Here is a 57,671-nt window from a genome sequence, read left to right as displayed (position 1 = left end):
GCGCTGTGGCGCAAGGAGCTTCCGGAAACCGTCGAGCACGAACTGCGCCTGATCGAGTCTGCCGATTTGCTGGTGGTGGCCGCGCCGGTCTATCGCGGCACCTATCCGGGCCTGTTCAAGCATTTGTTCGATCTGGTCGGCCAGGACGCCCTGATCAACACGCCGGTACTGCTGGCCGCCACCGGTGGCAGCGAACGCCATGCCCTGGTCCTCGATCACCAGTTGCGCCCGCTGTTCAGCTTCTTCCAGTCGCTCACCCTGCCCATCGGCGTGTACGCCAGCGAGACCGATTTTGCCGACTACCGCATCGTCAATGCGACCTTGCAGTCGCGCATCGAGCTGGCGGCCGCACGCGCCGCTCGCCTGTTTGCCGGCCAGGCGCACGCCTTGCGCAAGATCGCCTGAGGAGCCCGCATGAATCACGATTGCATCTGCCTGGAAGGCGTTTTTGCGAGGGACATCGCATGAGAATCCAACCACAACCCACCGTGCTGACGCCGCTGCAGACCGCCCGCCGCCTGGCTGCGGAGTTCGCCGAAACCGCCGTCGAGCGCGACGAGGCCGGCGGCACGCCCAAACTGCAACGCGATGCCATACGCCAGAGCGGTCTGCTGGCCTTGAGCATTCCCACCCAGTTCGGTGGTCTCGGGGCCAGTTGGAGCGAAACCCTTGGCGTGGTGCGCGAGTTCGCCAAGGTGGACAGTTCCATCGCCCACGTCTTCGGTTTTCAGCACCTGATGCTGGCCACCGTGCGCCTGTTCTCGCGTCCCGATCAGTGGCAACCCTGGTTCGAACAGACTGCCCGCAAGAACTGGTTCTGGGGCAACGCGCTGAACCCACTGGACACCCGTACCGTGGTCAAGACCTTCGACGGCTGGCGCGAATTCTCCGGCAAGAAGAGCTTCTGCTCCGGTGCCAGCGACTCGGAAATGCTGATCGCCTCGGCCATCGACGAAAGCGCTGGCGGCAAACTGCTGATCGCCGCGATCCCCAGTGGCCGCACCGGCATCACCCTGCACGGCGATTGGGACAATATGGGCCAACGCCAGACCGACAGCGGCAGTGCCACTTTCGAACGGGTGCGGGTAGAAGAGAACGAATTGCTGCTCGACCCCGGCCCCTTGAGTACGCCCTTCGCCTGCCTGCGTCCGCTGATCGCGCAATTGCATTTCTCCCACATCTTCCTCGGTATTGCCGAAGGCGCCTTGGAAGAAGCCCGGCACTACACCCTCAAGGAAGGCCGTCCGTGGTTCCGTTCCAAGGCCCAGCATGTCAGTGAAGACCCTTATGTGTTGCGCCACTACGGCGAGTTCTGGGTCGGCCTGGAAAGTGTGCGACTGCTGGTGGAACGCGCCGCCGACCAGTTGGATGAGGCCTGGCACAAGGGCCACGCCCTGGGTGCCGAAGAACGCGCCCAACTGGCGCTGTCCATCGCCACCGCCAAAGTCGCCGCCGTACGCACCGGCCTGGATATCTGTAGCCGCCTGTTCGAAGTCACCGGCGCCCGCGCCACCCATGCTTCGCTGCGCCTCGACCGCCATTGGCGCAACCTGCGCACCCAGAGCCTGCACGACCCCGTGGATTACAAACTCCACGAACTGGGTGAATGGGCACTGAACCAGACGCGCCCCACCCCCTCCTTCTACTCATAGGGATGCCCATGCAACTGCTGACTCTCCCCCCTTCGCCGACACTGGCTACCTCGATCCGGGCGACCGCACAGGTCTTCGAAGACCCTAGATCGCAGGCGCTGCTCGCCCACGTGCAACAGGTCGCCCCCAGCGAGGCCAGCGTCCTGATCATTGGCGAGACCGGCACGGGCAAGGAGCTGGTCGCACGTCACATCCACAACCTCAGCGGCCGTCGCGCCGGGCCCTTCGTCGCCGTCAACTGCGGGGCTTTTTCCGAATCGCTGGTGGAGGCGGAGCTGTTCGGCCACGAGAAAGGTGCCTTCACCGGCGCCCTCACCGCCAAGGCCGGCTGGTTCGAGGAAGCCAACGGCGGCACACTGTTCCTCGACGAGATCGGCGACCTGCCGATGGCCATCCAGGTCAAGCTGCTGCGGGTGCTGCAGGAGCGCGAGGTGGTGCGCCTGGGCTCGCGCAAGAGCATCCCGATCAACGTGCGCGTGGTCGCTGCCACCAACGTGCAGCTGGACAAGGCCATCGGCGCCGGCCACTTCCGCGAAGACCTGTACTACCGCCTCGACGTGGTCAGCCTGCAACTCTATCCGTTGCGTGAACGGCCCGGCGACATCCTGCCGCTGACCCGTCACTTCATCAAGACCTACTGCAACCGCCTGGGCTACGGCGAAGTGCGCCTGACCTCCGGAGCCGAGCGCAAACTGGCGGGCTACAGCTGGCCGGGCAACATCCGCGAACTGGAGAACGTCATCCACCACACCCTGCTGGTGTGCCGCAACGGTCTGGTGCAGGAAGACGACTTGCGCTTGTCGTCCCTGCGCATCGAGCGCCAGGAGCCACCGCAGGCCGCCCTCGGCGAGAGCGCCGACGAACAACTGCTGCGCACGTTCCACCGGTTGTTCGAAGAACAGGCTGGCGGCCTCCACGAGAAGGTCGAAGACAGCCTGCTGCGCGCCGCCTACCGCTTCTGCCACTGCAACCAGGTGCGCACCGCCAGCTTGCTGGGCCTGAGTCGCAACGTCACGCGAGCACGCCTGATCGCCATTGGCGAGTTGGTGGTCAATCGACGTCGCCCGGACACCCACACACGCCCGGATCGGGCGCTGCAACTGTCGATCTGAGCACACTAAAACCAGGCGATGCGGCGCCCCCGTGGGTGACCGACAACGCCCCAACATGCCAAGCGTTGCGATGCCGGAAGGGCCCATGCGCCCTTCCATACGCCCAACCGCACAAGGATCAAACCCCATGAGCCTGGATATTTTCTGGTTCCTTCCCACCTCCGGCGACACTCGTTACCTGGGACACTCCGACAGTGGCCGACCGGCGACCAATGCCTACATGCGCCAGATCGCCGTGGCCGCCGATCAGCTCGGCTACGATGGCCTGCTGATCCCCACCGGGGCCAGCTGCCTGGATCCCTGGGTGACCGCCGCCAGCCTGGTTCCGGTGACCCAGCGCATCAAGCTGCTGGTGGCGCTGCGCACCTCGCTGGGCAACCCCACGGCGTCGGCGCGCCAGGCCGCCAGCCTGGACCAGGCCAGTGGTGGCCGCCTGCTGCTCAACGTCGTACCCGGCGGCGACGCCACCGAACTGGAAGCCGACGGTGTGTTCCTCACGCACGACGAGCGCTATGCCGCCTCCGACGAATTCCTGACCATTTGGCGCCGCCTGCTCCAGGGCGAAACCGTCGACTTCGACGGCAAGCACCTGAAAGTGCGTGGCGCCCAGAACTTCTTCCCGCCCGTACAACACCCCCACCCGCCGCTGTACTTCGGCGGTTCATCAGAGGCCGCCCACGAATTGGCAGCCAAGCATGTCGATGCCTACCTGACCTGGGGCGAACCGCCGGCGGCCGTGGCCGAGAAGATCGCCGATGTGCGCGCTCGTGCCGCCAGGCATGGCCGCAGCGTGCGCTTCGGCGTGCGCCTGCACGTGATCGTGCGGGAAACCAGCGCAGCCGCCTGGGCCGCTGCCGACGAGTTGATCAGCCACCTCGACGACGCCACCATCGCCGCCGCCCAGGCCAACTACGTCAAGATGGATTCCGAAGGCCAGCGGCGCATGGCCGCGTTGCACGGCGGCGACCGCAACAGGCTGGAAGTGGCGCCCAATCTCTGGGCCGGTGTCGGCCTGGTGCGCGGCGGTGCCGGTACGGCACTGGTCGGCGATCCGGAAACCGTCGCCGCCCGCCTGCTCGAATACGCCGACCTGGGCGTCGACAGCTTCGTCCTCTCGGGTTACCCGCACCTGGAAGAGGCCTACCGCTTCGCCGAACTGGTGTTCCCGTTGTTACCGGGCAAAAGCAAGGTCACCGTGGAGGGCGCCTTCACTGGCGGCGCCTTCGACGTTCGCGCCGGCAAGGAGAAAGTCGCATGAATGTCATCGACCTGCGTTGTCGCCCGGCTTACCTGCACCCATTCTTCGGCGGGGTCCCGGGCTCGCCCGAACACGCCGTGGCGCGCTGGCTCAACCGGCGCGTCGGCACTCGCGGCCCGGACGATCACTTCGAACGTTCGCTGACACCGGAGGGTTTTCTCGCCGAGGTGCGTGACGCCGGGCTGGACAAAGCCGTGGTGGTGGGCCGCCACACACCGAGCCAGCACCTGCCGAATGAGCGCATCCACGAAATCGTTCGGGGTCACGACGAGCTGATCGGCATCGGCTCGGTAGAGCCGGTGCTACAAGGAATCGAAGGCGCCCTGGCGGAAATAGACCGGGCGATCGATCACTTGGGCCTGGCCGGCATCGACCTGGAACCGGGCTTCGCCGAGCCGGCCCGGCACCCCGACGATGCGCTGTACTGGCCGCTCTACGAACACCTGCAAAAGCGCGGTATCCCGTTGTTCCTGATGAGTGGGCCGACCACCCCGGACCCGAGCTACAACGACCCGGCACGCCTGGCGGCCGTAGCCCGTGCGTTCCCGGACCTGACGATCGTCGTCTACCACGGCTACTGGCCCAACGTGCAACAGGCCCTCGGCGTTGCTTTCCGCTTTGAAAACATTCACCTGGTGCCGGACATGTACCTGTTCCAGCCGGGCAGCGAGGGTTACGTGCAAGCGGCCAACGGCTACCTGGCCGACCAGTTGCTGTTCGGCTCGTCCTACACCTTCCGACCGATCCGTCAAAGCATCGAAGACGCCCTGCAACTGGGGTTGAAAGACGAGGTGTTGGAGAAGTTCTTCCACGGCAATGCCAGGCGGCTGTTTGCGTTGACCTGAGCCGACCAGACAACCTGGACCTTGTGGCGAGGGGATTTATCCCCGCTGGACTGCGAAGCAGTCCCTCTCAACCGGCCTGACACACCGCGTGCCCAGTCTTTAGGGCCGCTTCGCGCCCCTGCGGGGATAAATCCCCTCGCCACAGGAACTTCCTCGACAGCCACATCGCCTCAACACAGCCAGATCTGCTCAATCCGGGAGTGGACACTACGTCCCGCCATTCACTGCCCCCACCCCCAATAGCGATCAGATCGACTCAAGCCTGCCCTCCTTGTCCGTCGGCCAACGCGGCACCGTTGAGGTAGTGGTCGCCCAGCAACCGGCGCTGGGTCAGCAAGGCCGGTTCGGCGCTGTGTGGCAGGGGCCGCGGCAGGCTGCGGCCGGCCAGTTCGAAGTACACGTCACCCGCCAGGCGCGCCGCCTCGGCGGCAGCCAAGCGAAAGGCAATGGCGGCCGACTGGGACTCATCGGCGTACTCCAGCAAGGCGTCAGCAGCGTCGATGCGGATGCGCAGTTCGCCGACGGCGGCAATCACCAGCGCTTCGTGACGGGCACTTTGCGCACGCAGATAGTCGATCAGCGCAGCCTCGACATGCCGAGCATGGGCCAGGTCGCTACGGCCGGGGGAATGTAAGTTGGACATGGCGATACCTCAGTTCCAGGAATGACGTTGTGGCTTGATGCCGTTGAGCAGTTGATTGCCGACCAAGTGATACTTCCAGCGCACCGGATCGTGCAGGGTGTGGGTCCGCGCATTGCGCCAGAACCGGTCCAGCCCCTGGCTGGCCGAGACGCTGCGGGTGCCGCCCAACTCCAACAGACGGCTGGAAGCTTCCAGGGAAATCTCGGTGGACAGCACCTTGGCCTGGCCGACAATCACCGAAGCTTCAGCAACCCGCTCCTCGCTGGGCTCGGCGACGGCCCGGTCGACCGCGTGCGCCGCGCGACGCAGAATCGCTTCGGCCGCTTGCAGGCGCCAGGCCAACTCACCGATCAGCGCCTGGCCAAGCGGGTCCTGCCAGCCGTGTTGCAGCCCGCTGTCCACCCATGGCCGCGCCTGGCGTGCTACGCGCAAGGTTTCGGCGAAGGCGCCCCGGGCGATACCAGTGTCCACCGCAGCCTGAATGATTTGCGAGATCGGACCGTCGGAGGTGGGTTGGTCATAGGCCTTCCAGGCCGGCACCACGTCGCTCGCCGGTACCTTTACACCTTCGATGCGCACCTGCCCGCTGGCGGTGATGCGCTGACCGAAGCCGTCCCAACTGTCGATCACCGTCAGGCCCGCCGCATCCCGTGGAACAAGGGCGATATGAACGTGCCCCGCCTCGTCCACCCCGGCGACCGGCACGATGTGGGCGAACAACGCACCGGTGCAGTAGGCCTTCTCGCCGTCGAGTACGGCCGTGTCGCCGTCGAAGCGGATCTGCGTCTGGAAGGTGGTGACGTACTGGCTGCGCGCTTCGGAAAAGGCGTTGCCGAAACGATAGCCCTGCAGCACCTTGGCGAAGTAGCGGCGCTTCTGCTCCTCGCTGCCGGTCAGGCTGAGGTTGCTGAGCACACCGAAATGGTTCTGCGGCAACTGGCCGAGGGACGGATCGGCAGCGGAAATGATCGCGATCACTTCGCTGAGGGTGGCGTAGGACACCTCGGCGCCACCGTAGGCCTTCGGCACACGGATCGCCCACAGCCCGCTCGCGGAAAAACGTTCGAGTTCTTCCCAGGGCAGCCGTCGCTCGCGGTCGCGCAAGGCCGCCTCGCGGGCGAAATCCTCGGCCAGGCGCTGCGCCACCTCGATGGCCTCGGCGTCGCTACGGATGATGTGGGCCGGACTGCGCGGTGCCGGATGGGCCTGTCCAGGCAGATCGAAAGACGGTGAGACGGTCATGTGCTACTCCATGCATAACGGGTTCATCCAGCGCTAAAGCACAGCCCGTACCAATATTAAAAACGCTTTATATTCAATACCTTGAAGAAATACTCGGGTACATTTGAAAGCCCCGTGAGCGGCAAACTGTCGGTGAACTGTTGCCCAGCGAACAGTTCCTCAGCGGGCCTTGCCACCCAGGTAAAAATGCTGGAGGTCTTCCCGCGCCGCCAGCTCAGTGGCGTTGCCCTCGCCCACTACCCGCCCGTTCTCTAGGATGTAGGCATAGCTGGCATGGCGCAGGGCGACATTGATGTTCTGCTCGGCCACCAGAAAGCTCACGCCCTCCTGGGCATTGAGCTGCGCGACGATGGCGAAAATTTCTTCGACGAGAATCGGCGCCAGCCCCATCGAGGGTTCATCGAGCAGCACCAGTCGAGGCTGGGTCATCAAGGCCCGGCCGATGGCAAGCATCTGCTGCTCGCCGCCCGAGGTTAGCCCGGCCTGGGTCTTGCGCTTGGTCTTCAACCGCGGGAACCAGGCGTAGATCCGCTCCAGATCCTGCTCCAGTTCCCGGCGCGTCGGCTTGCGCAGGAAGCCGCCGCTGCGCAAGTTGTCCTCGACCGTCAGGTGGGCGAACACATGCCGCCCCTCCAGCACATGGACAATGCCCTGGCGTGCCAGCAGATTGGCTGCAACCCCGGCGGTGTCCTGTCCCTGGAAGACAATCCGCCCACGGCTGACCTGCGCCCGATCGGCCTGGACCAGCCCGGAAATGGCCTTGAGCGTAGTGCTCTTGCCCGCACCATTGGCACCGAGCAGGGCAACGATATCGCCCTGCCCGACCCGCAGGGAAACCCCGGCCACGGCGAGGATCGCGCCGTCATAGATCACTTCGATGTCTTGCACCGCCAGCAACTCACTGCTTTCGGCGTCCGCAAGGGCCGCAATGGTCATGGTTTACTCCTTGGGCGCAGTCGCGCCCGGTTGTGTTTCGATCTGCCAAGCCGTGTGCAGGGTCACTGCGCCGTGCAATCGCGAGGGGTCACGCCCTTCTCTTTCGCGTACTCGGCGGCCTTGGCATCGATCAACGGGCGCAACGTGGCGCGGTCGGCCTGGACCCAGTCGGTGATCAGGTTCCACTGCTGGCCGTCCCACTGCTGAACCTTGGCCGCCCCGCCGCCCTCGTGGTCGCTGCAAGACAACCGCAGCGGCTGCATCAGCCCAAGAAAACCGATTTCCTTGAGGCGCGCATCGTTGAGGTCGAGATGCTCCAGGCCCCAGCGACCTTCCTCACCGTTGAGCGGACGGTTGCCGAAATGCTTCTGCCCGGTGCGGATCGCTTCGACGGCAATGGCGGCATTCACCAGGCCGGAGTTGTAGTAGACGCTGCCAAAACTCTTCGGATCCTTGAGATCGCTCTTGCCGGTATCGAGGATGTGCTGGCGGATGCGCTGGTGAATGTCGAAGTCGGCGCCGCCCGGGTAGGGTGTCAATGCCAGATACCCCTTGCCCGCCTCACCGGCCGGTAGCACGTCTTCGTTGGAACTGGCCCAGATGTCGCCGACGATGCGTTCCACCGGGTAGCCGAAACGTGCCGCGGTCTTGATCGCCACCGGCGTGGACACGCCCCAGGTCCGCAGGAACACCCAGTCCGGCTTGAGTTGCCGAACCTGGCGCCACTGCCCGGCCTGCTCGTTACCCGGATCGGCCACCGCGATCTGGATGTTCTCGAAGCCGTACTTCTGCGCCAGCAACGCCAACGGCCCCTGGGTTTCCCGGCCGTAGGCGGAGTCGTGGTAGACGGTGGCGATTTTCTTGCCCTTGAGCTTGTCCAACCCGCCCTCGCGCTCGGCCACGTAGTTGATGAACGCCGAGGCTTCGCTGTAGAACGTCAGCATGGCCGGGAAGTTATAGGGGAACACCCTGCCGTCGGTGGCTTCGGTACGGCCATAGCCAAGGGTGATCAAGGGAATCTTGTCGGCCTCGGCCTTGTCCGCGAGGGCGTAGGCAGCCGGTGCGCCGTTGGGCTGATAGACCGCCACCGGCGCGCCATCGAGACCGTTCTTGAAGCGCTCGTAGCATTCGATGCCCTTCTCCGCCGTCCATTCGGTCTCGCACTCCTGCCAGACCAGCTTGACGCCGTTGATGCCACCTTCCACCTCGTTGATGTAGCGCAGGTAGTCGATCATTCCGGCCCACACCGGAATACCGCTGGAGGCATAGGCGCCGACCCGGTAGGTGGCCAGCGGGAAGAACTGTTCGTTGGCCGCCTGGGCAGCCGGTACCAGCGCCGCGCAGGCGCCGAGTGCCAGGCCGATGGCGGCGAGGCGACGTTTGAGGGTTGCATGCATGGTTGTTTTTCTCGGTTTGAGTGCCTGGCCACGTCATGATGGCCGGCGGTTGGAAACCTCCTTTCCCTGGGTCGGGTCAAGGTCTGTCGGGTCGTGGATCGGCGCTCAGAACCGCAGCGGCCAGACCCTGATGCGTTCGCGCAAGTCGCCAAGCAGGCGGGCCAGCCCTTCCGGTTCCTTGATCAGGAACCAGATGATCAGGCCGCCGAAAAGCACCTTCTGCAGGTTCTGCAATTGCCCGGCGTCGACGTTGCCGTTGAACAGCCATTGCCCGGCATGGCTGAGCAGGATTGGCACAAGGCTGATGAAGGCCGCGCCGATGAAACTGCCGGCGATGCTGCCCATGCCGCCGATAATGATGATGAACAGAATCTGGAACGAGCGGTTGATGTCGAAGCTGCCGGCACTGGCCGTGCCCAGGTAGGCGAACGCCCAGAGCGCCCCGGCGATGCCCAGGTAGAACGAACTGACCGCGAAGGCCAGGCGCTTGTAGTGCTCCACAGGAATGCCGATCACGGCGGCAGCGGTGTCCATGTCACGGATCGCCATCCAGTTACGGCCGACCTGGCTGCGCACCAGGTTGGCTGCTATCCAGGTCAGCAGCACCACGCAACTGAGGGTCAACAGGTAGCGACCGACTGGGGTGGTCAGGTTATGGCCCAACAGCTCCAGGCGTGGCGCGCTAATGGTGCCGGACGAGGCGTAGTTGTAGAACCAGGGGAACTTGGCGAATACCCATTCCAGGAAGAACTGCGCGGCCAGCGTCGTGACCATCAGGTAGAAGCCCTTGATCCGCGAGCTGGGGATGCCGAACAGCAACCCCACCAGCCCGGCGATCAAACCACCGCCTATCAGCGCCAGTGGCAGCGGCAATCCGGGTACGCGCAGCAGCAGGCCGTAGGTGACGAACGCGCCCACCGCCATGAAGCCGGCGGCGCCGACCGACGTCTGGCCGGTGTAGCCGGTCAGCAGGTTCAACCCCAGGCCGGCCAGCGACAGCACCAGGAACGGAATCAGGATCGCGTTGAGCCAATAGTCGTTGCCCAGCCACGGCAGGCCGACAAAGGCCACCAGCAGCAACAGCAGCAGGCCCGGCCGCCAGCGCCGGCGCACCAGGGTCAGCGGCGCCTCGTCGAAGCTGGCAGTCAGGCGCGGAACAGTAGCGGTCATGGCGTCATACCCGTTCAATGATCCGGTCGCCGAACAGGCCGGCCGGTCGGATGTAGAGGAAGATCAAGGCGAGGAAATAGGCGAACCAGGGCGTGATGCCGCCGCCGATCAGCGGGCCGATATAGGCCTCGGCGAGGTTCTCGGCGGCGCCGACGATCAGCCCGCCGACGATGGCCCCGCCAATCGAGGTGAAGCCCCCGATGATCAGTACCGGCAACGCCTTGAGCACCACCAGCGAAAGCGAGAACTGCACGCCCTGGCGCGCGCCCCAGAGCAGCCCCGCGACCAGCCCGACCACCCCGGCCACGGCCCAGACGATCTGCCAGATGCGGTTGAGGTTGATGCCCAGCGACAGCGCTGCACGGGTGTCGTCGGCCACGGCGCGCAGGGCAACACCGATGCGGGTCTTGTTGAACAGCAGGGCCAGCACCGCCACGGTCAGCGCGGACACCCCGGCGGCGATCAGGTCGAACTGGCTGATCATGATCTCGCCGACGAACAGCGGGACGTCCTCGATGCCCAGGTCCAGGGCGCGCACCTGGGCGCCCATCAACCCTTGGGCCAGGCCTTCGATAATGAACGACAGGCCGAGGGTGGCCATGAACAGGGTAATCTGCGAACGGTTGACCAACGGCCGCAATACCAGGCGCTCGATCAACAGCGCGCCGACGACCATCACCAACACCGTCAGGAGCAACGCCAGGGCAAAGGACAGGCCCTGTTCGCGCAAGCTGACGAAGGTCAGCGCGGCGAACAACAGCATGGCGCCCTGGGCGAAATTGAACACGCCGCTGGCCTTGTAGATCAGCACGAAACCGATGGCTACCAGCGAATACAAGGTGCCGGCCAGCAGCCCGCCGATCAGGGTTTCCAAAAAGAAGTTCATGGGCGAGGCGTCCCCAGATAGGCAGCGATCACATCGGGATTGGCCTGGACTTCGGCCGGCGAGCCGTCGCCGACCTTGCGTCCGTAATCCAGCACCACCACATGGCTGGACAAGCCCATGACCACCTGGATGTCGTGCTCGATGAGAATCACCGTGGTGCCAAGATCACGATTGATATCGGCGATGAAGCGGCTCATGTCCTGTTTCTCCTCGGCGTTCATGCCGGCCATCGGCTCGTCGAGCAACAGCAGCGTTGGCTGCGCGATCAATGCCCGGCCCAGCTCCACGCGCTTCTGCAGGCCGTAGGCCAGGCTGCCCACGGCGACGTCGCGCCAGGCCTGCAACTCGAGAAATTCCAGCACCTGCTCGGCACGCTCGGCGAACGCCCGCGCCTCGCGCCGGGCACGCGGCAAGCCCAAGGCCTGTTCGAGAAAAAACGTCCGCTGGAAGCGCGACAGGCCGGTGAGCAGGTTGTCCACCACGCTCATTTTCTTGAACAGCGCATTGTTCTGGAACGTCCGACCGATACCGAGTCGCGCCGCCTTCAGCGGATGCGGGCGGCGCAACGGTTCGGCGGCGAAGAACAACTGGCCGGCGTCGGCCCGGTAGACGCCGTTGAGGATGTTCAGCAGCGAACTCTTGCCCGCGCCGTTCGGCCCGATCAGCGCGCAGATCTCGCCAAGCTTGACGCTGAACGAAAGGTCGGAAATCGCTTTCACGCCCTGGAACGACAGCGACACATTGCGCACCTCCAGCAGCGCACTCATGCCGCTCGCTCCAGGTACTCCTGCAACCACGATTGGCGTGCGGGGCCTTGCAGCACCGCGTCTGCGGGCGCGCTCGGCACTTCGATCCGGCGCAGTCGCTGGAAGCCGAGCAGGTGCCGTACCCGCGCCTTGAGCCAGCGGCGCAGGCCACGCCGCGGATCGTCCAGGGTCCATTCGCACAGGCGTCGGCGCCAACTGCCTGGAAGTGGCAGGCGAGCTTCGATTTCCGCCGCCAGGGATTCGACTCGCACGGCGGACAGCAGCAAGGCTGTGGGGGCGATCTCGCGACGATCGCGACTGGCTGACTCGCGCGTTTCCGGAAACGCCAAGCCTTCGCCCTCCAGCCAGCGACTGAACAAGTGGGCCAGGCCATCGCGCCACTCGGTGCCTTCATCGACCCACACCACTGCGTCCTCGGCCCAGCCCTGGCGTTGTGCGGTCGGCGCCTCGGTGACGAACAGCACCGACAGCGACTGCACCTGCCACAGACCACGATTCGCTACGTTGACCTGGGCCGAATACAGCCGCAGCGGCCACTCCTCGTCCAGGCCGCACTGCAGCCAGTGCGATACGCTTTCGCGACGCTGGACAAAGGCGAACGCCGGGCGGGTCAGGCGTAGCTGACGTTGTAGGTCCTCACCCCGGCTGTCGCGGTCGATCACTACGCTGTGCCCACCCAGTTGGCGCGCGGCCAGTGCCAGGATCAGCAGGCTCGGCTCGAAGGCACCACTGAGGGCCAGCCGCGCGCCAGGGGCGAAGCCCTGCTGGCGCAAGCCATCGCATACCCGCTCGACCTCGCGCTGCACATCGATCCAGCGCCAGGCCTTCCAGAGACCGAGGCGCCGATGGCGCAGGGCGATCTGCGTCGGTCGTTCCCTGGCCCAGCGTTGCAAGGCCGCCAGGGCGCTGTCCGTGACTCGGTCGAGCAGTGGCGAATTGAGTTCGTAGACACTCATGCGCTTACTCCTCACCGGCCAAGGCCGGTTCAGCGAGGCGGCTGCGCGGGGCGAGGCGCTTCAAGTCCCGATAGCCGGCGCCAGGGTGGTTAGCGGGCAATCGCGGACCGTCGCCGAACAGCTTGTCGCGCAAGGTACCGGGGCGGTATTCGGTCTTGTACGCACCGCGCTGCTGCAACTCGGGCACCAGCAACTCAACCACATCGCGGAAGGTTTCGTGGGCCAAGGCGTAGGCCAGGTTGAAACCGTCCACATCGGTGTCCTCGACCCAGGCCTGCAGCTCGTCGGCCACGGTTTGCGTGCTGCCGACAATCAACGGGCCGAAGCCGCCGATACCGACCCAGTCGGCCAGCTCCTGGACGGTCCACTGCTTGTCCGGGTCGGCGGTAGAAAAGGTTTCCACGGCCGATTGGATGGCGTTGGTATGAATGTGCTTGAGCACCTGGTCGGGCCGGTACTGACCGAAATCGATACCGGTCCAACCGGAGATCAGCGCCAGCGCGCCCTCGTAGCTGCTATAGGATTTCAGTTCCCGCCACTTGGCCTGCGCCTTGGCGTCGGTCTCGTCAACGATCACCGTCTGCAGGTTAAAGATCAGCACCTTGCGTGGATCGCGTCCGGCTTCGGCAGCCCGCCGGCGGATATCGGCCACGGTCTTCTTCAGGATCACCTTGGACGGCGCGGCAACGAACACACACTCCGCGTGGCCGGCGGCGAAGTCCTTGCCACGACTCGACGCTCCCGCTTGATAGAGCACCGGGGTGCGCTGCGGCGACGGCTCGCAGAGGTGGATGCCCGGCACCTGGAAGTGCTTGCCCTGGTGACGGATCTCATGGACCTTGCTCGGGTCGCTGAAGATGCCGCGCTCACGGTCGCGCACCACCGCGCCCTCTTCCCAACTGCCTTCGAACAACTTGTAAAGCACCTCCAGGTATTCATCGGCGTAGTCATAGCGCGCATCATGATCGCTCAAGGCTTTCTGCCCGAGGTTGCGCGCCCCGCTGTCGAGGTAAGAGGTGACGATGTTCCAACCGATGCGCCCCTTGGTCAGGTGGTCCAGCGTGGACAGGCGACGGGCGAAGGGATAAGGGTGCTCGAAAGTCAACGAGGCGGTGAGGCCGAAGCCCAGGTGTTCGGTCACCAGCGCCATCGGCGTGATCAACGCCAAGGGATCGTTGACCGGCACCTGCGTCGCCTGGCGGATGGCCGCATCGCCATTGCCACCGAGCACATCGTAGATACCAATCACATCGGCGATGAAGATGCCGTCGAACTTGCCGCGCTCCAACAGCTTGGCCAGGTCGGTCCAGTAATCCAGGTCCTTGTACTGCCAGGCGCGATCCTTGGGATGCCTCCAGAGACCGGGCGACTGGTGACCGACACAGTTCATCTCAAAGGCATTCAATCGAATTTCACGTGGCATGGGAACTCCTGCTCGATAGATTCAGCACCCCTTCCGAGTGCTTCTCATTGCTCTATCAACACGATTCGTGCCAAGTAATAAGTCTTTTATTTACAGCAAGTTAGGCATGCATTCGCGCACGGAAAATGCCTGCATGGTGACAACCTTGTTGATCAACTGTCCGGTGGCAGACAGTGCGCGGATGATTCCTGTCACGAAATTCGAACCGCCAATATTTAGCTTGACGCCTGAGATGACGACCATCATATTTAGCCAAAATATTATGACCATCATGTGAACCGCCATGGGCCGCAGACTCAGGTCGAGGCACGCCCTCCACCCCCGCAGGAGATGACGTATGGAAGCCAGACCTTCATTGGCGATCACCGGTAGGCAACCGCACGCCTCCACACAACCATTGACCGGCAAAGTCGTGGCGCTGCTCGCGGGCCTGGCGGCGATCAGCATGCTCTCCACCAATATCATCCTCCCGGCCTTTGCGGCGATCGGTGAAGACCTGGGCGTGACCGCTCGCGAGCTCGGCCTGACGCTGTCCAGTTTCTTCATCACATTCGCCTTGGGCCAACTGGTGGTCGGGCCACTGGCCGACCGCTACGGGCGCCAGAAACTGGTGTTGGGCGGCTTGTCGGTGTTCGTCGTCGGCACCGTCGTCGCCGGCCTGGCCAGCACCCTCGATGTGCTGATCGCCGGACGCGTCGTGCAGGCGCTGGGCGTGTGCGCGGCCTCGGTGCTGTCGCGCGCCATCGCGCGGGATCTGTTCGAAGGCGAGACGCTCGCCCGCGCCCTGTCGCTGACGATGATCGCCACCGCCGCGGCGCCGGGGTTTTCGCCGTTGGCCGGCAGCGTACTGGCCGTCACGCTCGGCTGGCGCGCCATCTTCATCCTGGTGGGACTGGCCGCCGTGGTACTGGCGTTTTTCTACGTGCGCGACCTCGGAGAAACCCATCCCGCCGATCGCCGGGCGCCCCACTCGGCCAAAAGCGTGGTGCTCGCCTATCGCCGATTGGTACTGGATAAGCGCTTCATCCTCCCAGCGCTCTCAATGAGCCTGCTGATGAGCGGCCTGTTCGCCTCGTTCGCGGCGGCGCCCGCCATCCTGATGCAAGGTATCGGCCTGACGTCGGTGCAGACCGGCCTGTATTTCGCCTCTACGGTATTCGTCGTGTTCGCCGCCGGCATGGCGGCCCCGCGCCTGGCCCATCGTCATGGCGCTCGAGTCATCACGCTCCTGGGCATCGCCTGCGCCATGATCGGCGGTGGCCTGCTTCTGGTAGGTCCGGCCGTGCCTGGCCTGTGGTGGTATGCCCTCTCGATGGTCACCTTCCTTTGGGGCATGGGCCTGGCCAATCCGCTGGGCACGGCGATCACCATGGGCCCCTTCGGCAAAGAAGCCGGGATGGCCTCCGCACTGCTGGGTTTTCTCTCCATGGGCGCGGCTGCGCTGACCACTTGGCTGGCCTCGGTCTTGAGCTTCGCACCGGTCACGACGCTGGGTGGGATCCAGGCGACGGCCTGCCTGGTGGCGCTGGTGCTGTTTCTGTTGCGCGGCAGGCTTTGAGCAATCGCTTTGCCGGCCAAGCACGATGGAGGGTTGCGCCGGTGAAGCGCCAATCAATACACCGGCCAGGTTTCGACAATCTTCCCCCCGCGCACGGCCAGCAAGTCGCCAAACTGCAGCAGCACGGACTCAGTCTGGGTCGGCCGTAAAAACACCTGGTCCTCCACGTTCAGCCCCACGGCCGGTGAGCCGTTGACCATTTCCTGGTTGGAACTGCGGCCATAGAGTTCGTTACTTTGCAGCCCCGAAGGGGACTCGAACTCGGCCATCCAGTTGCCGCCATAGATGAAGAAGGTTCCGCGCTGATTCGGATTCCACCAAGAGAACAATCGGGACTTGTCATCCAAAGCGGGGAAATTGACGGCCCCGGTGCTCTTCAACACCGGCGTTGCGATAAAGGCCGCCGGCACATGCTCGGCCAGCGATGGCAAGTCGTAATGGGTCGGCTTGAGAAACGCCGTCCCCACCGAGACCTCGCTGCTCAAGCGCTCCTGTTCGTGTATGCGGTAGCTGGGGCTCCCGGCGGTATTGAGCGTGAGCCCGTCGTGCCAAAGCGCCGGAAAATGCTCACGTACGTAGTTCACATGACCGTTGTAAATGACCATCACCTGGTCGAACAACGCCTGGGACGAACCGAGGATCCGGGGCACGCCCATGCCGACAAACGGGTCATAACCCATGAAGCCTGAAAATTCGAGATGCTGCGGATGGGCACTGATCAGCCTCAGCATCTCGCCGAGCACCGCCTGGTCAGCGACTCCGCCGCGATGCAGGCCGACATCCAGCTCGATATTGACCCGCAGCCGGATGCCCAGGCCCTGTGCCAATGCCAGGTAATCCATCAGCCGCCGGGGGGTATCGAGCAGCCATTGCAGTTGCCTGGAAGGGTCGAAGGTTCCCTTGTGGGTTTGGTAAAACACCTCGGCCGAGCGTACCGGTAAAGGCTTGCCGAGCAAGAGGTCGGCCTCGGGAAAGGTCACCGCATCCTGATTGAGGAATGGCTGATGAAACGACATCAGCCGCTGGCTATCGGTCCGTCTGGCGATGTACGCCAACAATCCCGGTGACGGCAGGGACTTCTCCACCAGGCGCAAGTGTTTGTCGGCACGTTTGACCGATTGCATGACCACATCGATGTTGTGATCGAGCCCATCGAGGTCGATCAGCATCACCGGCCGCATCGGCCCATGGACCTTCAGCTCCTGGTTCAGCGCGCGGAAGTACTCGTTGTAGGGACTGCCCCGGTCGCTCGGACGCAACAGCGCGCCCGCCCCTGCCATCAACGCCCCCACTCCCACGGTGCCGAGCATAAAGGTTCTACGGTTCATCAGGACGCTCCTTCGCGCGCAGTCAAGTGCACGTTACGGCAGCTATACCCGGCTGTTGAGGCTATGGGAGGTCAGAAAGGGGACTTTGGCGGCCAGGCTTTGATCGATTCCTCCTGCCCCCTGGACGTTGCAATGAACCCTGTGATGGCCGCCACCACATTGGCGCCCCGTTCAAGATAGGGCACATGCCCGGAGTCCTCGATGAACTCGCCGCGTGCATCGGGCAGTTGCTGGATCAGGTTCTCCAGGGTCGCCGGCAGGAATACCTGGTCATGCCGGCCCCAAATCACCAGCGTCTTGACAGCGATCTGTGGCAACCGTTCGAGCAGCACGTCCAGGCCTTCGCGACGGAAATCCTCGACGACCCGCTGCACAGCGGCAAACCTCGACCTGCCGCTGGCCGCCATGGCCTTGGCCAAGCGCCCCCCTACCTCGGGCGGCGCCTGGAACACCAGGCTCCAGAAGCGCTTCATCTCTTCGACCGTACGATAGCCAAACACCGTTCCCGCCCCTTGCAGGCTGGCTTTCAATACGGGGCCTAGCGCTTGCTCACCCAGACCGGCAGGCGCCAGCAAGACCAAGTGACTGACACGCTGCGGGTGTTTGGCGGCATACAGGCCGGCCACGCACCCACCCAAAGAGCTGCCGACCAGCACGAAGGGACCCTCGACGAGGGTATCCAGCAGGTCTTCGAGTTCCGCCAGCATTGCCAGGGGACCAAAGCCGGCACCCGCCTCGTACACGGATTGGCCATGCCCCGGCAAGTCGACGAAAACGCAAGGGTGATGGCGCGCCATGCCCAGCATCGCAGGGCCCCACTGGTCCTTGCTGGCACCCAAGCCGTGGAGCATGACCAGCGTCGTCCGCAGGTTCCGTGCAGGGCTTTGCAGATAGGCCAGGCGTCCGTGTTTACCGGTGTGCCAGCGCAGTTTCAAACCGAACTGCCAGCGGTGGACCAGGCGCAAAGTGCCGAGCAGCAATCGATCAACGCCGTTCATCCGTCACTCCTTGCCCTTTGCTACCGGCCCTGAGGAAGAACCTTGCCGGCAGGCGCAGTTGGCATAGCGCCACGCCTGACAGCGTCAACACGGCGCCGATCACCAGGCGCTGACTGAAACCTTCGGCGAGCATGACCTGGCTGACAGCGATCGCGAACACCGGCACCAGAAGCAGGTACGGGCTCAGTTGCTGCATCGAGTTGCGGCCGAGTAACCAGAACCACAGACCGAACCCCAGCAGACCACCACTGAGTGCGGTGTAGAGTACCGCCCACCACGCCTGGGCGCTGGCCGTGTAGACGCGTGTCCATTGCTCGCCTTCCTGGACGAACGACCACAGCAACAGTTGCGGTGCGGCGATGACCGCCGTCCAGGCACTCAAGGCCAGCGGATCCAGTGGTCCGAGACGCTTGGTCAACACTGACCCGGCAGCGAATGCCAAGGCCGCCAGCGCCACCAGCAACATGCCGATGAACGTCCCGCCCGCCGATGGCGTAGCCAGTAGCACCAGGACACCGGCGAACGCCAGCAGGATGCCCGCCAGGAGCCGCATTTTCAGGACTTCCCCCAATAACGCGAATGCCAGGACGAGGGTAAACGGTGCCGCCAATTGATAAATGATCGCCGAGGTAGAGGCGTCTACCCGAGCGATACCGCAATACAGCAAACCGAAATGCAAGGTCCCGGTAATCGTGGCGATCAAGGCCACGGACGCAAACTGTTCACGTTTGACGCGCTTGAGCAGCGGTAGGAGAAACAGCGCCATGATCGCGTAGCGCATGGCGACCATGAGGATAGGCGGCAACTCGGCGCCGCCGATTTTCACTGCAGTGACCTGCGCGCCCCAGAGAAACGCGACCAGTAATGCGAGCAATGAGTCTTTCAATGGCATGACAGTTATCCCTTCTGAAATTGAATGGGCCGCAGGATTCTTTCCGGCTTGCCTGTCGCAAGTGCTGGGGGGTTAAGTCGACAGTGATGCTCGCAGAGCCGGTCCAATGTCTCGCGCAGGGCCTGTTCCGCTTCAGGATCGTGGGCCAGTTGGGTCTGGAAGCACGGCGGAAATCCCGAGCCCACCAGAATCATTTTGTTGAGCAGCACGTTCAGCGCGACCTGGGAGAAAACCGCCGTGTGTCCATAGCGTCGGCCGACGACCGCAATCGCCGCGAGCTTGTCGCGCAGCGGACGCTCCCGAGGCCGCAGGAAGCCATAGCCGACTCGCTCCAGAAACGCCTGGAAGCGACTGTTGGTGCCGTAGGCATGCATGACGGGGAGATAGAGCACCGCATCGGCGCGGTCCAGCCGCGCCACCTACTGCCCGACGTCGTCCTGCACTTGGCAGTCCTGGTCGGAACAGGCGTTGTCGGCGTCGCAGTAGTCGATCCGGTAATCCTTGAGCCAGATGTCATCGACCGCGACCTCCTCGCCCAGGTGGTGGCGCACCAGCGCCACCACCCGTGCACTGACACCACAAGGTCGGCTTGACCCGACAATGATGGTCAGATTCATGATTCAGGATGCCTCCCGCAACCCTTCTTCGCCAGCCAGGTAGGCGCGCAAAGCCTCTTCCATCAACTGCCCGGTCAGCCAGAGCGTGACGCGTGCCACTTCCTTGATCTGAAGACGATCTGCTTCGGTCTTCACCGCACGCTGCATCGCCATACGCACTTCCTCGGCGTGCTTCTCGTCGATGGTCGAGTGGGCGACGAAGAAGGTCATCTGCTCATCCTTCAAGCCCAGGTCGGCACGGAACCGTTCCAGGATCGGTTGGATATGCTCGTAGACGTCCTCGGCCCAGTAGCTGTAACCCAGGCGAGCGATCGGCCCCTTGCGGATGGCCACATCGTTGAGAAAGGCGATCAGTGCCTGGGTCGGCGCCAGGGGCGCCGGCATGGCTTGCGGCAACAGCCCGACCGACTCCAGGTCACGCAGTACCATGCGCTCGTGGCCCAGCTCTTCCAAGGCGTGCTTGTAGACAAAGCGCAACAGCGTCGTTTCCTCTGGATCGGCACTGAAGGCGCAGGCGGCCTGGTTCACCGAGTTGTAGCGGGTGTAGTGGTAGACCTGCAGCATGAGCTGTTGGTAGAGGGCTGGCGGCGTTGGGTTATCCAGGCTGAATTTCCAGTAGGCGCCCTGCTTGATCTGGGCCCAGCCCGCGTCAACGATAGCGTCGAGTTCCTTGAAGAATGCTTGCATTTCAATTGGCTCCTTTAACATTGAGGTAAACACTTTCGAGTTCCAGGTATACGAGGCTGTAGCGCCGCTCGACCTGTTCCCCGGTCCAGGTAACGTCATCCACCAGCACGCGCCCGCCCAGGCCGACATAGAGCGCAGCCAATTGGCCGCGGCATAGTGCCGAGATGAATCGCAGGTGAGTGTTGGCTTTCAGCCAAATGGCCGCTTGCAGGAGAAACATGCGCAGGTGCCGACCGCCGCGGTATCGCTCGTCCAGCACCAGGCGATTGGCATCGAAGGCATCCGTCGATTGTTCGAAATAGGCCTGCACGTCGACCGCTCGCTCGACGAAGCTCAGGCCATGACCCAGTGGCGTGACGCGCAACGTCCCGACCACTTCGTCCTTGTCCAGGTAGACCAGGTGATAGGACAAGGCGTCGCGCACCTGCTCCCTTCGCTCGAAGTCATCCTCCCGTGCCGGGTTGATCCCCAGGTGGCGACTCCTGAGTTGCCTGACGGACTCGAACAGTTCATTGGCGTTATCAATCACGCGAACAGACAGGCTCATCGCTGACCTCACTGGCCTTGACGCTGATCGACGATGCGCGCTTCTTTCCAACTGAACCAACTGCCAAGGTTCACATGCTCGGCCAGATCGCCCACCACCATGACCGTGGCATCGACCCCCAGCCGTTCGCGCAGGCGCTCCTTGATCAGCAACACCAGACGTCCACGATCGCCTTCGAAGAAGCGCGACATTTCCAACTTGGCGATGACGGTGTCGCGATCATTGGCGCGACTGAGGATGATCTGGTAACCAAGGCATTGTTCGACGCCTTCAAGCAGCGCCTGCTCGATCTGTGCGGCCGAGAAGGCGCGATCGTTCAGTTGCACGGCATCCTTCACCCGACCGACGACCTTGACGGTCTGGCGCATCGATTGCGGATAGCCGGGGCGCGACTGGATCGAGACCAGATCGCCCGTGCGGTAGCGAATCAACGGCTTGCTGCCAGGGATCAGCATGGTCACGCACAACTCACCGTCGCCGGTACAGCCCAGGCTTTCCCCGGACTTGGGATCGAGCACCTCGATGATGTAGTTGAGGCGATGCGGCACCAACTGGTCGTTGGCGTTACAGGCCGCGATGATCATCGCTTCCTGGGAGCCATACAGGCTGTTGTAGGACTGCGCGCCCCACAGGCTGTAGAGGTTGTTCTTCAACGCAGGGGTGCACAGCTCGCCGCTCATCATGAACGTGCGCAGGGCGAAGTCCTCGCGTGGGTTCAAGCCTTGACGCTCGGCTTCCTTGGCCATGGCCAGCAAGAGCCCCGGCGCCGATGCGAGCACGCCGATCCGCAGGTCCTTGAGCAGTTGCAGTGCCTTGGGCCAACCGATCACCGGTGAGTGCGGCCAGATCTTGGCATTACACAAGTCGAGCTGGGTGCAGACATCGCCCAGGGTGTCACCGAAGGAATGGACCTCGGTAGGTCCCATGATGCCGACCACGGTCTTTTCGCCCGGGAAATGCTTTTCGATCACGGCCTGGTAGGCCATGGCCAGTTGGCGATTGCTCGCGTAGCTCTCCTTGCGGTCCCGCGGGCATGGTGTGGCGGGCCCGGTGGTCCCCGTGGTCTCGTAATAGAAGATGCTGTCTTCCAGCGGGCCGGACAAGATGTCGAAGCCTGCTTCGCGCAGATCATCCTTGGTCGTGAATGGCAAGGTGGCGAGGTCATCCAAGGTCAGCGAACGCTCGTCGACTTGGGCAAGGTGCTTGGAATAGAACGGCGAGGACCGCTTCACGTGGCCGACCACTTCCCGCAACTGTGCCTGGTGCCAGGCCGCCAGCTCGGTGTCACTGAGGACGTCGGTCCAATAGGCATGATGAATCGGGTCGTACCGCTTCTTGAATGTCTCTAAATGCTCTTTCATTTCAGCCGCTCAGGTTTGATGGGTTACTGGAACTCAACGGCCGCTACGTTAGTAACAGAACTTATAAATACCCAGCTGCGCTATCTCGCAGTTGTGCGCGCACGAGTTTCTTGTTAAAGGCACGCGCGATTACATACGCGTAGGGCCCCCGTCGACATTCAGAAATGAATGAAAGATTAATATGCCCTCAGCAGTTGACAGCCCTAGGGCACACTGGTAATTTCGCCGCACTGCCAATTATTTCCGCAGTGCTTAGCCAAGACTGGGATGTCTAAAAATGTACTATCACCTTTCTGCTATCAGTTCCTCCCACAGCTATCCCGACAGCTGTTCCCAGGCCATTCTGGCCATCTTCAAAAGCAATATCTGGCGTCGCTAATCCAGCGAAGACCGGAGCCTGTCTGCTGCCTGCCAGCAACGTCCTGATCTTTCCCCTCTGAAATCGAAGGCGCTCGCGCCTTGTGCCCTGCGCAACAATTGGCTGCAATCCATTGCAAGCTTTTTAGTGCGCGCGACATGAACAGCGTCCGTCCCGTCTATTCAGAATATCCGTCAACTCGTATTTAAAGTGCCCGCGCGCTTTATATTCCCGTGGCGCTCTCTTAATCGAGCGCCTGAATCGTTACACCTTGAATATGGTATTAACCTTGAATAAAAATTTAATTGGCGTGAATGTTCTTCGCCGTGAAGAACGTCGACCTACGGATGCACTTGGCATATATGCAAATGCACTGGAAAAACTGGGTCGCGAGTCTGTTTTCATTCTTGAATCACTGTCCGGCCCAAGCCGTGATCGCCGGGCGACGATCGTCGGGCTCGAACCGCTTTTCGAAGTGTGTATCAATGAGGGCCAGGCCCAACTGAGAGGCTGCGCCGCCCTGTGTGAACATTTGTCCGCCAGCCTGCGGCAAGCGGGCATGCAGGTCGATCCGGAACACAAGATCCATCTACCCGACAGCGAGGCTGCGTGGAACCTGCTCCGGGCGATCCAGGCAACGTTCCAACCTGCATCCAACGCCCCTTCGAGCCTGGCATTCTTTGGCTATTTCTCCTACGACTGCGTTCGCCTGATCGAGCGACTTCCCGATCTGGCCAAACAGACCTACGACTACCCGCTCATTGCCCTGTCGGTCTATCAGACCCTGGTTTATTTCCATAGCAATGGCATCGTCGAAACCTTGATCAATAACCACGATCTCTGGTCGCCCCGCACGCTGGAGGACTACCCCTTCCTGAGCACAACCCCGGCATCCGAGGCACTGGCCCCGCCACCATACCCCGAGGGCTTCGAGGAAGAGCGCACGGTGACCCCGGAGCAATTCGTCGAGCGTGTCGAAGTGGCGATGGAGCACATCCGCGCCGGCGACGTCTACCAGATCCAGCTCGGTCATGAGATTCGCATCCGCTCGCAGGTTTCGCCGTTCGACGTGTACCAGAACCTGCGCCTGCGCAACCCTTCCCCCTACATGTACCTGGCCCACGTAGGCGGCATCGACCTGATCGGCGCCAGCCCCGAGCTGTTCGTCAGGATCAAGGACGACTTGATCGAGATGCGCCCGATCGCCGGCACCGTGGGCAAGAAGCCTGGCGTCGATCCGACTCAGTTGGTCCTGGAGCTGACCCGCTCCGAGAAGGAGCGCGCCGAACACCTGATGCTCATAGACCTGTGTCGCAACGATATCGGTCGCGTGTGCCAGGCCGGCTCGCTGGAGGTCGATGAGTTCATGCTGGTGGAAGAGTACTCGCACCTCTACCACATGGTGTCGAACGTTCGCGGCTTGCTGCGCCCGGGCCTGGATGCCTTCGACGTGATCAAGGCCTCGTTCCCCGCGGGCACCATGTCCGGCGCGCCCAAGGTTAGAGCGATGGAGCTGATCGAAGGGATGGAAAGCAACCGCCGGGGCATTTATGCCGGGGCCCTGGGCCTGGTCGGTTTCGATGGCAGCGTCAACACCGCATTGTGCATTCGCTCGACGGTCTTCGATGAGGGTACGTACCACTTGCGTGCGTCCGCCGGAGTGGTGGCCGATTCGGTGCCAGAGCTTGAGTGGAAAGAGACACTGTACAAGATGGGTTCCGTCTATCGGGCAGTGACCGGCCAGGAGATCGCACTGTGAAAGTATTCTTGATCGACGCCTATGACAGCTTCGTCTTCATCATCAGCCAATACCTGGAACAACTGGGGCTGGAAACCCACGTCGAGCGTCACGACGTACCGGACCTCATCCAGCGCATTGAAGCGTTCTCACCGGATTTCTGCGTGCTGGGCCCTGGGCCTGGGCATCCGGCCGATGTGGGCTACATCGAAGTGATCAGGCACTTTCAGGGACGCCTGCCGCTGCTGGGTGTGTGCCTGGGTCACCAGGCCATCGGCCTGGCCTTCGGTGCCCAGGTTTGCCGGGCCCCACACGTGATGCACGGCAAGGTGAGCACGATCGAGAACGACGGCAAGGGCGTCTATGACCACACCCAGGCACATGCGATTAGGGCGACCCGCTACCACTCGTTGATGATCAGCGAGCAGCCGTTACCCGACTGCCTGGAGATCACGTCCAGATCCACGGACGACGGCTATGTCATGGGCGTGCGCCATCGCCACCTGCCGGTGGAGGGCGTGCAGTTCCACCCTGAAAGCATCCTCACCGAAAACGGCCTGGACCTGTTCCGCAGCTTCATCCGGTGTCACGTGCACAAGTGATCCATCCGGAGGGGGCATGCGCCCCTTCCTTCCTGTACTCCGACTGTTTCATTCCTGCTACAACTAGAGCGATCCGTTTATGGACAAACACCACTCCCCCGCCTGCGGCCGGACCCAAGCCGAGCGTGCTGCTACGCTGACCGCCTTCACGAGCCTCGCCAAGGATGCCAACCGTTGCGATTGGGAGCGCCTGCTGAACAAAGTACTGCGCCAACTCGGCTTCGGCAGCTACCTCATCAGCCTCGGGCCGGCAACGCCGGGGGATACCGACCCTCTCGCCGGTCTCATCACCACCTTCCCCAAACGCTGGCTGGAACACTACCGCTGTGATGGGTTGATCGAGATCGACCCGATACTCAGACACTGTCGACGCGAGCTGGTGCCGCTTTTCTGGGACAGCGAACGACGGCGCGCCCGGGGACGCTCCCGGCATTTCTGGGAGCAACGCGAGCTACACGGCCTGCGCAGCGGCGTGAGCATCCCACTGCGCTACGAAATGCTCAGGGGAACCTTGAGCGTGGCCTTCGACGACACACAGATCACCGAACAGAAAGGGGTTTCCAACCCTGCCGTCTATCAACTGTTCATGCTCATTCCCTACCTGCTCGCCGGGATACGACATCAACTGCAACGGCCTGCCCAAGCGCGCCAGGACCTGACGCCCAAGGAAATGGACTGCCTGTACTGGGCCAGCGAAGGAAAGACCACCTGGGAAATCAGCCACATCCTGACCTGCTCCGAACGCACCATCGACTTCCACCTGCTCAATGCGCGACGCAAGCTGGGCTCGGTAAGCCGCCAACAGGCCGTCAGTGCTGCGGTGGCCTGTGGGTTGGTCATGCCGACCGTTATCTCGCCGACTACCGGTGCCAGAAATGAGCAAAAAAGTGTTTCTACGACAGTCCACCCTCAGGGATAACCTGATGGCCTATTCAAGTCAGCAATGGCAAGCTTCCAACCTGCAGCGCAGGCCCGTGTGCAGCCGGGCAGCAATATCCGATGCTTGCAGCCATTGACTTCGGGTATCCATCACCTGTTATTCAACTGAACAAGGATGTAGGCATGAAAATCTCTCTTGGTCTCGTCGCCCTGGCCGGGTGCCTGTCCACCTTCGCTGTTTCGGCCGCTGGCCCGAGCCACAGCGATCTGTTCAAGGCACTGGCGCAGTGCCAGGCCAGTGCGCAGCAGGTGGGCGAGTTCAACAACCTGGTTGACGCCGAGCAACTGACGCTCCCCAAGGATGAAGCGCACACCCCGTGGGGCGGCGGCGCCTGGCAAGCCTCGCCGGCGCTGACGGTGCACGGCGTGTCGTCGACCACCCTGGTGATGACCGACCGCTTCAGCTTCTTTCTCCAGGCCAAAAGCAGCAACCCGAAGGCCGACGCAGAGAAATTCGCCAGCGCCCTGAAACTGGAAAAGACGCTGGATACCGACGGCTACGTGGATTACCAGCGCAACCTCGACAACGGCGCGACCCTGCGCGTGGTCTCCACCGAAAACAAGGACAGCGATCTCTACGTAGGTTGCACCTATCAGCAGGACGCGTCCTGAGACCAGGCGACCTCGACAACGCCTTCACCCAGTCGCAAGGCCGGGCCATACCCAGAGCCAATGTGGGATCTGTGCCTATCGAAAGGCTCGGGCCATACCCAGCCCCCTGTGTGCGAGCTTGCTCGCGATGGCCCCCGCCCTGCCGACACTTCATTGCCCGCCCCACCGTCTTCGCGAGCAAGCTCGCTCCCACAGGGTGCACTCAGTCATCGTTAAATGGCGCTGTTGCATCTCTTTCACCCGGCGGACCGGGACGCTGCAAAGCCGAGCAATTCGAGCCTGGGCCCGCTCCATCGAGCTGTGTCGCGACGAAAGCAAATGCATCATCCAGTGAACCCAGCAGCACCCCGTCATGCCCCAGGCCTTCATACGTGCGCCAGGTGACTTGATTGCCAGCGGCACACAACGCCACCGCGACGGCATACTGGCGCACGGGCGTGATCGTTTGATCAGCCAGGCCGGTGGCAATGAATAACGGGAACGCAATCGATGCCTGCGGCATGTCGGTCGTTGGGATGCGCGCAGCATCCAATGCCTCGGGAGTAATGGTCATAAGCTCGGCAAACGAACCGACCTGTAACGCTTTGGATTTGCGAGCAATGTCCCGGGTACAGCCCTCCCGGGCGACACGCAACAGCTCAAGCCCCTTGGCCGTCAGGATGTCCTCTATCCGTGGCTGGCCCTCGCGCAAGCCACCGGAGGCCAATGTCAGGAACACCGTGTTGGACTGGCGCGGCGGCAACGCAATGGGACCTTGGGGAAATGTGCTGTTCGGAGCCGTGAGTACCGCACTCCGGATAGGAAGCTCCGGTGCGTAGCGGCCGGCAAGGATCGCTGCCCCCAACGCCGCTCCTCCCCCTTGGGATTGCCCGGCCAGAATTGTGTGATTGGCGATCAGGCCGGGCCTGATCGAACGAGCAGCACGAATCGAGTCCAGCACAGAGCGTCCCTCGGCCTGCCAGAACGTATAGGGGTGCGGTCCCGGCCCTCCCAGACCTTGATAATCGGTGGCGACCACCGCGAAGCCGCGCATCAGCCAGCGATTGATGTAAGCCGCATCACGGTCGCGCCATCCGGCCCAGGACGGTGCGCAGGCATCGGCAATCCCCAGTGTACCGTGGGCCCAGGCCAACAGCGGCCAGCCTTGCGCCGGCGGACCTCCAGCTGGCAGGTACAATGTCCCGCTGACCGGAACGAGTCCGGAGTGCCAGCGCTCGTCGGTGGAGCTGTAGAGCAGGCGCAAAGCCTGTGCGGCGGCCGGCATCTGCGGCTGCACCGGCAACGTCTCGCTTCGCAGCAGCGCACCGGGCAGAGGGGGCATTGCTTCAGACCAGCGGTAAAACGCCGACGGCGCCCTATCTCCCGCGGCAGGCCCGACGGGGAGCGTGCCAGCCACCAGGGTATTGGCCGTCATGACGATGAGCATGCCGACGCAGGTTCGTGCAAAGTCCGCGATACAGAACAGGCTCATGGGACGTTCGCCTGAGCGCAAAGTACCTTGCGCAAAGCGCAGCCCTGGACAGCAATGACGTTGCGCACGACAGGGGCCACCTCATTGAATCGAACGAACCCGTGAGTCATGTTCGCGAGTACCTGCAGGTGTGTAGCCACGCCCGCGCTTTCCAACCGCTGCGCCAACTCACGGTTTTCATCTCGCAGCGGGTCCAGTTCGCCCACGACCAATCGCACCGGTGGCAAGCCAGCCAAGTCAGCGTTGATCGGCTGCACCCGCCAGTCATCTTCGTCATTGGGCAGGTAGCTGGTCCAGTAGGCACTCATGGTCTCCACCGACAGATTCTGCCCCCCGTATCCACCCAGCCTTTGCCACGATTCGGAGGTCATATCGCGCGAGTAGCTGCCGTAGAACAGCAACAACTGCCGCAGCACATCCAACCCCGCGTCGCGTAGCGCAATCGCAGCCCCCAAGGCCAGGTTGGCGCCCGCCGAATCCCCGCCCAAGGCATAACCACGTACGGGGCAATCCGTGATTGCCCCGAGCTTGATGACCCGGCTGACGATCGACACCACTTCGTTGAACGCCACCGGAAATCGATATTCCGGCGATAACGCATAGTCGATGGACAGCACCGCCAAGCCACTGTCACGCACCAACTGGCGCAGCGGCGCATCCCAGCCGCCGAGCGAGCCGTGGCGAAACCCACCACCGTGGCAGTAGAACATCAAGCAAGGCGTCTCATCGCCCTCTGGCCAATAGAGCTTGCAGGGCACCGTTCGACCATCGACGGCAAACCCCAAGGTACGCTCGTAGGATAGCGGCACACTGCGTTGTGCCGCCCAGGCATTGATCCGTTCCAGTTGCGCCCGGACATGTTGCACGTCCCCCTGCACAACCGGCAGCAGCCCTTGTTCACGCAGCGTCGTGGCCACGGCCACCAGGTCAGGATGAACCGGCGGGGGTGAATCCGCCGACGAGCTTTCAACGCAACTCATGGCCAGTCCTCCTCAACGGCTCCAAGCGCGTCCAGCAGCATGAACGCCCATTGAGCCCCGTGCCTGTCCCGGTCCTGCAAGGCGGCCTGAACGACAGGACGCGGCGGGCGGCCCTGGGTTTCAACAGCGTCTGGTCAAACGCCGCCCGTGGGAAACCGGTGCCAATGGCGCCCGTTGGCGTCAGGACTTTGATCGGGGTATTCATGGATTCTCCTTCGAGCCAGTAGAGCGACGTCCGTCAGCGATGACGCAATCACCCGGCGGGCTACGCCCCTCCAGGACGGCCACCGCACATTGAGCGGCAATCAGATTGGTACGATTGAGCCCCTCGACCGTAGAAGCGCCGACATGGGGCGTCACGATCACGTTAGGGAGCTGGATGAGTTGTTCGGTCACGATCGAAAGCGCCGGATCCGACTCGCTTTCGAATACGTCCAGCCCTGCCCCGGCCAATTGCTTTTCTCGCAGAGCCCACAGCAGATCCGCATCACGCACCAGCCCACCCCTCGCGGTATTGATCAGCACCGCGGAAGGCTTCATCCGTTTCAGCGCATGCCTATCGATCAGCCCGTGGGTGTGTGGGTTGAGCGGCGCATGAAGGGTGATGAAATCGCTTTCCTCGAGCAGCGTTTCCAGGTCGACAAAGCAATTTCTTGAAATGCCGTCGACGTGGGCGCTGCCCGGGTCGGGGGTGCAGATCAGCGGCTTGATTTCGAACCCCGACAACCGCTGCAGCACACCCCGACCAATCCGGCCCAAACCGACGACGCCAACGGTCTTGCGATAGAGGTCGCCTCCCAGGGGGATCGTCCAGTCATTGGCGGACAACCCCAACTGGCAATGCTTGAGCTGGCGACACACGGCGAGCATCAACGCTACGGCGTGGTCAGCGACGCTGGCATCGTTGCCACCGATAGCAATCGTCGCCACCTTCCCCGCCGCCTCCACTGCTGCCGTATCGACCCGCTCGTAGCCCACGCCACGACGAGCGATGACCTGCAGGCGCGGGAGCGCATTCAACAGGCTCGACGTCACGTGCGCGTGTCCGACGATCCAACCGTCGGCATCGTGAAGAAGATCGATCAACTGGCGTTCGCTCAAGTCACCATCCGCTTGCCCCTGAGCCAGTGGCGCGACGACAACGTCACAGCCCTGGCTCTGCAGGAAGCGCACGCTTTTTGAATCGAAGAATCGCTGTGTCACCACTATTGTGTGGCGTGGTTTAAACATCACGGGCCCTCTCGATAGATATGTCCGACAATCAAAATGCGTAATCCAGGTACACCCGAGCCTCTGAGCCGCTCACCACGTTGTCGGGTTGAGCGGACACAAGCGCGACAAAGTCCTGGTCGATTCGGTAATCGATATAAATCAAACCCACTGAAAGCCCGGCGTATTCCTTTTCATCGAAGCGATAGTAGAGACGGTATTCGTTCTGCCGTTCGCGCACGTCAGTGCGCCGGCCACTCAAAGGATCAGTGGCGTCAAACTCGCCTTGCTTGTAAATGGCCATGACCTTGAAACCGTCCAGCGAAGCGCCTAATAACGAATGCCCGCTCAAGTCGTACTCGGCACCTATTTGCCAGGTTCGCTCACCATCGTTATTGAAGTCATTGCCGGAGCGTGTCCAAGCGTCCATCTTGCCATCCACGTTATCGGCATGATCGAAATAGGCATACCCAAGTTGCCCATTAGTCAACTCGGCTTTTGTCTCGGAAAATGAGACGCCCAGGCGAAGTTTATCGAGCAACAAACCCAGGTTGATATTCAACCATGTTGCCTCGTCATCATAAGCGGCCTGGCCCGCCTGCCAATCGCGTGCCCAGATCCGTCCAGCCTTTTGGAACTCGTAATATTGACCGTCCAATACAATGCCGGCTTTTTCACCGAGGGGTGCTTTAAGCGTCAATCCGTAACGGGTGTTTTCATTGAAATCCCGCGACACGCCATGGTCGTAACTCAGCTCGATGGCCTTCAAATCGTATTTGATGCCGTAGGTGTACAGGTCTTTTATTTCCTCGCCTGACTGGCTCAGCAGATGTTCGAATTCTTCTCGGTCCCGAGGAGAAGTGCGATTGATGTAGGCGGTTTCAAACCCCAACGTACCGGGAAGCGGGCCAATGCCCATCTCGGTAAAATTCAAGTGAGCCCGGCCTCCTTGATAGGAACCCGGGACGATCCGAGTGTCGAGCGTGACCAACGTCCCCGCATCGAACCGGCCCCGGCCTATTTGCGAATCGGCGTTCCAGCCGTTTCCCTCATAACGCAACTTGAAGTAACTCTGCCCGACTTTGGCGAAGCCGCCGTTAGTGCCATCGGTGTCGTCAAACAAATTCCGACCATTGTCTTTGGAGTCGATCATGGCCACGCCATACAACGAGGCATCGAATCCTGCAACACCGGCCCAATAGCTAGAGTTATAGTCCAGGATCGCGCCAACCCCTGTCCCGCCCAGTTCGGCACCGTCCGGAAAACCACCAAAACGGTCTTCGATCAAATCGTTGGTTATCTGCGTATTGATATACATCGCCCGCAGATAAGCATTCAACTTGCCTTCATGCTGGAACCTGTCCGGGTTACTGATAGTTGCGGAAAGACAAATATCAGCTACAAACAATGTCGACAGCAACGTCATAGCGACGGCATTAATCGAGTTCATCGACCACCTCATCTATTATTTTTATTTTGACGTAAGCAGACGCGACCGAGCGTCCTTGAAACGTTGGTGCAACAAACTAGTTATTCAGATAATTGCCCGTGTAATAACGGCCGTTACAATCAGAACAAGGCTGCTGCCGATGGCCCAGAGCAGGCAATAGCGTTGCATGTCACCCATGTCGCGCTTGATGATCCCGCTGATGAGATAAACCGCGGCGACCAACGGGCTAAGCGCATGGACGGGTTGTCCCAGTACCGATGCGCGGGCGATATGCATCGGGTCGATACCGTACTCGGCGCCCGCCGCGCCCAGCACCGGCAAAATACCGAAAAAAAACGCGTCGTTGGACAACAAGAAGTTAAGCGGCAAGGCGACCAGCGCGGTAATGATGCTGAAGTATTGCCCGCCACCGTCAGGAATCAGTTGGACGATTTTCTCCGACATGCCATCGATCATACCGGTGCCTGACAAAATCCCGGTGAACGCACCTGAAGCAAAGATCAGGGCGATGACCATCAGGACGCTTTCGGAATGAGCCGCGACCCGAGCCTTCTGTTCCGACAAGCGCGGATAGTTGATCAGCAAGGCCAGGGAAAAACCCACCATCATTAACATCGGCAAAGGTGCCAGCCCTGTCGCCATGGCGTACATGAGCCCTGCGGTGAGCGCCAGGTTCACCCAGAAAAGCTTCGGCCGTTGTGTGTCCGATTGCACGGTCGGCAAGGCGACCTCCTGGGGTGCAACGTCCTGGGTACCGGGTGTCCAACCCAAGCGACGTCGCTCCTTGTGGCCTATCCAAAACGCCACAACGAATGCGTAGGCAAGCCCTGCGCACAGGGCGGGCACCAATCCCAGGAACATCTGCGCTACATCAAGATGAAGGGCACTGGCGGCTCGGGCGACCGGCCCTCCCCAGGGAATCAGGTTCACCACCGTGTTGGTCAGCAAAAGCATCAGCGCCAGAATGAGTGGGTTCATCCCCAGTCGCAGGTAGAGCGGCAGGAACGCGGTCGTAACGATCAAGACCGTTGTCGCACCGTCCCCATCGAACGAAATAACTGCAGCCAACAGCGCCGTGCCCAGCACGACTCTAAGCGGGTCATTGCCTACATACCGCAGAATTCGCCGTACGGCGGGCTCAAAGAGCCCTGCGTCAAACATGATCGCGAAATACAGGATGGCAAACATCAACATCAATGCAGTGGGGGCTACTTGCTTGACGCCGTCCATCACCATTGCGCCCAGTTCCGGCCCTGCCCCACTGGCCAGCCCGAAAGCAACCGGAATGAGGATGAGCGCCGTCACTGCAGAAAGTCGTTTGCTTATGATCAATGCCATAAACGTGACGACCATTGCGAAACCTAACCAAGCCATGCGTTTCACCTTTTCGTTTTTATTTTTATCGATGTCATCGAAAATCAATGTGAACAACTTTTGCGCACTCGAAATCTACATAGGGGGTCAAAAGCTGTAAATCTTGATTTTTTTCGTCAATATCCCTATCAATCGCGTCAGCTTGGACGAACGACTTGAGTCATTCTTGGATAGAAAATTGCCTTTTTGTAGACATTGACGAAATGTCGGTATATCTAATAAACATGTACGCCTTTTAATCAATCTGATCGGACTCGTCATGCCACAACAAGAAGACCTCTACCTTTCGGCAGAAGAGGCGGCAACCCTACTCGGCATCAGCCTGCCGACGCTGTACGCCTATGTCAGCCGCAAAAATATCCGTTCCCTCAAGATCCCAGGTACGCCCAAGCGCCGCTATTGGGCCGAAGACATCCAGCGCCTGGTCAAGCGCCCGGTGGGAGAGAAACACGCGTCCAAGCGCTCGTCGCCGTCGGACAGCGCGATTACGCTGATCACCGATGACGGCCTGTTTTATCGGGGCCATGACGTCATCGAACTGGCTGACCGTGCGACAGTTGAAGACGTCGCCGAATTGATCTGGCAAGTGCCTGGGGCGTTCGGCGCGTCGCTGCCTCGCGTACCGAAGGACTGCGTCAAGCTGTTGGATATCTACGAACACATGTCCGCCCAGGAAAAAGCCATCGCGCTTTTCCCTTTGGTACAACGAGAAAACCCCAAGGCCTTTGACCTTTCCCCTGAAAGTTACGCCCGTACCGGCGCCGATGTCGTGAGGTGGTTTGCCGCATTGGTGGTAGGCGCCACCGAACCGAGTGCGCACCCCTTGCATGAATTCATCACCCGATCTTGCGGCGCCCCGCCAGAACACGCCGATCTGATCCGCCGCCTGCTGATCCTCAGTATCGATCACGAGCTGGATCACACCACCCACAGCGTGCGCGTCGCCGCCACGACGGGTGCTACCCCCTACTACGCAGTCATTGCCGGCCTCGCCGCTGCCCGCGGTCACAAGATCGCGTATGGCCGAAATGAAGCCGCCAGCAGGATGATCGAGGAAATCTGTACCGCCGCGGACCCTGCGCATCCTATCTTGCAGCGCTACAGCCAGGACGGGCACATTGTCGGGTTCGGCCCCAATGTCCATTCCATCAACGATCCGCGAGCCAGTAATCTCATGGCGGCATTGACCACGGCGTTCGCTGGCGACCGCGAGTTCGAAAAGCTGCAGAAAGCCTTTGCAGTGGCATCGGAGCTCGTTGCGTACCCACCAGAATTCATCCTTCCGGTGAGTTTCATCGGTCGCAAGTTCGGGCTGCATGGACAGGAAATTTCATTGGCGGGCGTCGGACGCCTGATCGGCTGGATAGCCCATGCCAGCGAGCAATACAACCAGCACCATGACGCCCGCCCTCGCGCCCGCTACGTAGGAACTTTGCCAACGGCCACCACGACCGGCCGCTGCTAAGCCCCGCTTGGTCGCTCCTTTTGCGAGAACGCGTTGAAGCGACCGACCGGCTATGAAACAGCCATCGCTTTAAACAGTGGCTGGAACCGGGTTTGTTTCTCAAGGCCAGCGACGAACCCAAGCACTTCGGCCTGCGCCGACGTGTCGATATGCGGCATGGCCATGCGCCGGAATTTACGTTCGAAATCACAATCGGTCATCGGCGTTTCGACTGACCCGGGCCCGGTGATCATCTCGCTCACGATGTGCTCGCCGCAAACCAGGGTCACGCTGACACGGTTGGCCAGATGCCGTGGGAACAGTGCGGTCAATGCCGGATCCTCAACGACGCTGACCTTGTCCATCAAGGCAATCGCCACCGGGTCGGCAATCTTCTCAGGGCAATACGAGCCCACCGTGATGTCACCGTCGAGCAAGGCCCGGACCACGTTATAAGGCAGGCTGTGGTCGGCCGTTTCCCGGGTTTTCGGCAGCCATTTCTCCGGCGTATCCGCCAGTACCCGACGGTTGAATTCTGACGTTTCGATCTTAATGGCAGCGATGTCCTTCACCCCGTCGATGCGTTTGCGAATATCAAGCGCGGCCCAGACGGCAGTGTGCAACTCACCATTGGTAGGGAATGTCTTGGTCAGGGAGCGCCGTATGAGGTAATCACCGTTGTCGGGCGTCGCAAAATGATTCGTGTCCAGTTCGAATGGTCCCGAAACCTGCTTGAAGAACCCCATCTCACCTTCAAACAATAGGTGGGTCAGTCCTCGTCCATGAGGCGAACAGATCAAGGCGCGACGCGGCGCCCAACGTCTCAGTCGATGACCACGTCAAGCAAGCGGACGTATTGCTGGCCGGCGTGCATGTCGCGCTCGACCATTCCGCCTTGTGGCGTTGTGCGGGGATAGGAAATCTTGACCATTTCCAGGTCCGGCACCGCAATGCGCTTGACCCGTTCGGGATCGGTGCCATAGAGACTGGCGAATTGCGCGGGGGACAGCGCGGCACAGTCGGAATAACGCTCGAAATTCTCGCGCCCATTGAAAAAAATATCGAACGTAATCCAGAACGGCCCGGCTTGTTTGGATCGAACATGCCGACAGACATCACGCAATTTAATCATTGTGCAAGCTCCTTCATTGCGGTCAACGTGTCCGCCCCATCAACCCATGTCAGGCGTACCAACTCCATGGGATTCTCAAGTTGCACCACGTGATTCAACTTGAACTCATAAATTTGCCCTCGGGGTATATCCGCAGGAGTAAAGGCGAATCCGTACGAAGGTAATTCCTTGCCCATGACACTGGGATAATGAAAGAAGTAGGGATTACAGGCATGAGCAATCGTATTAGCCATTTCCTGCGTGGCGGCAGTGGCTACAAACAACATGCCTATTTCAGGCGGCGGCATTGTTCCGGAAGGTGGTTTTACACCGGTGACGCCATTCCACCCATACATGCGCAGGGAGATATGAAACTCGCCCAGCTCTTCGGATGGAATGGATTGACGGGTTCTTGTATAAAGTGCCTCGAGCAAACGATCATGAAACCCATCTATATCATTGAGCACATCCGGGTCCTGGATGCCCACCAACATGATCGTTTGATATAAACCAGCGGCGGCCCCTTCCAACTTCATCGTGTAGGGCATTTTTTCCCAGCGCGAGCCTTCCACTCGGACGGCACGCCCATTTACAGCGATATAACGCGCCTGGGCCACATTCAAGACACCGCCAGGCTCCACCAACCGGAACGGATCGCTGTTTTCATAGAGCATGTGGGCCGAGACGCTGTGGGGCGTGCACTGGTTGTCCCGGCTCAACGGCTCGACTTCAAAGCCGTTGGCATCGACACTTAGCAAGATGCCCGATCCGAGCGTGGGGTTGACGGCGCACTGTACGCCGCATTCGCCCGTCTTGCCGGCATGCCAGGACGGTCCCCAGGGCGCGCCTTTCCAGATGGGATAACAGGCAATGACAGCAGTGTCGGTCGCGCGGCCGGCCAATATGATATCGGCACCGCCGTCCAGAGCGGCGATAAAGGGTTCTACCCCCAGCGCCGCGACAATGTGTTCACAACTGTCCACCGTGGCGTCTTCCAACTCGCCATGAGGCGGGAGCGGCTTGATACGACCTGCTGCATTGAGTTTCTTGATGGTGCCCTTGTCTTGCTCGCAATAGATGAGCGCAATTTTCGGTGACACGCCCAACTCCCTGGCGATTTCCAAGGCAATATCACGTGTCCAATTCAGATTGAGATCACCGCCCGCCTGCCCCGCGGTCCCCACAATGATCGGCACTCCGGACCTCGCCTGGGCTTTCATCAATATCGTCAGGTCACGCTTGACTGCGCCTCGGTTGTTCTTGGATTTTCCAAGTGCAAGATAAGCCGCACCGCTATCCGTTGAACCTGCGTCCGTGGCGATTACTTGCGCCCCGGCGGCCAGCCCATAGGCAATTTCTTCTTCTCGAACACCCGCACCCAAAGAACCACAGGGCACGATCACTTTTATACAACCTTCAAATAACTGCGCCATAACAACCTCTTCCAGACCACTCAGTGCGCCAATAATAATGGCTGCAATTGCGCTGACAAGTGGACAGAATTTATCCATATATCATTAACCAAGAAACTACGAATCAGGCACTTCAGGAATAACCTGATCGATATGGCAACCAGGCTAGGAACACATTTTTTATTTCCAGACGGGTGTGTTAAAAGCTTATCTCAGCGGTGTGTTCGATGGGCACTTGCATGGCAAAGCATGAACTTTTAGCGCCTCCATTACACACTGGCACCGATAACATCATTGGAATCATCCAGGCCATGAGACGCAAGCCGCCCCAGCGAGAACAATCCTTGTTACCGGAGGACCTGCGGGTGTTCCTCACCGTTATCCGCAAAAACGGCTTTGGCAATGCTGCCGAGGCGTTGGGATTTTCGCCTGCGTATGTCAGCAAGCGGATCTCCGTCCTGGAGGCCGCGTTGGGCGCCAAGTTATTGCACCGGACGACCCGACGCGTCGCATTGACCGACGACGGCGAACGTGTCCGCATCTTCGCCACTCGGCTCCTGGGGGATATGGATGACTTCATCAGCGAGCTGACCGACTCCCGCCAGCAATTGCAGGGGTGTTTGCATATCTGCAGTTCTTTCGGGTTTGGTCGTAACCACGTTGCGCCCGCGATTGCCGCGCTGTCGCACCTGTACCCTCGAATGGAGATACGCCTGGACGTGTTCGATCGCATGGTCGATATCGTCAACGAAGGCTTCGATCTCGAAATCAGGGTGGGCTACGACCTCCCTCAACAACTTCTGGGAAAAAAACTCGTGAGTAATCGCAGGGTGCTCTGTGCAACTCCCGGGTACCTGGAAAAGCACGGCGTACCGGCATCACTGGACGATCTGGTCCGACATGATTGCCTGGTACTCAAGGAACGTAACAATGCCTTTGGCATCTGGAACCTGACGAAAGACGGCGTTGAAGAGTCCATTCGAATCAACGGCCCGCTTTCATCGAACAATGGTGAGATTGTGCTGCGCTGGGCTTTGAGTGGTGCCGGCATCCTCCTGCGCTCTTTATGGGACGTGAAGCCCCTGCTTGAAAGTGGACAGCTGGTGCGCGTGCTGCCTGACTACGCCCAGAATGCCGATGTCTGGGCCATCTACCCGACACGGCTCAGCCAGTCCGCCAAGCTCAGGGCATGTATCGAGTTTTTCGAGCAACATTTCAAGACAATCGCCCTCGTTTGAAGGTCCTGCAGCCACGGCTGGCAAGCGCACCTGGGAACTCAGTTCAGCCACGGATTTTCGGCGTAGTGACGCGTTTCGAAATCACGTATCTGCGCCGCCTGCTGTAAGGTAGCGCCGATAGCGTCCAACCCTGACAACAACGATTGCTTGCACAGCGCATCGATGGCGAACTCGATGACCGAACCATCACTTAGCCAAATCCGCTGATTCGGCAGATCGACACTGATTGTCGCGGTTGCGCCATTGTTCACGACACGAGCCAGTCGCTGTAACTGCGATTCGCAAAGCTGTATCGCGAGTACGCCGTTACGCTGACAGTTGTCATAGAAGATGCCGGCGAAGCGGGTGCCGATCAGTGCACGGATCCCCAGTTGCTTGAGCCCCCATACCGCATGCTCGCGGCTGGAACCACAACCGAAGTTGGGCCCGGTCACCAGGAAATTGGCCCCGCTCCACGCCGGTTGGTTGAGGATAAAGTCTGGGTTTGGTTCGCCAGACTCCAGAAAACGCAGGTCGAAAAATACGCCCTTGTCCAAACCACTTCGATCAATCCCCTTCAAGAACTGTTTGGGCATGATGACGTCGGTATCGATGTTCGATGCGAGCAAAGGCGCGGCTTTTCCGGTCACGATCTCAAAAGGTTGCATGGTTCAAGCCTCCTCGGCCAACAGGCGTACGTCCGTCAGGCGCCCTCGGATGGCCGCTGCGGCAACCATTGCCGGGCTCATGAGATGAGTCCGTGCGCCCGCCCCCTGACGACCTTCAAAGTTTCGGTTGGTGCTGGACGCGCAACGATCACCCGCAGCAAGCACGTCGTCGTTCATCGCCAGGCACATCGAGCACCCGGATTGACGCCATTCAAAACCGGCATCAAGGAAGACCCTGGCCAAGCCTTCCTCTTCAGCCTGGGCACGCACCAGCGTTGATCCGGGAACGATCATCGCGCGCACTGTCGAGGCGACTTTCCTGCCTCGCACCACCCGTGCCACGTCACGCAAGTCTTCGATGCGCGCGTTGGTGCACGAGCCGATGAACGCATGACTGATTTGCACGTCACGCAACGCCATGCCAGCTTCCAGGCCCATATAGGTCAAGGCGCGCTGCATGCCCTGGCGCAGGATCGGATCGGCGACGGTCGCCGGGTCTGGAACGTTGCCACTGACAGGCGACGCCTGGTCCGGGCTGGTTCCCCAGGTCACCATAGGCTCCAACGCATCCACGTCCACCAGGACTTCGCTGTCGAACACTGCGCCTTCGTCGGTGAAGAGCTCACGCCACTTCTTTTCAGCGGCATGCCAGCGTTCGCCTTGAGGGGCACGTGGCTTGGACTTGACGTAGTCATAGACCTTTTCGTCGGGCGCCATGAAAGCCCCTCGGGCGCCCGCCTCCACCGCCATGTTGCAAATGGTCATCCGCGCCTCGACGCTCAATGCGCTGATGACCGGGCCGGCGAACTCGATGGCGTACCCGGTCGCACCTGCGGCGCCAATCTTCTCGATCAGCGCCATGATGATGTCCTTCGAGGTGATGCCCATGCCCAGCGTGCCGGTGACTGTGACCCGCATGGTTTTCAGGCGCTTGTAGACCAACGTCTGCGTCGCCAGCAGATGCTCGATTTCAGAAGTGCCAATACCAAAACCAAACGCCCCCAGGGCACCGTAGGTCGTGGTATGGCTGTCGCCCGCGGCCACTACCATGCCGGGCAGGATAAAACCCTGCTCCGGCGCGACCACGTGCTCAATCCCCTGGCGCTTGTCCAGCACATCGAAAAGCTCGATGCCGAACTCCCGACAGTTCTCCTCGAAATATGAGACCTGCAAGGCGCCACCGGCATCAGGCATTGCCGCGATACGGTTCGGGCTGGTCGGGTTGACGTGGTCGACGACCGCCAGCGTCGCGCGAGGACGCCAGACGCGGCGCTTGGCCTCGCGAAGCCCGCTGAAGGCTTGAGGACTGGTGTATTCGTTGGCCACCTGGCGGTCGATATAAAGCAATACATGCCCTTGATTGTCCAGGGTCGCGACAGTGTGGCTATCGATGTGTTTCTGGTAGAGGGTGCGTGGGCTGTTCATTGCGATGCGCTCTGTTGTGCCGGGTCACGGATGAACAAAGGATATTCGCAATGAAAAGCCCATCAATGGCCTTCAGGTGATGGCATGGAACACGGTTCGTGAAGAATAAGGGCATTGAAAGTACGGCCGGGTATTTCCTTTGTCGGCAATGCCGGCCATACCCAGACCCGATGTGGGAGCGAGCTTGCTCGCGATGAGGCCCGCCCTGCCAATACTTCATTGCCTGACCCAGCGCCTTCGCGAGCAAGCTCGCTCCTACAGGGAGGATCTGTGACTATCCACGCTCGGCCGACACGCCTTTCACCCGCGCCAACAGAACCTGCAGGGGATGAAGCACCGTCACACCCTCTTGCCGCTTCACCTGGCTGCGGCAAGAGTACCCATCGGCAACCACCCTGCCCGACTGATTGAGTTTCTGCAGGAGCGGCTTCCAGGACTGCTCGTAGATCGTGTCGGACGTTCCAGCGTTTCGCGCTTCATGCCCGTAGGTGCCCGACATTCCGCAACAGCCGCTGGCTTGTACGTGAAGCGTCAGGCCCATGCGCTGGAAAATCTTCTGCCATTGCCCGATGCTGCCCGGCTCATTGGTCTTTTCCGTGCAATGGGGCAGGAAGTGGTAAGGCTCTCCCTCCTCCACTGCCGCATCTTCCGGCAGGGCATCCATCAGCCACTCCTGCGCGAGCAACACCTGGGGAGCGTTGCCGGCATCCAGTGTCTTGGCATATTCCTGTCGATAGACCAGGGTCATCGCCGGATCGAGCCCCACCAATGGCACTCGATACCGCTGGAGGCTGAGCAAGGTCTGGCCGTTGAAGCTGGCGGCCTTCTCGAACGCTTTCAGGAAACCCTGCACCTGAAGCGGTTTGCCGTTGGGCGCGTACGGGGCCAGGAAGACTCGGTAGCCCAGCCTCGAGATCAGCTCCACCCAATCAACGAGCAATGGCGTTTCAAAAAACCGGGTGAAAGCGTCCTGAACGAGGACGACGCTTTTCTCACGCTGCTCAGCGCTAAGCGCTTCCAAGCGTTCCGGAGTTGCCACTTCCACGCTCCAGCGCCGGCACACAGCGGCAAAATCCACCAGGCTGAGCAGCGGGCTATCGACCATCCCGGCGACTCGTTCGAGCCCCCAGCGGATCGGCCGGGCACTCATCACGAAGTTGTACAGCCGCGGCATCTTGGCGAAATACGGAACCGTGTATTCCAGTGAGCCAATCAGGTAGTCCTTGAGGGGACGCAGGTAGCGACTGTGATAAAGCTCAAGGAAACGCGAGCGGAACTCCGGCACATTCACTTTGACAGGGCATTGGCCCGCGCAGGATTTGCAGGCCAGGCAACCGCTCATCGCCTCGTAGACCTCATGGGAAAAATCCGGCTGCCCCATTTTCCGGGCCAGGCTATTCACGGCCCGGCGCGCACCGCTCGGCGCCCCGCCAGCCCCTCGAACCCGCTCGCTGGCCGCCAGTACATCGACACCCTGCTCGCCCTGCAACCTCAGCCATTCGCGGACCAGCGACGCCCGCCCCTTGGGCGAGTGAATGCGATTGCGCGTCGCCTTCCAGGACGGGCACATGGCGTCATCAGGGTCGAAGTTGTAGCACGCGCCATTGCCATTGCAATGAACCGCCGTGTCATAGCTTTGCCAGACACGCTCATCGATGGTGCGATCCAGGGCACCGCGCATTTGCACTTCATCGACACGGGTCAATCGAGCGCCGGGCAGCGTGTTCGGGGTGGCGATCTTGCCTGGGTTGAGTTGGTTGAATGGATCGAACGCCGCCTTCAGCGCTTGCAGCGCGGGGTACAGATCACCGAAGTAATCGGGCACGTATTGCGACCTCAGGCCCTTGCCATGTTCGCCCCACAACAGTCCGCCGTACTGTTGCGTCAAGGCCGCGACCGCATCGGAAATCGGCCGGATCAAGGCGGCCTGGGCCGGGTCCTTCATGTCGAGGATCGGTCGCACATGCAAGACCCCGGCATCGACGTGACCGAACATGCCGTACTGCAGGCCATGGCGATCGAGCAGTGCACGGAACGCCTGGATGAAGTCCGCCAGATGTTCGGGTGGAACAGCGGTGTCTTCGACAAAGGGCTGGGGCCTGGCCTCGCCCTTGACGTTGCCCAATAACCCCACGGCGCGCTTGCGCATCGCATAGACACGCTTGAGCGCATCGGCGCCGATGGCCAGTGTGTGGCCTAAACGGACCACGGAAGTATCGCGTTGCAGGTGCCGAACGAACTCATGAACCTGCTGCTGAACCGCCGCTTCGTCATCCCCGCTGAACTCGATGAGGTTGATCCCGAGCGTCGGCGTATCAGGGTCTTCAGGGAAATACTCGGCGACGCCGTGCCAGACAATGTCCTTCATCGCCAGCATCAGCACTTTCGAGTCCACGGTCTCGATCGACAGCGGCTTCATTGCCATCAACGCCTTCGCGTCACGCAAGGCATCCATGAACCCGGCGTAACGCACGTTCACCAGGATGGAGTATTTCGGAATAGGCAGGACGTTCAGTTTGGCCTCGATGATGAAGCCCAGGGACCCTTCGGAGCCGCAAAGAACGCTGTTCAAATTGAAGCGCCCATCTGGCTCGCGCAGATGGGCCAAGTCATAACCGGTCAGGCAACGGTTGAGTGTCGGAAAGGTGTCCCTGATCAGCTCGGCTTGGGTATCGGCGATGTCCACCGCGCACTGGTAGACCTTCCCCACCCGATCCTGGCGTTCGACCAGCGCCGGCAACAGCGCGGCGTCGACGGCTGAACTGGTGAGACGATCACCGCCCAGCAACACCGTCGAAAGCTCGAGCACGTGATCGCGCGTCTTGCCGTAGGTACAACTGCCCTGGCCACTCGCGTCCGTGTTGATCATGCCGCCAATGGTGGCGCGGTTCGATGTCGAGAGCTCGGGTGCAAAGAACAAACCGTAGGGCTTGAGCGCTGCGTTCAACTGATCCTTGACCACACCGCTCTGTACCCTGGCCCAGCGTTCCTCGACGTTGATTTCCAGGATCTTGTTCAAATGGCGGGAAAGGTCGACCACCACACCGTCGGTGAGCGATTGCCCGTTGGTGCCGGTACCGCCACCGCGCGGCGTAAGCACGACCGCACGGTGCGCGGGTTCGGCGGCCAGCCGTGCCAGGATCATCACGTCCTGTTCATCCAGGGGGAATACCGCCGCTTGAGGCAGGCGCTGGTAGATGGAATTGTCGGTGGCCAATACCGTCCGATCGCCATGGTCGCGGGCAATCTCGCCTTGGAATCCCGCCACTTGGAGCGCATTCAGAAAAGCGTCATAGGTCGCTTTCTGGGGTTCAGGAGGCGATAACCGGGCAATCATGATGTATTCCTACAGGCTGAAAAGCTAATCTATGCATTCACATTACGTATGCTCAGTACAGGACGTATCGAGCAGCTGCATAAGGTTTTCATGATTCTTGCCTGCCTATACGGTCGGAGCAAACGTAATTCCTGCTGTTTTTGCATGAGCTTTATGAATGAACCCTAGACGACTGACGCCCTCGATGTCGCTGCTGGTTGCCTTTGAGGCCGCCGCACGCCATTGCAGCTTCACCAAGGCCGCGGAAGAGTTGGCACTGACCCAAAGCGCCGTCAGCCGGCAGGTGCAGACCCTGGAGGCGCAACTTGAAATCGAACTCTTCCGCCGCGAAGGCCGAAAGATTGAACTGACCGCCGCCGGCGCGCTGTATCAGCACGAGTTGGCGGCCGCGTTGGGGCGTATTCGAAGCGCAACGTTGCAGGCCATCGCCTACAAGAGCGACACCGGCCCATTGAACCTGGCCGTGCTGCCAACCCTCGGTTCCAAATGGCTGCTGCCGCGGATGCATGAATTCTATGCCAAGCATCCGGACCTGCTGGTGCACATACATTCGAGGATCATCCGCGAGGACGTTCAATCCTCCACCCACGACATGAATGCGATCATCTGCGCAGGCTCGGGGGAGTGGCCTGGCTACATTGCACATCAGTTGCTCACGGAAAAGCTGGTGGTGGTGGCCAGCCCGACCGCATTGCCCGAGTACCGGGCAATGTCGCCGGCGAACGTTGCCGAGCATGCCTTGTTGAACGTCGTATCAAGGCCCGGAGCCTGGTCGGACTGGTTCGACAAGCACAACGTCGACCACCGCAACATGCGATCCGGCCCGAGCTTTGAACTGACTGCCCACCTGATCCAAGCCGTGTCGGCGGGGATCGGGATTGGGCTGGTTCCACAAATCCTGGTCCAGGACGAACTGAAGAGCGGCGACCTGGTTGCGCTGTTTGAACCGATGGAAAGTGGACGCCGCTATTACCTTGTCTACGCGAGCCGATACCAACACCTGCCGGCGCTGAAGGCCTTCAGTGCCTGGCTTCTGTCGTTGCCGTTTCCTGATAACTGAGGTCGCCCTCACCCATTGCCAAGCATCTGCCACAACGAAGCCCCCACCCCGGTAATGCTCTCCCCGGCAATCAACCCCGCCGCCGCGGTAATGGCGAAGCGTTCGGTGAGGCTCGGCCAGCGACAGCTCACCAGCCACGTCAGCACCGCACCGAGCGCCATCATCAGGGACACCGAGGCCGGCAGGACGAAGGCCAGGCCCAGGGCCGCCGTGCTCGGCAGGTAGCGGGCCCGATGCGCCGGCAGCAGGCTGTCGAGGATCCCCAACAACAAACCCACCAGGCCGCCGATGAAAATCGCCCAGCGAATGCTCGCTGACAATGAATCCAGGCCCAGGGTCAGGGTTTGCGCCACGGCCTTCCAGGTGGCGACCGCCGGGGCCGGCCACTCTTCGGTGAGCAGCATGGTTTGCGGGTCCGGGATCAGGGCCAGATAGGCCAGCACGCCGACGATGCTACCGATGAAAATGCCCAGGGTCTGGGCGATCAATTGCTTGCGCGGTGTGGCGCCAATCGCCCGGCCGACCTTGAAGTCGTTCATCAAGTCGGTGCACTGCCCGGCCGAACCACCGGCGGTATTGGCGCTCATCAGGTTGATCGGCACCTGCCCCGGGGCGACGATGCCGAAACTCAGTTGGGACAATTGCCCGATGGCCCCGATCGGCGGAATACCCGTGGCGCCGACCACCCGGGCCGCCACCGCCGCGAGGCAGATCGCCAGGGGAATGGTCAACAAGGCCATCCACGGGTTGATACCGAACAATAGCACTTGCAGGCTGACCACCAGGATGATCGACAGCGCGAAACCGGCGGCAGGCCCAGGCTTGGGTATCGTCCAGATCGCCCCGCCGCCCGCCTTGGTGGACCGGTGCAATGCCCACAGGCGAATCGCCAGTGAGGCCAGGGTCGAACAGACCATCAGGCTCACCCCCGGCCAGAGCAACCACTCCACCAGCGCCGCGAACTGCGGGCCGCTGCTGCCGTGCGGCAACTGCACCAGGCCCTGTTCCAACAGCCACGGCGCCAACCCGCCCCACGCCAGCACAGCACCGAGCAGCAGGGTCAGGCCCACGCGAATACCGATGATCCCGCCGAACCCCACCAATAGCAGCGAAGGGTCAGCGGTAAAGGTCAGGCGCTCCAGTTGAGCGTTCGGAGACCAGCGCGGGATGGCCCACATGAAGGTGTCGACCGCCTTGACCAGCCCGGACAGCAGCGCGGCGCCAAGCAGCACCTTCAAACGCGTCGCGGCCTCGTGGCCGTGGTTGTAGATGTGCAGCAGCGTTTCCAGGGTCGCCATGCCTTCGGGAAATTTCAGCGCCTTGTCATTGAGCAGCGAGGGTCGCAGGTACCAGGCAATCCAGATCCCCAGGAAACTCACCGAAAAGACCCAGGCCACCATGGGAATGGCATCCAACTGCTGGCCGGTCAACAGGGTGTAGGCCGGGATGGGCGCGACCAGCCCGCCGGAAATGATCGACGCCGCAGCGGAAGCCACGGTCTGGTTGATGTTGCTTTCGTGCAGCGTCCAGGGCAGTCGCCCCACCGATCGACTGGCCAGGCCTTGCCAGATGCCATAGCCGATCAGCAAGGCAATGATCGACATGTTGAACGACCAACCGATCTTCAACCCGGCGTAGACATTGGAGGGTGTCAGCAGGATACCGAGGACAATCCCCGTGCTGACCGCGCGCGGGCTGAGCTCGCGTTCGACTGTGGCGTTCAAGGGGAATGTGGATGAGGTTGGGTGCATGCGAAGTCCTTATCGGCACTGGCGCAGCCGCCAGATCAGACTGCCCCCCTGTGGGAGCGAGCTTGCTCGCGATGGCGGAGTGTCAGTCTCAACCCCTGTCACTGATCCACCATCATCGCGAGCAAGCTCGCTCCCACAGGGTTATGTAAAGCGGCAACTCAATAACTGAACGCAGTATTGGCGCAAGGTTCACATGCCAGAGGGAAACCCTGGCAAGCGTGCTCGCCAGAATCGTCAACCCATGGGCAGGAATTGAGGCATGTCGCGAGCGCTGCCAAGGGCCAGGCGGCGCATCGCGACCAGGCAGCGTTCGACTTATGGCTGGCCCTCGCAATTGACCATCCAGGCGATTCCGAAACGGTCCTCGAACATGGCGAAGCGTTCCGCCCAGAAGGTCTTGTCCAAGGGCATCTGCACGTGTCCGTCCTCACTCAAGCGCTCGAACAGCCGCTCGGCCTCCTTCACGCTGTCGACATTGAGGGAAATCGATACGCCTTGTGGTTTGCTGTATGGCTGGCCCGGTGGGCAGTCGGACGCCATCAGGCTGAAATTGCCCAAGGTCAGGCAGGCGTGCATGATCAGGCTGGCGTCCTTGGGCATGCCGACGTCCTCGGGCGCCTCGGCATAGGACATGGAAAACAGATCGCCGCCAAGCACCTCCTTGTAAAACGCAAAGGCTTCCTTGCAGCGGCCGTTGAAGGTCAGGTAAGGGATGATTCTCATGCTGGGTTCTCCTGTCGCCGGCGTCACGATTGACCGGCCATCTGCGCCCGCAAGCGTTCTTCCTGCTCGCGCAATTCGGGGGTAAAGGACTCGCCGAACTCCTCGAGTTCGAAGATCTGGCGGATTTCGATTTCGCTGTCGCTGACCATCGGGTTCGGGCACCGCTTGACCCAGTCGATTGCCTCCTGCAATGACTGGACCTTGAAGATCCAGAAGCCGGCGATCAGCTCCTTGGTCTCAGCAAAGGGCCCATCGACGACAGTCCGGTTCTTGCCGGAAAACTGCACACGCACGCCTTCGGCGCTGGGATGCAGGCCTTCACCGGCGAGCATCACCCCGGCCTTGACCAACTCTTCGTTGTAGGCGCCCATGGCGGCCAGCAGTTCTTCGCTAGGCATTTCTCCGGCTTCCGACTCCGGACTGGCCTTGACGATCACCATAAATCGCATGCTCGTATCTCCTGGGAATGGCCGCCCTTGTGGCGGCTCTACGGACTAATCGAATGACAATGGTCGAAATCGACAGGTCGACGCGATTATTTTTCGACGGAGCGTTGGCAGCCTGGAAACCCCAGGCTCCCCTGCCGTGCAGTCATGTCCAACGCTCAGGGATTCCACTGGAATCGATAGATGTCTCGATAACCATTGCTGGGGTCATAGAGCAGCTTCGTCCCGCCGTCCAAGGTGATATTGTCGGCATTGACCAAGTGAACCGGTGCCACGAAGCCGCTCACCGGCTGGCCTGCCATCAGTCGGTTCAATTCATCGATCACTTGCCAGCCATGCACATTGAGCGGCTCGGCCACGGTGACGGTCTGGTAGTTTTTTTCCTGGATGCGCAAGAACGCCGAAGCGCTACCGTCACCGGCAGACAACAGACTGATGCCGTCGCGAGGTATCGCGGCGCTGGCCAAGGTGGCAACCGCATAGTCGAAATAGATATCGTTGATGGCCAGTGTGTGGGTCCAACGCTTGCCATGGCGCTGAAGCAGTTCCGTGGTGATCGCCGGCATCTTCTCGCGACTTTCGGAGATCGCGACATCGCGCACCTCCAGCAACGAGCATTCCCGACAGGCCCGAATGACGCGTTCCATGGCCTTGGCTTTCGCCATGGCGATGCTGTACCTGGAGTCGGTCAGGATGACCACTCCGGCCTTTCCGTTCGACTGCGCCACCGCCGCCATGGCCGTGATGCGAGCCACTTCCAGCGGGTCGGTCGTGACGTTCATGGCCATCGGTGTGCCAACAATCGGCCCGGGGCGCTCCCCGGCGTGCCAGCCCACCACCGGCACGCCCTTGTCGGCGAAGACAGCCAGCTCCGCCTTGTTTTCAAGGGCATCGGCGCCACACAGAATGAGCCCATCGGGGTTCGCCGCCAGGGCGTCGGCAAAGGCCTTTGCACGCCCGGCCGAGGATCCAGCGCCATCGAATACCCTCAGCGTCCAGCCCATCGCCTTGGCGGCCTCGCGAGCACCCTGGGCGACGCCGACAATGCCGCCGTTGCGCATATCTTCTGCGACAATGGCGATGCTCTTGCCATGCTGGGCGGGCGGGCCGGACTCAGGACCGCTCCAGGGAACGGCGCCGAGGGTGGCCCTGGCAACCATTTCCTGCGCTTGAGTCACCGTCACCGTCGTGTCCGTCGCGGCTGGCAGGTCCTGGCCATACCCAGGCGTTGTCGTGAAAAGACAGAACATTGTCGTTGAAACTGTCCGGAGCAACCGGGACCTGGTCAAACAGGTTCGATTGCCACGTGAGATGCCGGGTCTGGAGCCGATGGCGCAATCATAATGTGACATGGCGTCTCTTTTTCATGGATGCAGCGTTTACGTTCAGTGTCCGCAAGGATAGTCGGCTCTGCTGTCATCGGCCCGAAAGGGAAATAGCAAGTTTGTAACATCCTTCCTGTCCCGGCCCTCCGATCAGTTCCGGGGGCCAGCCTGGGAGGCCTGATCTTTGCGCCGCTGTGGGCGTGGCTGATCGAGCGCTTCGGCTTTGCCCCGGCGGTGCCGATCAGCCCGCTAAGAACGAAACGCATCGACCTTGAGCCCAAATCGACTCATTTTGTTGTACAGCCCGCCACGCGACACATTCAACCGTTGAGCAGCCAGGCGGATATTTCCGCGCGTGTCCTTGAGGGCAGCGATGATGGCATTCATCTCATGAGTACCCAGGTCCGGAGCCGTCCGCGGCTCAGGCACACCTACCCACGGCGATGGCCGCCCTCGCTGCCTGATTTCCAGCGCAAGATCGCTCGGTTCGATCAGTTCGGTCATCGCCAGGTTGGTCGCTCGCTCTATGACGTTTTCCAGCTCACGGACGTTGCCCGGCCAGTGATAGGCGCCAAGCATCTCCAGCGCCGCAGGTGAAAGGTCCTGCATCGTCTTGCGTAGCGACCGTGCACACCGCGCGAGAAAATGCCGCGCCAGCAACGGCACATCTTCGCGGCGCATCCGCAGCGGCGGCACCGTCAGGTTCAGCACGTTGAGCCGGTAGTAAAGGTCCTCACGAAAGGCGCCCTCGGCCACCGCCTGGCTCAGGTTGCGATGTGTGGCGGCGATGATGCGGACGTTGACCCGCAGCGATTTCTTCGCCCCCACCCGTGTCACCTCGCCTTCCTGCAGGACACGCAGCAAGCTGACCTGTGCATCGAAGGACATGTCGCCGATTTCGTCGAGGAAGATCGTCCCGCCATCGGCCAACTCGAACTTGCCCGCCGACCCACCGCGAGCCGATCCGGTGAAGGCGCCTTCGACATGACCGAACAGTTCGCTCTGCACCAGGTCACGGGGAATGGCCCCGCAATTGACCGCCACGAAAGGCCCGCCACTGCGGTCGCTGGCATTATGGATGGCCTGGGCGAACAGTTCCTTGCCCGTGCCGCTCTCACCGAGGATCAGCGTAGTGGAGTCGCTGCGACTGGCGATCCGGGCCAGGTGCAGTGCATCCTGAATCGCCTGTGAGCGGCCCAGGATGGTTTCGAAGGTATAGCTGGCCTGGGTGCCGATGATCCGCCGGGTGATTTCCCGGATGCGGCGGTTCTCGCGCAACGAAACAATCCGCCCACCTTGCTCCAGCGGGCAGACCGACACTAGGCAGGCCAGATGGCTGCGGTCGTGCAGTTCAAAGGTGCAATCCAGGTCCCGTACCCCTTCCCCGCCCCCGAACAGGACCGCATCGGTCAATTCGCTCTTGCCCAGGCTCTTGAACGGGCTCCCGAGCAGGTCACGCCCCACGCGGAACAACTGTCGGGCGTAATGGTTGAGTGCCTTGATGCAGCCGCGCTCATCCAATACCACCAACCCCTCGTTGAGCACTTCAAGGACGGTTTGTTGCTCCTCGAGCAAGGCTTGCAGTGTCATCTGCCTGGAGACGGCCTCGGCCGCGGCCTGGACGGTGCCCAGCGTATGGAAATGAAACCAGCCCGGCTCTGCCGTCAAAGTCAACATACCCAGCGTCCGGCCCTGGGCATCGCGGATTGGCGCGGCGGCACAATGCATGCGGCGCTGGCGCAGGCCAAGCCCGAAGTTCTCCTCGGCCAGCACATACACCAAACGGTCTTCGACGATCGCCAGACCGGTGCAATTGGTGCCCTGTACCGATTCCAGCAGTCGACTGCCTATGGGGGTGAGGTCCAGGCCACAGAAGTACAACGTCGTGCCTTCGGCATCTGTCAGGTTGATATGGCCCCTGGGGTTATAAGCGAGCAAACCGCGCATGACTTGCGCCGCCGCGGCGATCAGCAGCCGGTTGGCGGCCAGTGTCGCGGTCAGGTCGGCAGGCGCGACAAAACGGTACTCGCCGTCTTCCGGATCGAGGTCGGCATTGACGCTGCGCAACCAGGACGCCCAAATCACCCGCCGGATCCCGGCAGGACGATCAACCTCCCCCCGCAGGCACGCTCGCCAGGCCTCATCCAGCGCAGTGCTGGGTCCTTCGTTCAACGACGCAGGGCCCAGGGTGGTGAGGTAATCACGGTCTTCGGCGCTCAATGCTGCAGGTTGCTGATCCATTGTCCGGCCACATGTTCATATTTTCGACATGTCAGTATAGACATGTCATTAAAGTGAACAGCAATTCAAATTAAAATCTTTAAATATCAATAAGATAACTATTGGCACAGCGCTTGCTCCCTAGATGAACAGACGAGGACATTCTTATCGCCGAGTCGTAAAAACAATAAAGGGAGTCATGTTCATGAGCACATCCAAGATCCTCCGCCTGGGCCTTATCGGCGCTGGTCGCATGGGCAGTTTTCACGGCCTGACCGCCGCCCGGCACATCCCCGGCGCCTGCCTCGCCGCCATCGCCGATCCTACCCCCGGCCAGGCCGCACGCCTGGCAGCAGAACTGGACGTGCAGAAGGTCTATACCGATCCACAGCAATTGCTGGATGACCCGGACATCGACGCCGTGCTGATTGCCGCCCCGGCACGCAGCCATGCCGAACTGGTGATCAGTGCGGCCCGGGCCGGCAAAGGGGTGTTCTGTGAAAAACCGATGGCCATCACCCTGGACGAAGCGGACCGCGCCATCGCCGCCGCTGCCGATGCACGGGTCACGCTCCAAGTCGGCTTCAATCGCCGTTTTGCCAGAAGTTTCCGCACCGCTCATCTGGACGTCGCTGCCGGCCGGATCGGTACGCCACAACTGCTGCGCTCGCTGACCCGCGACCCGGCGCTGAACAACCCGGCCGCGTCGCCGCAATGGGTGATCTTCCTGGAAACCCTGATCCATGACTTCGATACCCTGCGCTACCTGAATCCGGGTGCCGAGGCGGTTGAGGTTTTTGTGATGGCCGATGCCCTGATCGCCCCCGCCTACAAGGACAAGGGTTTTCTCGACACCGCGGTGGTCACCATCCGTTTCGACAATGGTGCCATCGCCACGGCCGAGGCCAACTTCCAGGCCGTGTATGGCTACGATGTCCGCGGCGAAGTGTTCGGCAGCGCTGGCATGCTGACCATGGGTAACGTCAACGACTCTGACTTGCTGCGGTACCTGGCCAATGGGGTCCAGGCCGACACCCAGCGCATGGACACCGACTTGCTGCGGGATGCCTATGTGGCCGAGCTCAACCACTTCGCCAACTGCGTGCGCAGTGGAGAAAAACCCTTGGCCAGTGGTGAAGACGCGCGGGCAGCACTGGCCATTGCCCGCGCCTGTATCGAGTCCTTCCAACAGGGCAAGACGGTACGTGTGCAGGGAGCGCTTTCATGAGTTTCATACCGTTCAAACTGGCAGTCAGTGCCGAGATGGTTTTCATCGACCTGCCCTTCATCGAACGGGTCAAACGCATCCATGCGTTGGGCTTCAGCGTCGAGATATGGAACTGGGCGAGCAAAGACATCCAAGCCCTCGCCGCGACCGGCGCGGACTTCTCCTCCATGACCGGCTACCTCTCGGGCAACCTGACCGATCCCGAGGCGATCCGGCAGCTGCTCGGCAGCGCCCAGGAGTCCTTGGCCGTCGCCGCTCAATTGGGTTGCCCGAGCCTGAACCTGCACGGCACTGGCCTGGACGCCCAGGGCTTGCCGGTCAAACCCGTGGCCCAGGCCACCGGCCGCATGTGGTTGAGCGCCTGCAAGACGCTGGAAAAAATCGCCCGCCTGGGCGAAGACGCGGGTCGGGTATTCCTGCTGGAAAACCTCAATACCGACGTCGACCACCCAGGCACGCCGTTCGCCCGCGCCGACGATACCCTGGCGCTGATCGAAGCCGTGGGCAGCCCCCACCTGAAGATGAACCTGGACCTCTATCACGCGCAGATCGGCGAAGGAAACCTGATCGAACTGATCCAGCGCGCCGGCAACGCCATCGGTGAAATCCAGGTCGCCGACGTCCCGGGGCGCATGGAGCCCGGCACCGGTGAAATCCACTATCCCGCCATTGCCAGGGCCTTGTTCGGCATGGGATACAGCGGTGTCGTCGGCCTCGAAGGCTGGGCCAGCGGTGACAGCGAGGTCGCGCTGGAGCGTTTCCGGCAGGCCTTCACGCTTGATGGATAAAGCCGCGCCGTGTTCAAGACGTGCGGCAGATTTTCATCTCCTGGTGACGTACAACTCATAACAACAAAAGGAAAACCATCATGCGTCGTTGCACACTGCTTTTCGCCACCCTGCTGCTGTTCAGCCAATGGGCCGCCGCCGACTACCGCATCGGCGTCAGCATCGCCAGGGTCGACGACAATTTCATGACCTACGTGCGTAACGGCCTGGACGAGGCCGCGAAAAAGGAAAACGTGCAGATCCAGTTCGAGGACGCCCAAGGCGATGTGGTGCGCCAACTCAACCAGGTCCAAGGCTTTATCAACCAGAAAGTGGACGCGGTCATTGTCTTGCCGGTAGACACCTCCGCCACGGCCAACATCACCCGCGCCGCAGTCGAAGCGAAGACGCCACTGGTCTACGTCAACCGTCACCCGGACGAGCGCACCTTGCCCAAGGGCGTCGTCACGGTGGCGTCCAATGACATTGAGGCCGGACAACTGCAGATGCGCTACCTGGCCGAAAAGCTTGGCGGCAAGGGCAACCTGGCGATCATCATGGGCGACCTGGCGCAAAACGCCACCCACGACCGCACCGAAGGCGTCAAACAGGTGCTCAAGGACTATCCCGGGATCAAGATCGTCGAGCAGCAAAGTGCCGAGTGGCAGCGCAACAAAGGGATGGACCTGACCAGTAACTGGTTGCTGGCCGGCAGTCGGTTTGACGCCATCGTCGCCAACAACGACGAGATGGCCATCGGTGCGGCCATGGCCTTGCAGCAGGCCGGCAAAGCCAAGGGCGAGGTCGCCATCGTCGGTATCGACGGCCTGCCCGACGGCCTGGCGGCGATCAAGCGCGGGATGCTGGTCGCCTCGGTGTTCCAGGACCCCAAGGCCCAGGCGACCAGCGCGGTACAGGCCGCACTCAAGATGATCAAGGGAGAACCGGTGGAAACGGACGTCTGGGTGCCCTTTCAGTTGATCAAGCCCGAGCAGTTGGCGGTGTTTGAGCAACATTACAAATAGCCGCAAACGTTAGACAATAACGCCGCTGTCCCGACCAGGGAGCAGCGGCGCTTGTCGTTGTATGACCCGATTGCAACAGCTGCGGGATGAACCTCTTGTTGTGCGCATCAAAGCTGCTGAACGCGGCGATGAAAGCCAGGCATCCCAGAAAAAACCATTGAAGAAGCCGACTGAGAAAAGCGCCCGATGCTCGACTAGAAGTTCACCGTATAACGAACGATGAGGCGGTTTTCGTTCGCGCTGTCGGCGTAGGTCGAGCGATTGGTCGAGTTTCTCCACTGCACGGCGACACCTTTCGCCGGGCCGCTTTGCACAACGTAAGTAAGGTCAGTCACACGCTCCCACTCTTTCCCCTCTTCGTCTTCCGCTCTCAACGCAGCCGCTTGGCGTGTCGTCAGCAGCGTTGGGTCAACGTCTTGACCGCTCACATACTTGAGGCCGAGGGTAAGCCCGGGCACGCCAACGGCGACGAAGTCGAAGTCATAGCGCGCGAACCAGATACGTTCATTGGGCGCTGTAAATGTACTCGCGAGCGACTCAGCGAACAGATAGGTGTCCGTTCCATTAACAAAGGCGAACGGGGTGTCGCCCCATGCTTTCTGATATCCACCACCCAAGGTATGACCTTGAAGGCTGTAAGCGAAGTAGCTACTCAGTGTCCGATTGTCCACCTCCCCTAAATTCTTATCTCCGGTTTCTTTCGCATCGAACAGGCGAATGTCTGCGATAACGCTACCGTGCGTGATGGGTTGGTTCAGCTTCATGCCAAAGAAATTCGACCGATATAGATCCTCAAGCTGTGCGGCATGCGCACTGAGCGTCAGCGTGGGTAGAGCCTTATAGTCGAAAGCAAGATAGTTGAAGTGATCGGCTTCGATAGCCCGATAGCCAAATGTGGTTAGAGACTCGAAGTCTGTGGAGTTACGCTGCCTGACGGCATTGACTCTTATCGCAGTCACGGAGAGTGGATCCAGGTCATTGGATACCAGCATGCCGCCGCGAAACACTTGCGGCAGCAGCCTGCTGTTGTTGCTCCATAGCAAGGGCATCAGCGGGCTGAGCCCGCCTATCTTCAATTCACTTCGCCCCATACGCGCTTTCGCGGTCAAGGTCATCTTTGCGTATTCGTCTTCGACGTTCCGCTGGGAATCGTAGGCGAGGAGTCCAGAACCCGTTCGATCCGAACTCGAGTCCAGCTTCACACCTAGAAGGCCTTGGGCATCGATACCGAAGCCAACCCTGCCCTCGGTGAAGCCTGACTGCAGATTAAGAATGAAACCTTGAGCCCACTCATCCCGTTTCGATTGGGTTGCCCCGTCGTTTCGGTAATCGCGGTTGTAGTAAAAATTACGGAGTTCCAGACTTCCTTTTGCATCCTTTACGATGTCGGCGTATGCCACGGATGCTGGGGAAGCAATAGCTAAAACCAACCACAGTTTATTGTTTTTGTTCGACATTGTGGGCGCCCTTTGTTTTTGTAGTGTGCATAAGTGCTCACTGCTTGATGGGTGGCAGCGTGTGAGTTGGATGCGAAACGCTCGATGAAGATGCGGTGGGAATATCAACGATTGAGCCCGACCGCCTTGGGCGAACTGAACCCGGTTCAACCACTCGATGCTAAACGCACAATTGCATCGCGACTGCCGGCCTGTTCTCGCAGAAGAAACTTCTGGATTTTCCCGGTCGCGGTCTTGGGCAATTCCATGAAGATCACTCTGCGAGGACACTTGAAACGAGCAAGGCGCGCTTGGCAGAACGCGATCATGTCGGCTTCGGTAGGCCGCTCAGCCCCGCCTTTGAGTTCGATAAACGCGCACGGCACCTCGCCCCAGATGTCATCAGGCTGCGCGACGACGGCTGCATGCAAAACAGCCGGATGACAGTGGATGGCTTCTTCGATTTCGACGGACGAGATATTCTCTCCTCCGGAAATGATGACGTCCTTGCAGCGGTCGGTGATTTGTATGTAACCGTTAGGGTGCACCACTGCGACATCACCGGTGTGGAACCAGCCACCTTCAAAGGCTTTGCGCGTCGCGTTTTCGTTTTTCAGATAACCCATCATCACGGTGTTGCCTTTGAGCAGCAGTTCTCCGGTGGTGTGGCCGTCTTTTGGAACCGGCTGCAGGGTGTCAGCGTCAGCCACCATCAAGCCCTCAAATCCAGCCGCACGAGCGCCCTGGCGTACGCGCAAGGTGCCTTGGTCACTTTGCGCGAGCGCGTTCCAACCGTCCTGCCAGACGCAACTGATCGGTGTGCCGGATACTTCGGTAATGCCGTACACATGGTCAACGTCGAAGCCTAAGGAAACGACGGCATCAAGTACGGTTGCCGGAGGCGGAGAGCCCGCCGTCAGCACGCGAACCGGCGTTTCAAGCGGGGGACGATCGGCTGAGTTGGCGATCATGGCCATGACAATCGGTGCCGCGCAGAAGTGATCGACACCCTGGGTATCGATCGCATCGAACACCGCTTCTGCCGAGACCTTCCTCAAACACACGTGGGTGCCAGCAGCGGCAGTGATAGCCCAGGTAAAACACCAGCCGTTGGCGTGGAACATAGGCAATGTCCACAGGTACCGTGGCGCCCGGGAAAGGGGCCAGTTGGTCATCTGCAGCATGCTCATGAGATAGGTACCGCGATGGCTGGCCACGACCCCCTTCGGATCGCCTGTGGTGCCGGACGTGTAATTGAGTGCGATGGGCTGCCACTCATCACTGGGCCACACGCCTTGGAAATCCGGGCTGCCGCGGCCGATAAAGGTTTCGTAGTCGACATCGCCAATGCTGTTGCCCAGGGGCGCCAAGTGATCATTGATATCGATGACCACGGGTGGATGCTCGAGACGTTCGAGGGCGGCAACCGCGAGTGCGGCAAACTCGCGATCCACCAACAAAAGCTTGCATTCCCCATGACGCAGGATGAATGCCACGCCTTCCGCATCGAGGCGGTAGTTGACGGTATTGAGCACCGCGCCGCAAAGCGGCACGCCAAAATGGGCTTCGAGCATGGCAGGGGTGTTGGGGGACAGGATCGAAACCGTGTCCCCTGCCCCCATGCCCTCGTTGGAAAGCGCACTGGCGAGCCGATAGCAGCGTTCGCGCGTTTGGCGCCACGTTCTGCGCAGGTCACCATGCACCACGGCGACCCGGTCCGGGTGGACAAGGGCCGCGCGATCCAGAAAACCAAGGGGCGTCAGTGAACTGGCCTAATGATTTTGGACACTTCAATCGGGCGCTATGATGGCGCCCAAATCTGAGGTGTTTTTGGTTATGCGTAAATCTTACTCCAGTGAGTTCAAACTCAAAGCGGCCAGCATGGTGCTGGACGAGGGACAGTCGGTTCCCGAAGTCTGCGCCAGCCTGGATATTGGGCCCACGGCGCTTCGCCGCTGGGTCGATCAGGTTCGCAAGGAACGCTTGGGTTCGACCCCGGTGGGTGCCAAGGCGATTACCGCTGATCAGCGTGAAATTCAGCAGCTCAAAGCGTTGCTCAGGCAAAAAG

51 protein-coding genes and 1 pseudogene (1 of these 52 running past the window's edge) are annotated in these 57,671 nt (G+C 61.1%); 17 read left to right on the top strand and 35 right to left on the bottom strand.

Translation table 11 applies throughout. The features are described 5' to 3' along the window. The 5 genes from msuE to BLQ55_RS20170 form a co-directional block, all read left to right on the top strand. On the top strand, positions 1-405 hold the 3' portion of the coding sequence (msuE, locus tag BLQ55_RS20190; RefSeq protein WP_092203573.1) for an FMN reductase. 159 nt of this gene lie to the left of the window's left edge; 405 of the gene's 564 nt are visible here — the last part of the coding sequence; its start codon lies beyond the left edge, outside the window; the stop codon is at positions 403-405. Between the two features lie 59 nt (positions 406-464). Continuing rightward, the gene (locus BLQ55_RS20185; RefSeq protein WP_092203571.1) at positions 465-1,652 is read left to right on the top strand and encodes an acyl-CoA dehydrogenase family protein; all 1,188 of its coding nucleotides are present in this window, start codon (positions 465-467) and stop codon (positions 1,650-1,652) included. Positions 1,653-1,660: 8 nt separating this feature from the next. Further along, positions 1,661-2,764 carry a sigma-54 interaction domain-containing protein gene (locus BLQ55_RS20180; RefSeq protein ID WP_092256295.1) on the top strand — a complete coding sequence of 368 codons (1,104 nt, stop codon included), beginning with the start codon at positions 1,661-1,663 and terminating at the stop codon, positions 2,762-2,764. 127 nt (positions 2,765-2,891) lie between these two features. Beyond that, entirely contained in the window at positions 2,892-4,022 is a 1,131-nt protein-coding gene (gene ssuD, locus BLQ55_RS20175; RefSeq protein ID WP_092203567.1) for an FMNH2-dependent alkanesulfonate monooxygenase, read from the top strand. Further along, on the top strand, positions 4,019-4,867 hold the full coding sequence (locus tag BLQ55_RS20170; protein WP_092203565.1) for an amidohydrolase family protein: 849 nt from the start codon (positions 4,019-4,021) through the stop codon (positions 4,865-4,867). The genes ssuD and BLQ55_RS20170 overlap by 4 nt, the downstream gene beginning before the upstream one ends. Before the next feature lie 256 nt (positions 4,868-5,123). Here the strand turns inward: BLQ55_RS20170 and BLQ55_RS20165 are convergent, their stop codons facing one another. The 10 genes from BLQ55_RS20165 to BLQ55_RS20120 all read right to left on the bottom strand — a co-directional run bounded on the left by BLQ55_RS20165 (position 5,124) and on the right by BLQ55_RS20120 (position 14,560). Beyond that, a complete protein-coding gene (locus BLQ55_RS20165; RefSeq protein WP_092203563.1) occupies positions 5,124-5,510 on the bottom strand; it encodes a hypothetical protein in 387 nt (128 codons plus the stop codon). 9 nt (positions 5,511-5,519) lie between these two features. Then, positions 5,520-6,752, bottom strand: coding sequence for an SfnB family sulfur acquisition oxidoreductase (locus BLQ55_RS20160; RefSeq protein WP_092203561.1), 1,233 nt, complete (start codon positions 6,750-6,752; stop codon positions 5,520-5,522). A 159-nt stretch (positions 6,753-6,911) separates the two neighbouring features. Next, entirely contained in the window at positions 6,912-7,688 is a 777-nt protein-coding gene (locus BLQ55_RS20155) for an ABC transporter ATP-binding protein (protein WP_092203559.1), read from the bottom strand. 62 nt (positions 7,689-7,750) lie between these two features. Next, a complete protein-coding gene (locus tag BLQ55_RS20150) occupies positions 7,751-9,085 on the bottom strand; it encodes an ABC transporter substrate-binding protein (protein WP_092203557.1) in 1,335 nt (444 codons plus the stop codon). A gap of 105 nt (positions 9,086-9,190) precedes the next feature. Continuing rightward, positions 9,191-10,255: a branched-chain amino acid ABC transporter permease gene (locus BLQ55_RS20145; protein WP_092256291.1), complete on the bottom strand. Its 1,065-nt coding sequence runs from the start codon at positions 10,253-10,255 to the stop codon at positions 9,191-9,193. 4 nt (positions 10,256-10,259) lie between these two features. Next, positions 10,260-11,141, bottom strand: coding sequence for a branched-chain amino acid ABC transporter permease (locus tag BLQ55_RS20140; RefSeq protein ID WP_060742781.1), 882 nt, complete (start codon positions 11,139-11,141; stop codon positions 10,260-10,262). Beyond that, complete coding sequence (locus tag BLQ55_RS20135) at positions 11,138-11,908, bottom strand: ABC transporter ATP-binding protein (RefSeq protein WP_092203551.1); 771 nt, start codon at positions 11,906-11,908, stop codon at positions 11,138-11,140. Before BLQ55_RS20135 ends, BLQ55_RS20140 begins: the two co-directional genes overlap by 4 nt. Continuing rightward, a complete protein-coding gene (locus tag BLQ55_RS20130) occupies positions 11,905-12,864 on the bottom strand; it encodes an AMP-binding protein (RefSeq protein WP_092203549.1) in 960 nt (319 codons plus the stop codon). The genes BLQ55_RS20135 and BLQ55_RS20130 overlap by 4 nt, the downstream gene beginning before the upstream one ends. Positions 12,865-12,868: 4 nt before the next feature. After that, complete coding sequence (locus BLQ55_RS20125) at positions 12,869-14,287, bottom strand: LLM class flavin-dependent oxidoreductase (protein ID WP_092256288.1); 1,419 nt, start codon at positions 14,285-14,287, stop codon at positions 12,869-12,871. 90 nt (positions 14,288-14,377) lie between these two features. Continuing rightward, a complete protein-coding gene (locus tag BLQ55_RS20120; RefSeq protein WP_143011756.1) occupies positions 14,378-14,560 on the bottom strand; it encodes a hypothetical protein in 183 nt (60 codons plus the stop codon). 64 nt (positions 14,561-14,624) lie between these two features. Between BLQ55_RS20120 and BLQ55_RS20115 the strand changes: the two genes are divergently transcribed. After that, positions 14,625-15,845 (top strand): multidrug effflux MFS transporter, encoded by a 1,221-nt coding sequence (locus BLQ55_RS20115; protein ID WP_092256281.1) that lies wholly within the window; start codon positions 14,625-14,627, stop codon positions 15,843-15,845. 53 nt (positions 15,846-15,898) lie between these two features. Here BLQ55_RS20115 and BLQ55_RS20110 read toward each other — a convergent pair whose 3' ends face one another. From BLQ55_RS20110 to BLQ55_RS20080, 7 genes and pseudogenes are all read right to left on the bottom strand, one after another. After that, positions 15,899-17,104 (bottom strand): DSD1 family PLP-dependent enzyme, encoded by a 1,206-nt coding sequence (locus BLQ55_RS20110; RefSeq protein ID WP_176814229.1) that lies wholly within the window; start codon positions 17,102-17,104, stop codon positions 15,899-15,901. 140 nt (positions 17,105-17,244) lie between these two features. Next, positions 17,245-18,171: an alpha/beta fold hydrolase gene (locus tag BLQ55_RS20105; RefSeq protein ID WP_092256275.1), complete on the bottom strand. Its 927-nt coding sequence runs from the start codon at positions 18,169-18,171 to the stop codon at positions 17,245-17,247. Next, positions 18,158-19,063, bottom strand: a complete 906-nt coding sequence (locus BLQ55_RS20100) for a DMT family transporter (protein WP_092256272.1) — start codon at positions 19,061-19,063, stop codon at positions 18,158-18,160. Before BLQ55_RS20100 ends, BLQ55_RS20105 begins: the two co-directional genes overlap by 14 nt. Before the next feature lie 5 nt (positions 19,064-19,068). Further along, positions 19,069-19,680: pseudogene (locus tag BLQ55_RS20095) on the bottom strand (flavodoxin family protein). A gap of 3 nt (positions 19,681-19,683) precedes the next feature. Further along, the gene (locus BLQ55_RS20090) at positions 19,684-20,367 is read right to left on the bottom strand and encodes an iron-containing redox enzyme family protein (protein ID WP_092256269.1); all 684 of its coding nucleotides are present in this window, start codon (positions 20,365-20,367) and stop codon (positions 19,684-19,686) included. Position 20,368: 1 nt separating this feature from the next. Then, positions 20,369-20,914, bottom strand: a complete 546-nt coding sequence (locus BLQ55_RS20085; RefSeq protein ID WP_092256266.1) for a GNAT family N-acetyltransferase — start codon at positions 20,912-20,914, stop codon at positions 20,369-20,371. Between the two features lie 8 nt (positions 20,915-20,922). Then, positions 20,923-22,275 (bottom strand): phenylacetate--CoA ligase family protein, encoded by a 1,353-nt coding sequence (locus tag BLQ55_RS20080; RefSeq protein ID WP_092256263.1) that lies wholly within the window; start codon positions 22,273-22,275, stop codon positions 20,923-20,925. 647 nt (positions 22,276-22,922) lie between these two features. Between BLQ55_RS20080 and BLQ55_RS20075 the strand changes: the two genes are divergently transcribed. The 4 genes from BLQ55_RS20075 to BLQ55_RS20060 all read left to right on the top strand — a co-directional run bounded on the left by BLQ55_RS20075 (position 22,923) and on the right by BLQ55_RS20060 (position 26,524). Further along, positions 22,923-24,392, top strand: a complete 1,470-nt coding sequence (locus tag BLQ55_RS20075) for an anthranilate synthase component I family protein (RefSeq protein ID WP_092256260.1) — start codon at positions 22,923-22,925, stop codon at positions 24,390-24,392. Further along, the gene (locus tag BLQ55_RS20070) at positions 24,389-24,973 is read left to right on the top strand and encodes an anthranilate synthase component II (RefSeq protein ID WP_003200640.1); all 585 of its coding nucleotides are present in this window, start codon (positions 24,389-24,391) and stop codon (positions 24,971-24,973) included. The genes BLQ55_RS20075 and BLQ55_RS20070 overlap by 4 nt, the downstream gene beginning before the upstream one ends. A gap of 79 nt (positions 24,974-25,052) precedes the next feature. Continuing rightward, entirely contained in the window at positions 25,053-25,892 is an 840-nt protein-coding gene (locus tag BLQ55_RS20065; protein WP_092203537.1) for a helix-turn-helix transcriptional regulator, read from the top strand. 143 nt (positions 25,893-26,035) lie between these two features. Next, a complete protein-coding gene (locus BLQ55_RS20060; protein WP_092203535.1) occupies positions 26,036-26,524 on the top strand; it encodes a hypothetical protein in 489 nt (162 codons plus the stop codon). Positions 26,525-26,726: 202 nt separating this feature from the next. On the opposite strand, the gene BLQ55_RS20055 is transcribed toward BLQ55_RS20060, so the two are convergent. The 5 genes from BLQ55_RS20055 to BLQ55_RS20035 form a co-directional block, all read right to left on the bottom strand. After that, positions 26,727-27,995 carry a lipase family protein gene (locus tag BLQ55_RS20055; protein WP_092256257.1) on the bottom strand — a complete coding sequence of 423 codons (1,269 nt, stop codon included), beginning with the start codon at positions 27,993-27,995 and terminating at the stop codon, positions 26,727-26,729. Continuing rightward, a complete protein-coding gene (locus tag BLQ55_RS20050) occupies positions 27,992-28,975 on the bottom strand; it encodes an alpha/beta hydrolase (protein ID WP_092256254.1) in 984 nt (327 codons plus the stop codon). Before BLQ55_RS20050 ends, BLQ55_RS20055 begins: the two co-directional genes overlap by 4 nt. 201 nt (positions 28,976-29,176) lie before the next feature. Continuing rightward, on the bottom strand, positions 29,177-30,205 hold the full coding sequence (locus tag BLQ55_RS20045) for a phosphoglycerate dehydrogenase (RefSeq protein WP_092256251.1): 1,029 nt from the start codon (positions 30,203-30,205) through the stop codon (positions 29,177-29,179). 31 nt (positions 30,206-30,236) lie between these two features. After that, a complete protein-coding gene (locus tag BLQ55_RS20040; protein WP_218130117.1) occupies positions 30,237-31,634 on the bottom strand; it encodes an OprD family outer membrane porin in 1,398 nt (465 codons plus the stop codon). Positions 31,635-31,718: 84 nt separating this feature from the next. After that, positions 31,719-33,008, bottom strand: a complete 1,290-nt coding sequence (locus tag BLQ55_RS20035) for a CitMHS family transporter (protein ID WP_176814227.1) — start codon at positions 33,006-33,008, stop codon at positions 31,719-31,721. Positions 33,009-33,267: 259 nt separating this feature from the next. Here BLQ55_RS20035 and BLQ55_RS20030 point away from each other — a divergent pair, with 259 nt between their 5' ends. Continuing rightward, positions 33,268-34,473 carry a citrate synthase gene (locus BLQ55_RS20030; RefSeq protein WP_092256244.1) on the top strand — a complete coding sequence of 402 codons (1,206 nt, stop codon included), beginning with the start codon at positions 33,268-33,270 and terminating at the stop codon, positions 34,471-34,473. A 50-nt stretch (positions 34,474-34,523) separates the two neighbouring features. Here BLQ55_RS20030 and BLQ55_RS20025 read toward each other — a convergent pair whose 3' ends face one another. The 3 genes from BLQ55_RS20025 to BLQ55_RS20015 form a co-directional block, all read right to left on the bottom strand. Continuing rightward, positions 34,524-35,198: an MmgE/PrpD family protein gene (locus tag BLQ55_RS20025; protein ID WP_176814225.1), complete on the bottom strand. Its 675-nt coding sequence runs from the start codon at positions 35,196-35,198 to the stop codon at positions 34,524-34,526. 77 nt (positions 35,199-35,275) lie between these two features. Then, positions 35,276-35,584 carry a DUF4387 domain-containing protein gene (locus BLQ55_RS20020; protein WP_092256239.1) on the bottom strand — a complete coding sequence of 103 codons (309 nt, stop codon included), beginning with the start codon at positions 35,582-35,584 and terminating at the stop codon, positions 35,276-35,278. Continuing rightward, positions 35,581-37,074: an acyclic terpene utilization AtuA family protein gene (locus tag BLQ55_RS20015; protein WP_256326615.1), complete on the bottom strand. Its 1,494-nt coding sequence runs from the start codon at positions 37,072-37,074 to the stop codon at positions 35,581-35,583. The genes BLQ55_RS20020 and BLQ55_RS20015 overlap by 4 nt, the downstream gene beginning before the upstream one ends. Before the next feature lie 212 nt (positions 37,075-37,286). On the opposite strand from BLQ55_RS20015, the gene BLQ55_RS20010 reads away from it, so the two are divergent. Next, entirely contained in the window at positions 37,287-38,213 is a 927-nt protein-coding gene (locus BLQ55_RS20010) for a LysR substrate-binding domain-containing protein (protein ID WP_092256442.1), read from the top strand. A 38-nt stretch (positions 38,214-38,251) separates the two neighbouring features. Here BLQ55_RS20010 and leuD read toward each other — a convergent pair whose 3' ends face one another. From leuD to BLQ55_RS19995, 3 genes are all read right to left on the bottom strand, one after another. Next, positions 38,252-38,860 carry a 3-isopropylmalate dehydratase small subunit gene (leuD, locus tag BLQ55_RS20005; protein ID WP_092256231.1) on the bottom strand — a complete coding sequence of 203 codons (609 nt, stop codon included), beginning with the start codon at positions 38,858-38,860 and terminating at the stop codon, positions 38,252-38,254. Between the two features lie 3 nt (positions 38,861-38,863). Next, on the bottom strand, positions 38,864-40,285 hold the full coding sequence (gene leuC / locus BLQ55_RS20000; protein ID WP_092256228.1) for a 3-isopropylmalate dehydratase large subunit: 1,422 nt from the start codon (positions 40,283-40,285) through the stop codon (positions 38,864-38,866). A 274-nt stretch (positions 40,286-40,559) separates the two neighbouring features. Further along, complete coding sequence (locus BLQ55_RS19995) at positions 40,560-43,622, bottom strand: D-2-hydroxyglutarate dehydrogenase YdiJ (RefSeq protein WP_092256225.1); 3,063 nt, start codon at positions 43,620-43,622, stop codon at positions 40,560-40,562. 157 nt (positions 43,623-43,779) lie between these two features. Here BLQ55_RS19995 and BLQ55_RS19990 point away from each other — a divergent pair, with 157 nt between their 5' ends. Next, the gene (locus tag BLQ55_RS19990) at positions 43,780-44,682 is read left to right on the top strand and encodes a LysR substrate-binding domain-containing protein (protein WP_092256222.1); all 903 of its coding nucleotides are present in this window, start codon (positions 43,780-43,782) and stop codon (positions 44,680-44,682) included. A gap of 8 nt (positions 44,683-44,690) precedes the next feature. Here BLQ55_RS19990 and BLQ55_RS19985 read toward each other — a convergent pair whose 3' ends face one another. The 5 genes from BLQ55_RS19985 to BLQ55_RS19965 all read right to left on the bottom strand — a co-directional run bounded on the left by BLQ55_RS19985 (position 44,691) and on the right by BLQ55_RS19965 (position 51,168). Next, positions 44,691-46,433 carry an OPT family oligopeptide transporter gene (locus tag BLQ55_RS19985; protein WP_092256218.1) on the bottom strand — a complete coding sequence of 581 codons (1,743 nt, stop codon included), beginning with the start codon at positions 46,431-46,433 and terminating at the stop codon, positions 44,691-44,693. 315 nt (positions 46,434-46,748) lie between these two features. Next, positions 46,749-47,156 (bottom strand): VOC family protein, encoded by a 408-nt coding sequence (locus tag BLQ55_RS19980; protein ID WP_092256215.1) that lies wholly within the window; start codon positions 47,154-47,156, stop codon positions 46,749-46,751. Positions 47,157-47,179: 23 nt separating this feature from the next. Beyond that, on the bottom strand, positions 47,180-47,605 hold the full coding sequence (locus tag BLQ55_RS19975) for a YciI family protein (RefSeq protein ID WP_092165420.1): 426 nt from the start codon (positions 47,603-47,605) through the stop codon (positions 47,180-47,182). Between the two features lie 155 nt (positions 47,606-47,760). Next, positions 47,761-48,780: a substrate-binding domain-containing protein gene (locus tag BLQ55_RS19970; protein WP_092256439.1), complete on the bottom strand. Its 1,020-nt coding sequence runs from the start codon at positions 48,778-48,780 to the stop codon at positions 47,761-47,763. A gap of 396 nt (positions 48,781-49,176) precedes the next feature. After that, positions 49,177-51,168, bottom strand: a complete 1,992-nt coding sequence (locus BLQ55_RS19965; RefSeq protein WP_092256212.1) for a sigma-54 interaction domain-containing protein — start codon at positions 51,166-51,168, stop codon at positions 49,177-49,179. 184 nt (positions 51,169-51,352) lie between these two features. Between BLQ55_RS19965 and BLQ55_RS19960 the strand changes: the two genes are divergently transcribed. From BLQ55_RS19960 to BLQ55_RS19950, 3 genes are all read left to right on the top strand, one after another. Next, the gene (locus tag BLQ55_RS19960; protein ID WP_092256210.1) at positions 51,353-52,375 is read left to right on the top strand and encodes a Gfo/Idh/MocA family oxidoreductase; all 1,023 of its coding nucleotides are present in this window, start codon (positions 51,353-51,355) and stop codon (positions 52,373-52,375) included. Next, positions 52,372-53,163 (top strand): TIM barrel protein, encoded by a 792-nt coding sequence (locus tag BLQ55_RS19955; RefSeq protein WP_092256207.1) that lies wholly within the window; start codon positions 52,372-52,374, stop codon positions 53,161-53,163. Before BLQ55_RS19960 ends, BLQ55_RS19955 begins: the two co-directional genes overlap by 4 nt. 80 nt (positions 53,164-53,243) lie before the next feature. Next, entirely contained in the window at positions 53,244-54,167 is a 924-nt protein-coding gene (locus tag BLQ55_RS19950) for a sugar ABC transporter substrate-binding protein (protein ID WP_092256204.1), read from the top strand. 194 nt (positions 54,168-54,361) lie between these two features. Here the strand turns inward: BLQ55_RS19950 and BLQ55_RS19945 are convergent, their stop codons facing one another. Together BLQ55_RS19945 and BLQ55_RS19940 are read right to left on the bottom strand one after the other, a co-directional pair. Continuing rightward, complete coding sequence (locus BLQ55_RS19945) at positions 54,362-55,624, bottom strand: OprD family porin (RefSeq protein ID WP_092203527.1); 1,263 nt, start codon at positions 55,622-55,624, stop codon at positions 54,362-54,364. A 146-nt stretch (positions 55,625-55,770) separates the two neighbouring features. Then, a complete protein-coding gene (locus BLQ55_RS19940) occupies positions 55,771-57,366 on the bottom strand; it encodes an AMP-binding protein (protein ID WP_092256201.1) in 1,596 nt (531 codons plus the stop codon). A 73-nt stretch (positions 57,367-57,439) separates the two neighbouring features. Here BLQ55_RS19940 and BLQ55_RS19935 point away from each other — a divergent pair. Further along, positions 57,440-57,671: transposase (locus BLQ55_RS19935; RefSeq protein WP_143011755.1), on the top strand; the 232-nt coding region annotated here is incomplete at its 3' end.

Origin of the sequence: Pseudomonas sp. NFACC13-1 (assembly GCF_900104425.1) — a bacterium.
Classification (GTDB): domain Bacteria; phylum Pseudomonadota; class Gammaproteobacteria; order Pseudomonadales; family Pseudomonadaceae; genus Aquipseudomonas; species Aquipseudomonas fluorescens_AA.
Note: the sequence above shows the minus strand (reverse complement) of the source record. Positions and strands in the feature narration are given on the sequence as shown.

Bases quoted from the DNA above. Each gene is read 5' to 3' on its own strand.
- BLQ55_RS20185 (WP_092203571.1), top strand. From the start codon at position 465: ATGAGAATCCAACCACAACCCACCGTGCTGACGCCGCTGCAGACCGCC.
- BLQ55_RS20180 (WP_092256295.1), top strand. From the start codon at position 1,661: ATGCAACTGCTGACTCTCCCCCCTTCGCCGACACTGGCTACCTCGATC.
- ssuD (WP_092203567.1), top strand. From the start codon at position 2,892: ATGAGCCTGGATATTTTCTGGTTCCTTCCCACCTCCGGCGACACTCGT.
- BLQ55_RS20170 (WP_092203565.1), top strand. From the start codon at position 4,019: ATGAATGTCATCGACCTGCGTTGTCGCCCGGCTTACCTGCACCCATTC.
- BLQ55_RS20165 (WP_092203563.1), bottom strand. From the start codon at position 5,510: ATGTCCAACTTACATTCCCCCGGCCGTAGCGACCTGGCCCATGCTCGG.
- BLQ55_RS20160 (WP_092203561.1), bottom strand. From the start codon at position 6,752: ATGACCGTCTCACCGTCTTTCGATCTGCCTGGACAGGCCCATCCGGCA.
- BLQ55_RS20155 (WP_092203559.1), bottom strand. From the start codon at position 7,688: ATGACCATTGCGGCCCTTGCGGACGCCGAAAGCAGTGAGTTGCTGGCG.
- BLQ55_RS20150 (WP_092203557.1), bottom strand. From the start codon at position 9,085: ATGCATGCAACCCTCAAACGTCGCCTCGCCGCCATCGGCCTGGCACTC.
- BLQ55_RS20145 (WP_092256291.1), bottom strand. From the start codon at position 10,255: ATGACCGCTACTGTTCCGCGCCTGACTGCCAGCTTCGACGAGGCGCCG.
- BLQ55_RS20140 (WP_060742781.1), bottom strand. From the start codon at position 11,141: ATGAACTTCTTTTTGGAAACCCTGATCGGCGGGCTGCTGGCCGGCACC.
- BLQ55_RS20135 (WP_092203551.1), bottom strand. From the start codon at position 11,908: ATGAGTGCGCTGCTGGAGGTGCGCAATGTGTCGCTGTCGTTCCAGGGC.
- BLQ55_RS20130 (WP_092203549.1), bottom strand. From the start codon at position 12,864: ATGAGTGTCTACGAACTCAATTCGCCACTGCTCGACCGAGTCACGGAC.
- BLQ55_RS20125 (WP_092256288.1), bottom strand. From the start codon at position 14,287: ATGCCACGTGAAATTCGATTGAATGCCTTTGAGATGAACTGTGTCGGT.
- BLQ55_RS20120 (WP_143011756.1), bottom strand. From the start codon at position 14,560: ATGATGGTCATAATATTTTGGCTAAATATGATGGTCGTCATCTCAGGC.
- BLQ55_RS20115 (WP_092256281.1), top strand. From the start codon at position 14,625: ATGGAAGCCAGACCTTCATTGGCGATCACCGGTAGGCAACCGCACGCC.
- BLQ55_RS20105 (WP_092256275.1), bottom strand. From the start codon at position 18,171: ATGAACGGCGTTGATCGATTGCTGCTCGGCACTTTGCGCCTGGTCCAC.
- BLQ55_RS20100 (WP_092256272.1), bottom strand. From the start codon at position 19,063: ATGCCATTGAAAGACTCATTGCTCGCATTACTGGTCGCGTTTCTCTGG.
- BLQ55_RS20090 (WP_092256269.1), bottom strand. From the start codon at position 20,367: ATGCAAGCATTCTTCAAGGAACTCGACGCTATCGTTGACGCGGGCTGG.
- BLQ55_RS20085 (WP_092256266.1), bottom strand. From the start codon at position 20,914: ATGAGCCTGTCTGTTCGCGTGATTGATAACGCCAATGAACTGTTCGAG.
- BLQ55_RS20080 (WP_092256263.1), bottom strand. From the start codon at position 22,275: ATGAAAGAGCATTTAGAGACATTCAAGAAGCGGTACGACCCGATTCAT.
- BLQ55_RS20065 (WP_092203537.1), top strand. From the start codon at position 25,053: ATGGACAAACACCACTCCCCCGCCTGCGGCCGGACCCAAGCCGAGCGT.
- BLQ55_RS20060 (WP_092203535.1), top strand. From the start codon at position 26,036: ATGAAAATCTCTCTTGGTCTCGTCGCCCTGGCCGGGTGCCTGTCCACC.
- BLQ55_RS20055 (WP_092256257.1), bottom strand. From the start codon at position 27,995: ATGAGCCTGTTCTGTATCGCGGACTTTGCACGAACCTGCGTCGGCATG.
- BLQ55_RS20050 (WP_092256254.1), bottom strand. From the start codon at position 28,975: ATGAGTTGCGTTGAAAGCTCGTCGGCGGATTCACCCCCGCCGGTTCAT.
- BLQ55_RS20045 (WP_092256251.1), bottom strand. From the start codon at position 30,205: ATGTTTAAACCACGCCACACAATAGTGGTGACACAGCGATTCTTCGAT.
- BLQ55_RS20040 (WP_218130117.1), bottom strand. From the start codon at position 31,634: ATGAACTCGATTAATGCCGTCGCTATGACGTTGCTGTCGACATTGTTT.
- BLQ55_RS20035 (WP_176814227.1), bottom strand. From the start codon at position 33,008: ATGGCTTGGTTAGGTTTCGCAATGGTCGTCACGTTTATGGCATTGATC.
- BLQ55_RS20030 (WP_092256244.1), top strand. From the start codon at position 33,268: ATGCCACAACAAGAAGACCTCTACCTTTCGGCAGAAGAGGCGGCAACC.
- BLQ55_RS20025 (WP_176814225.1), bottom strand. From the start codon at position 35,198: ATGGGGTTCTTCAAGCAGGTTTCGGGACCATTCGAACTGGACACGAAT.
- BLQ55_RS20020 (WP_092256239.1), bottom strand. From the start codon at position 35,584: ATGATTAAATTGCGTGATGTCTGTCGGCATGTTCGATCCAAACAAGCC.
- BLQ55_RS20015 (WP_256326615.1), bottom strand. From the start codon at position 37,074: ATGGATAAATTCTGTCCACTTGTCAGCGCAATTGCAGCCATTATTATT.
- BLQ55_RS20010 (WP_092256442.1), top strand. From the start codon at position 37,287: ATGAGACGCAAGCCGCCCCAGCGAGAACAATCCTTGTTACCGGAGGAC.
- leuD (WP_092256231.1), bottom strand. From the start codon at position 38,860: ATGCAACCTTTTGAGATCGTGACCGGAAAAGCCGCGCCTTTGCTCGCA.
- leuC (WP_092256228.1), bottom strand. From the start codon at position 40,285: ATGAACAGCCCACGCACCCTCTACCAGAAACACATCGATAGCCACACT.
- BLQ55_RS19995 (WP_092256225.1), bottom strand. From the start codon at position 43,622: ATGATTGCCCGGTTATCGCCTCCTGAACCCCAGAAAGCGACCTATGAC.
- BLQ55_RS19990 (WP_092256222.1), top strand. From the start codon at position 43,780: ATGAACCCTAGACGACTGACGCCCTCGATGTCGCTGCTGGTTGCCTTT.
- BLQ55_RS19985 (WP_092256218.1), bottom strand. From the start codon at position 46,433: ATGCACCCAACCTCATCCACATTCCCCTTGAACGCCACAGTCGAACGC.
- BLQ55_RS19980 (WP_092256215.1), bottom strand. From the start codon at position 47,156: ATGAGAATCATCCCTTACCTGACCTTCAACGGCCGCTGCAAGGAAGCC.
- BLQ55_RS19975 (WP_092165420.1), bottom strand. From the start codon at position 47,605: ATGCGATTTATGGTGATCGTCAAGGCCAGTCCGGAGTCGGAAGCCGGA.
- BLQ55_RS19965 (WP_092256212.1), bottom strand. From the start codon at position 51,168: ATGGATCAGCAACCTGCAGCATTGAGCGCCGAAGACCGTGATTACCTC.
- BLQ55_RS19960 (WP_092256210.1), top strand. From the start codon at position 51,353: ATGAGCACATCCAAGATCCTCCGCCTGGGCCTTATCGGCGCTGGTCGC.
- BLQ55_RS19955 (WP_092256207.1), top strand. From the start codon at position 52,372: ATGAGTTTCATACCGTTCAAACTGGCAGTCAGTGCCGAGATGGTTTTC.
- BLQ55_RS19950 (WP_092256204.1), top strand. From the start codon at position 53,244: ATGCGTCGTTGCACACTGCTTTTCGCCACCCTGCTGCTGTTCAGCCAA.
- BLQ55_RS19945 (WP_092203527.1), bottom strand. From the start codon at position 55,624: ATGTCGAACAAAAACAATAAACTGTGGTTGGTTTTAGCTATTGCTTCC.